We start from the raw sequence: 57,671 nt of genomic DNA, 5'->3' as shown, positions 1-57,671 counted from the left end.
GCATAGGGAGAGTGAGTCTGATACAACAATTGCATAGCCCGATTCATTGACAGGTTCACCGCAGTAGTGGCGTGGGCTAGGATGTTAGAAGTGCAGCGGCGCGCATCGGCCGCGATTCCGCTAGGCTCGATGCAGTTTTTCCGCGCCCTTGCGAACCCCCATGGATCTGGATCGTTTCGACCGTCAGCTTCTCAATCTCGTCCAGGCGGACTCCGCGCAAACTGCAGAGCAGTTGGCGGAGCACGTCGGCCTGTCGCCTTCGGCCATTCAGCGACGGCTCAAGCGGCTGCGCGAGCAAGGCGTCATTGCTCGCGACGCGGCGATCGTCGATCCGCGCGCCATCGGGCGGCCGACGTTCTTTGTCGTGTCCCTGGAAATCGAGCGCGAGCGGCCGGAATTGCTGGCTCAGCTGCGCGAATGGCTGACGAAGCGCGCCGAAGTTCAGCAAGCCTTTTATGTCACCGGCGAGACCGACTTCGTGATCATCGTCACCGCGCGCGACACCGAAGCCTTCGACGCCATGATGTCGCAGCTGGTCCAGGAAAATCCGAATGTGCGGCGCTTCACCACCAATGTCGTGCTGAATCTGCTCAAGCAAGGGCTGACGATTCCGGTGCCGCTCGACGACAAATAGCGGTTTAACTGCAAAGTCATACGCACGATTGCGGCCGACCGCCGAGCCGCGCGGTCATACTCGCCGCATGCAGGAATTGAAAAAGCTCTGGGCGCTGCTCTGGCCGGACGCCCAACCCACCTCATTACTCGAACTACCGTCGCTCGCCCGCCTGGCCGGCGTCGGCCGCGTGTTTGTCAAAGTCGAGGGCGAGCGACCGCTCGGCAGCTTCAAGGCGTTCGGTGGAATGATCGCCGGCGTCCGCGCATTGGCGGCGGCGCGCGGTGTCAGTGATGCACGAGATCTTTTCTCAGAGCGCATCGGGACTGAGCTGCCACGATTGATTTGCGCGAGCGAAGGCAATCACGGCTTGGCCGTAGCAGCCGCTGCTAAGAAAGCCGGATCCAAGGCCATCGTCTTTCTGCCGCGAGAGGTCAGCACCACGCGCGCTGCTCGCATTGAAGCGTTCGATGCCGAGATCGTTCGTATCGACGGCACCTATGACGATGCGGTAGCCGCCGCCGAAGCGGCAGCGACGCGAGGCGATGGATTACTGATCTCGGACACCGCGAACGATCCGGACTCGCCCGTCGTCAACGACGTGATGGCAGGCTACGGCATGCTCGCCGACGAGCTCATCGAGCAATTCAACGACCCATCGCGCGCACGGCCTACGCATTCGTTCGTGCAAGCCGGCGTCGGCGGCCTCGCCGCCGCCATGGTCGATGGCCTGCAACCTTTGCTCCGGGCGCCGAGTAGATTTCTCATCGTCGAGCCCGATGCCGCCCCGTCTGTCGCTCGCGCATTGCAGGTCGGCGAACCGACGCTCATCGAAGGCGATCTGCACACGTCGGCCTCGATGCTCGCGTGCGGCATGGCCTCGGCCCCGGCGTTACGAATTCTGCAGCGTCATTCGGTTGCGTCCGTGTTGGTTTCGGATGTTCAGCTGCGTGTCGCAGCGGCGGAACTACGCAGTGCCGGCGGACCTGAAACCACTGAGTCCGGCGCGACCGGCCTCGCCGGTTTGCTGCAAGTCGCCGCACGACGCGACCTTCGCTCGCAACATCAGCTCGATAACGACAGCGTCGTCCTACTCATCGCCACCGAGCGCGCCTGAAACATCTGTCTTGACATGCAACCTCGCGGTTGCATAATGACGCCATGGATCTGGACGCTGCGTTTCGCGCTTTGGCGGACAGCAGCCGGCGCGCGCTGCTCGATCGCCTGTACGAACAAAACGGCCAGACCCTCGCGCAGCTGTGCGAAGGCCTGGACATGAGTCGTCAGGCCGTGACCAAGCACCTCGTGATTCTGGAGCAGGCCAATCTCGTGGTCGTGCAATGGCAGGGCCGCGAGAAGCTGCACTACCTGAATCCCGTGCCCATTCACGAGATCGCCGAGCGCTGGATCCGCAAGTACGAGCGCGGCCGCCTGCGCGCGCTCGCCGATCTGAAGAAACAACTGGAAGGAGACGACGATGAGTAGCAAGTTCGTCTATGTCACCTATATCCGCACCACCGCCGAGAAGCTATGGGATGCGCTCACCCAACCGGAATTCACGCGCAAGTACTGGGTCGAAACCTGGCAGGACTGCGACTGGACGCAAGGCGCCTCCTGGAAACTCATGATTCCCGATGGCCGCGTCGGCGACAGCGGCAAAGTGCTCGAGATCGACCGGCCGCGCAAGCTGGTGCTCCATTGGCACAATCAATTCGTGCCTGAAATGAAAGCGGAAGGCCCGACGCGCCTGACCTATGAACTGGAGCAGAACGGCGACGAAGTGAAACTCACGGTCATTCACGAAAGCGACGTGACGGGCTCCAAGACCATCGACGCCGTCTCGAACGGCTGGCCCGGCCTGCTCGCCAGCTTGAAAACTCTGCTCGAAACCGGCCGCCCGCTGGCCAGCACGACGCGCTGGCCCGAGGGCATGTGACGCCCGAGGAACTTTACGTTCCATTGCTCTCTTGTTCGGACTCAAAGAGAGCTGTTTTAACGAGCTGCATCATGAGTCCACGCAAAGAGTTCCCCAAGCCGCCGTTCCCCAAGCAATCCCAGTCCCTGCCCGGCTCGAGCAAGGCGATGCAGCCCGAGCCGGACTACGGCGAGGACAGCTACAAAGGTACGAATCGGCTGACGGATAAAAAGGCGCTGATCACCGGCGCCGATTCGGGCATCGGCCGTGCAGTCGCTCTCGCCTTCGCGCGCGAAGGCGCCGATGTGGTCGTGAGTTATCTCGACGAGCATGAAGACGCGAAGGAGACGCAGCGACTGGTCGAATCGGCCGGCCGCAAGTGCGTGCTGATACCGGGCGACATCGCGCGGGCCGAGCATTGCCGTGCGCTGGTGAAAAAATCCGTCGAAGCGCTCGGCCGCATCGATGTTCTCGTCAACAACGCCGCGCATCAGATGTCGTTCGACTCGTTGGAAAAGATTCCCGACGAGGAATGGGACAAGACCCTCGCCACCAATCTTTCGGCGATGTTCTACATCACTAAGGCGGCGATGCCGCACATGAAGGAAGGCGCCAGCATCATCAATACGGCATCGATCAACGCCGATGTTCCGAACCCCACGCTGCTCGCCTACGCCACGACCAAGGGCGCGATTCAGAATTTCACGGCCGGGCTCGCGCAATTGCTCGCCGAGAAAGGTATCCGAGCGAACACCGTCGCGCCCGGGCCGGTCTGGACGCCCCTGATTCCAGCGTCGATGGAACCGGACAAAGTCAGCAAGTTTGGATCGAACTATCCCATGAAGCGCCCAGCGCAGCCCTGCGAGCTGGCGCCGGTGTATGTGATGCTCGCGAGCGACGAAAGCAGTTATGTTTCAGGAGCGACCGTCGCCGTCACGGGCGGCAAGCCACTGCTTTGATCACGAGGCCAGGTTCACCACGACTTTGATGCAATCGTCTTCCTTATCCCGAAACATTTGATAGGCGTCTGGGACGTCGTCCATGCCGATCCGGTGAGTGATGATCATGGTCGGATCGATCTCGCCGTTCTCGATGCGCCCCATCAGCGGCTTCATGTACCGCTGCACATGGGTCTGGCCGGACTTGATCGTCAGCGCCTTGTTCACGACAGCGCCGAGTGGAATCTTGTCGGCCAGGCCGCCGTACACACCGGGCACCGAGACCGTGCCGCCATTGCGACAGGCTTGAATGGCCTCGCGCACCACGCCGGGCCGCTCGGTTTCCAATCGCAACGCCTGCTTCACCTTGTCATACGCGTGCTGGACACCGTGCATGTGCGCCTCCATGCCGACGGCATCGATGCATGCGTCCGGTCCACGCCCGCCGGTCCATTCCCGTAATGTTTCCAGCGTATCCATTTCCTCGTAGTTGAGGATCTCCGCGCCGGCCCGATGCGCGAGGCTCAGCCGCTCGGGGAAACGATCGATGGCGATGACTCGAGCCGCGCCCAACAACTTGGCGCTCATGATCGCAAACAGGCCGACGGGGCCGCAGCCCCACACCGCCACCGTGTCCCCTTCCTGGATGTTGCAGTTCTCCGCCGCCATGTAGCCGGTGGGCAGGATGTCGCTGAGAAACAGCGCCTGCTCATCGCTCATCGCATCCGGAATCTTCATCGGCCCGACATCCGCGAAGGGCACGCGCACATACTCGGCCTGCCCGCCCGCATAGCCGCCCAGCAAATGCGAATAACCGAAGATGCCGCAGGGCGAATGGCCCCAGAACTTCTCCGCGAGCCGGGCATTCGGATTGGAGTTCTCGCACAGCGAGTACATTTCCTGCGAGCAAAAGAAACAATTGCCGCAGGAAATCGGAAACGGCACCACGACCCGATCGCCGGGCGACAGATTCGGCACGCCGGAGCCGGTCTCGACGACTTCACCCATGAACTCGTGACCGAGAATGTCACCGCGCATCATGCCAGGCACGTAGCCGTCGTAGAGATGGAGGTCCGAGCCGCAGATCGCCGCTTTGCGCACCTTGATGACCGCATCGCGGGGATTGATCAGACGCGCGTCCGGCACTTCCTCGATGCCGACCTTGTGCACGCCTTGCCAACAGACTGCTCTCATGACTCCTCCGCGCTGAACATGCGACCGATCATGCTGCGCTTGCCGGTCGGCTGACCCTGGGTGGTCGCGATCTCTCCGGTCTCGATCAGTTGTTTCAGGCGCCGCAGGTCTTCGGTCACCAGGGACTCCGGCGCCATCGCCAGCAGCTGCGCGGCCTTTGCAGCGGCCGGCCCGCCCGGCATGCCGTAATAGATTTCGACATGAACCTGCGTTCCCTGACCGCCCGGCCCGGGCTCGAAACGCACGCTGCCGACATGATTTATTTCCGAGCCGGCGACGGTCCGCCAGGACATCAAGCGCCCCGGCTGATCCTCGACGACCTCCGACTGCCAGCGCAGTTGCATGCCGCCGGGCAGGCGCGCCGTCCATTCCGATCTTTGCTGAGGTCCTTCCGTGACGGATTCCAGATGGGACATGAAGCGCGGCAGGTTCTCCAGCTTGCGCCAGAATGCATACACCTGTTCCGGCGGACTGTTGATCGTCAGACTGGCGTGCACCGGCACGTCCTGTTGCGCCTCGGCCATGGAAGATTGCAGTTCCACTTTGCTCGCGTAGACATCCAGCGCAGCAAAGCCGGCGACCGCTGTTGCCGTGGCCGCCACTCGGGAGGGATTCGAATCCGGCGAGCGCAGCGATGCGCCGAGCAACGCGAGATCCATCACATCGCCGACGACGCGCGACATCGCAAACGTTGCCGGCGCACGACCAGAGAGCAAACCCACGCCGCTGACGATCTCGCGCACGCCACACATTCGTAACACAGTGCTGCGATCGCCCACGCCGATCATGCGCCCCACCGCTCGGGGCGCCAGCAGCTCCGCCATGCCCAACCCGACGCTGAACCAGCCGAGCGAACGATCGATGGCCGGCTCGCGAGTCATAGATACAGCCATGGCCTTGCCTCGCTAACCCTGGACGGGACGCTGCGAACCGTCGTCGGTCCCTGAAACATCGTCGCTTCCGAAACGTCGCGCGCCGTTACCGCCACGACGTTCCAAGGAAGATGCAACCGCCTCGCGCAGATTGTCATATTCGCGTCGGCCAGCTTCTTTGGCTCGAGCTACGGTGCGGTCGTGCACGGGCCCGACCCATCTGTTCTCATATTCCGTCATGGGCAGGGCGGCGCCGAGCAGTGCGCCGGCCGCCAGGGCGAGTGCGCCGAGTGCGAGCGGTTGTTCCTGAACCAGATCGTCCAGGCGGGAGCGCACTTCGCGCGAGCGGACTTGTACGGTTTGCATCGAATCCGACAACCGATCCGAGACCTGGCCCTGCACCCGACGCGCTCTGCTGCGAACCTGGTGAGCCGCACTCCTCACGCGGCCACGCGCCGATCTGTCCCAGCGCTCCTCATCGCGCAGCCATTCGCGATCGCGACTGACATAGCCTTCGTCGCCAGAACGCGACCTCGCCACCGAAGCCACCAGCCAGACGAGGCCAGCCGCCGTGAGAACCACTGGCACCGGGTTCCGGCGCACCGTGTCTGCGGCCTCCTGCAGCAACTCCGAACCCGAGTCGCGAATGAACTCCACCGAGCGATCGAGCAACTCACCGGAAGAAAACTTGCGCTGGATCTCATCCAGCGTTTGATCCAGATTCGCACGGATCTGCTCGCCACGCCGCTCCAGATCCGCGGCGCTGCGCTTGTCAGTTCTACCGTTCATCATGTCCTCCGCGCGACCACGGTCGCATCTTTTTGCAGCGATTCCTGAGTGCGATCGAACTGTTCGCCCAGATGCGTCCACTTGCGCTTGCCCGCCTGCAGCAGCACGAATCCGGCGATCAGCAGCACGATGCTGACGAGCAATGCCGCAAGCCACGGTCGCATCACTTCGGCGAGCGCGAGAATGACGGTTGCAACCAGCGTGAGCACGCCTGCCAGCAGCACGCCGGCAGCAATGGCAAAAGGCGCAACGCTCAGTTTTACATCGCGCAACGCCGTGCGAGCTTCGGCCTTGGCCAGCGCAATTTCGTTCCTCGCGAGCGCCAGAGCTTCATCCATCAAACGGCTGAGCAACCCCGTCATGGACTCCGTGGGGCCGTTGGAGATCGGGGAGGACGCCATGGCTCACACTCCCCTTTCGCCATAGGTGTCTGGCGTGGCCGACGCTCGATAGATCCGGGCACTTTGTTCTTCGCTCGCCTCGCCCAGATCTTCCTCATATAAAGCGTCCAGATTCCGCTCGGAGGCCTTCATGAAGCGCGCAAGCGCGATACCGAGCGCGGCGCTGCCGAGCAGGAACATTCCGGGATGCCGGACCGCCAGCTGCCGGACCTGGTAATACAGATCTTCGATGCTGTCCTCGCGCAGATGCGCCGCCAGGCCGCTGACGTTGCCCGCGAGCCTCGATGCATAGCTCGCAATCGCCGGCTGGGACGGATCCAGCTTTGCGCAGGCCGCATCGATGGCTTCGGCGATGTCCGCGATCTGATCCGCGGCGGCGCGCTTGCCGCTCTCGATCCTTTGCTTGCCGTCCTCGCGCAAGCGCTGTTTCAAATCGGCAGCACGACCGCGCGCTCCTGAAGTGCTTGTACTGTCGGTGGATTCGGTCATGGGTGCGCTTCTCCGGTTGAAATCTCATCGACGATGCCGATTTTTAATCGCGCGGCGACAAGAAGGTTCCGCCCCGGCTATCTGAGGCGGAGCAAACAACACTGCACACGATCCGCTGACAGTGGAATCGCGGAATCCGCCCGCCGAACTGCCCCGCATACGCATATTCCCATCGCACGCTTTGCACCATTCGCCGCCGGGAACGGCACGCAGAGCCGTGAGCGCCTCTTGGGATTACCTCGTAGCCGATTTGTGATTTCCGAGATTCGGGCGCGGCGGCGGGCTTCGGGCGAGACGCTGAACGGGCGTGGTCAGCGCATGAAACACCCGCGAAACATCTGTTTTGGCGCGGGCCTCGACATTCCTTTTGCGTTTTTACCGGCTCAACGCCCAATTCCGGTCGATATAAATCCGTTTAGATGCTTGCCCTGCAGGGAATATTTCGGTAGTAGCCAGTGAGCGAATGATACGTTTTGTCACCCACCGTCACCGTAATATACAAACACGTAGTGTTTATTTGGTACGATAGCGGCAGTGCCGTTCCAAACATGGTCATTGCGAATATTTCCATCACTCCCCGCATTCGAGAACGGACCCAGGTTTCATAAGCGGCCACCAAAGTCAAGCCGATGCTGAATGTATCGACTCGACGACCAGACGAGTTCACGACCGCGGAACTCGTCGCGGCGGCCGCGGATTCAAGCGGCGTTACCCAGAGGACTAACCATGGCAACTAAAGCAAAACGTTCGAAGACTCCCGCCAAGAAGAAGAGCTCCAAAGCAACTTCCCGCGTTCGTTGGACGAGTCAGAATGACCGCGAAATGAAGGCGCTGATCAAGGAACAGACCCCGGCCCGCGCGATCGCGAGCAAGCTGAAGCGCACCGAGGCGGCCGTCCGCCAGCGCATCCACAAGCTCGGCTTGTCGCTGCGCTCGTCGAAGAAGAAAGCCAAAACCCGCCGCTAATCCGGGTTAGAACATTCGCGGCCAGCGGGCTCGCCTCGCTGGCCGCCGAATGATTACAAACCTTTAATGCTTCTCCCCTTCGGACGGCCATCGGTTTGACCGATCCCGCCGCGGCGCTTTATAGTCGCGGCCATGATCCGAATCAGCAAACGCCAACAGCAACAACCGCGCTTCATTGCGGCGGTTGCGCGTGCGTGCGTTCGGACTTCCTCGGGCCGGTTCTAAGCCCAAACTCCAACAAACATCCGCAACCCCGCCATCGGCGGGGCTTCGTCGAGCTTCGCTGGCCACCCTGAGTCAGGAGCTTGACCATGATTCATTTCAGCAGCGACACCGAGATCGAGCGCATCGCGCTCGGCATCATCGACCGGACTTTGCCGAAACCGGAGTGGACGCACGCGGCCCACTTCGCCGCGGCTCTTTGGGTTTTACGACGGCCCGGCATGAACGCCGAGGCTGACATGCCTGGATTGATCCGCGCATACAACCTGGCGACCGGCGTGGAGAACACCGATTCGAGCGGTTATCACGAGACCATCACTCTGGCCTCGCTGCGAGCCGCGCGCGATTGGCTGGAAAAACGGCCGGAAAGGCCGCTGCACGAAGTGCTGAACGAGCTGCTCGCGAGCCGTTACGGGCGCTCCGACTGGCTGCTCGAATACTGGTCGAAGCCCGTGTTGTTCTCGGTGATGGCCCGGCGCGCGTGGCTCGACCCCGATCTCAAGCCGTTGCCGTTCTAGGGCCTTCCAGCTCGAGCACGCGGACAAACATTCGCCGCAGCACCAGGATGCTGAGCGAACCTGCGACCGCGACCAGCACATGAAGCATCCAGAACATGACCGGGCCCAAGGGCTCATAGAAGCGCGCCAGCCAGCCGCTGGCGATGCCGCCGACGAACAAGCCCAGGTAATAAGAGCCGACCATCATGGCGTTCACGGCAGGCGGCGCCGCGCGCGACACGAGCGCGAGTGCAATCGGCGCCACATACAAATAGGAAGCGGCGCAGATGAAATGGAACAGGATGGGCCAGCCCACCGGCACCCGTCCGGCGCCCGCCAACCATTGTCCAACGCTCAACAACAGACACGCGATCGCGAAGAAACCGCAGCCGAGCGCGATCTTTCCCAGATCGCTCGGCTCGGCGCCCCGCTGCGCCTGGCGACGCCACAGGAACATCACCAGCGGCGCGAACAGCAGCACCGTCAATGAATCGAGCGCCTGGAACCAGGTGACGGGCAGCGTCAGATCGAACGGCAACGAGCGATCGACCTGGTCGCGCAGCCACACCGGATAGGTATTCCAGACCTGGGTCTGCACTGTCCAGAACAGTGCGGTGATCGCGAGCAACAGCAATATCACCAGGACTTTGCGCAGATCGCCGGGCTGCATGCGCGGGCGATCGTGAACTCGAGCGTCACGCGGGCGATCGGCCGGCAAATGTTTCGCGCCGGCCAGATAAATGACGATTCCGATCAACATGCCGATGCCGGCGGCGCCAAATCCGTAATGCCAGCCGTAGAACTCGCCCAACGTGCCGCACACCAGCGGCGCGATGAACGCGCCCACGTTGATAGCAGTGCAGTAAGCGGTGTAGGCGCTGTCGCGGCGACGATCGTCCTTGCTGTAGAGCGCGCCGACCTGAGCGGCGAGATTTCCTTTGAGCAACCCGGAGCCGACGATCAAGGCGGCCAGCGCCGGCAGGAATGCCGTTTCGAACGCCATCAGGAAGTGGCCGATCGCCATGGCCGCGGCGCCGAGCAGCACCGCCCGTCGTCTTCCCATGACGTGGTCGCCGAGCAGACCACCGAAAATGGGCACGAAATAAACCAGGCCGATATACAGCCCGAAAATCTGGGCCGCGAGCGCTTGCGTGGACAACGTGCCGAACACCGCCTCGATGGCGGCGCGCAGGCCGGCGAAACCGGCCACCTGCTCGACCACGCCCGGCTGCAGCAGATATCCCGACATGTACAGCACCAGCAGTGCCTGCATGCCATAAAAGGAAAATCGCTCCCAGGCCTCGGTGAAGGCGATGTACGCCAGCCCGCGCGGATGGCCGAAGAATTCGGCACTGGCCGCCGGTGCGGCGGCCGGCGATGAGGCCTCGGCGATGGTATTCAACGGCACCCCTTACTCGCAGAATTGATCGATGTTGTCAGCGTCGCCACCCCGCTTAGAAGTGCCAAAGCCAATCGCCTTGGTGCCGTTTTCGCACCGGCCGTGACACAATCCAAGTTGCTTTCCGGCGAGAAAGTGCCGAGTTTATGTCGATGAGCGAGGAAAAAATCGCACACCAGCCGGCGGCCTCCCTGCCGTCGCGCAAGGCGTTGCCCCCTTTCGAAGCATTGCGAGCATTCGACGCCGTGGCGCGCCTCGGCGGTGTCCGTAAAGCCGCCCAATATTTGTGCCGCGACCACGCCGTGGTGAGCCGGCACCTGCGCGCCATCGAAGACTGGACCGGCACCAAGCTGATTCAACGCACCCCGGGCGGCGCGGTGCTGACCGAGGACGGCATTCGATATCACAAGCAAATCGCCACCGCCATCGACTTGATCGCCGGCGCCACGGTCGATCTGATGAAGCGCGGCGACGATCATCGCCTGCACATCCGCTGCATGCCCGGCTTCGCGCTGCACTGGCTGTCGAGCCGGCTCGGCGAGTTCGAAAAGGCCAATCCCGGCATCGATATCGAAGTCCGGCCGCTCGACCGGCTGCCCGACGTGCTCGCCCATCACACCGACGTCGAGATCCGCCTGGTTGCCCCTTACGCGGACCGCATCGAGCTGGCCGCCGAGCTGCGCAGCGCCGAGATCGTTCATACACCGGTGCTCGCCGTCGCCAATCGTGAATACCTGGCCCGCTCGGCGCCGATCAACGAGCCGCGCGACCTGTTGACCCATCAGCTGTTGCACGAGGAGAACTTCAACCGCTGGCGCAACTGGCTCAGCTTTCACGGCATCCACGAGGATGTGGAGCTCAGCGGCACGCGCCTGTGGCAAGGCCATCTCACATTGGACGCGGCACGGCACGGCCGCGGCATCTCACTGACGAATTACGTGATCGTGGCGGACGACCTCGCGAACGGCCGCCTGGTCGATGTCGGCGAGGGCAAGCCGGCGTTTCAGCCGCTGGCGGTGGGCATTTATTACTTCATCGCGCGCGAGAAGCGCTGGGATTCGCCGGTGATCCGCAAGTTCCGGCAGTGGATGATCGCCACCATCAAGAAACAGCATCCGCACCTGAAAGTCGGCGACGGCAAGTAACGAAAAAGCGGGCGCGAACGACCGTGTCATCCGCGCCCGCGAACAGCCTTACCCAGGCTATCTGAAACCCAACCTGATCCCTCGCTGACCGCGGCTCCGCTCGACGAAGCATCCGACGACACTGCCATTCGGCCAATGTCGGGGCAGTCGATGAATCACAGCTTCTGCAGGCCAAACTTCTTCGCGGTTTCATCCAGCGCCTTGCGCGCCTTCTCCGTCAACTCGTCGACCTGCGCCTTGGTGATGATCAGCGGCGGGCTCAACACCATCGACTGATACACCGCTCGCATGATCAAGCCGTTGTTCGCGGCCACGTCGCGGCAGAAATTGGCCGCATCGTCCTGCGTCGTGAAGATTTCGCGGCTCTGCTTGTTCTTCACCAGCTGAATGGCCGCGATCAGACCGACGCCGCGAATCTCGCCGACAATGGGGTGCGAGGCCGCCAGCTCCTGCAGACACTTGCGGAAGTACGGCGCAATCTCTTCCCGTACGCGCTCGACCAGCCCTTCCGAACGCATCAACTGAATGTTCGCGATCGCCACAGCGCACGACGCGGGATGGCCCGAGTACGTGTAGCCGTGCGCCAGCGCGCCGCCTTCGTTGATTTCCTTCCAGATGCGATCGTGGATCGCGACACCCGCGATCGGCAGATAGCCCGAGGACAGGCCCTTCGCCATCGGCATCAGATCCGGATCGATGCCATAGGTCTGCGAACCGAACCACTGACCGGTGCGCCCAAAGCCGCAGATGACTTCATCGGCGACCACCAGCACATCGTACTTGCGGCAGATCCGCTGAATCTCGGCCCAATAACCCGGCGGCGGCTCGTACACGCCGCCCGCACCCTGCACCGGCTCACCGATGAAGGCCGCGACATTGTCGGCGCCCAACTCGAGAATCTTCTCTTCGAGCAGACGCGCCGCCTTGAGGCCGTACTCTTCCAGGCTCAGCCCGGCGCCCTGCGTGTAGTAGTGCGGATGAGCGATGTGCGCGAACTCGGGCAGCAACTGTCCATCGAGCGCATGCATGTGCGACATGCCGCCGAGGCTCACGGCCGCAAGCGTGCTGCCGTGATAACCGAGGTTACGCGCGATGAACGTGCGCTTGGTCGGCTTGCCCTTCACACGCCAGTAGTGACGCGCGAGACGAATCACGGTGTCGTTCGCCTCCGAGCCCGAGTTCGTATAGAAGAAGTGCTTCAGGCCCGGCGGAGTCACCTCCGCCAGCACCTTGCCCAACTCGATCTGCGACGGCGTCGACGTCTGGAAGAAGCTGTTGTAGTACGGCAGCGTCTGCAGCTGCTGAGTCGCCGCATCCACCAGTTCCTTGCGGCCGTAACCGACATTGACGCACCACAGGCCCGCCATGCCGTCGAGGATCTTGTTGCCGTCGCTGTCCCACACGTACGCGCCTTCGGCACGAGTGATGATCCGCACGCCCTTGCCGGCCAGCGCCTTCTGATCGGTGAAGGGATGGACGTGGTGAGCCACGTCCAACGCCCGATAATCCTGTGTGCTTCTAACAGTTTGCGCCATTGCCTATCCTCAGAACGAGTAGCCGACCTTGATGCCCACTTCACGCGGCCGCGTGCGGTTGGCATTGGTCCAGGCGTGATACGGATCGATCCACTTGTTCTCGTTGGTCAGGTTGGTGCCGAACACTTCGACGCTGGCCTGACCGATCTTCATGCCCAGACGCGCCGCGAGCAGCGCGATGTCATCCGAGAACTGCGGCGTGTTTTCCAACGGGAAGCTGCTCAGATCGATGTAGCTGACCTTGTCGCGGTAGCTGTAATCGACCCGGAAGAAGCCCGGCATGGCCGCGCTCCAGTCGAAGTCGTAGTTCGCGCCCAGCGTGTAGCTGAACTCCGGCACGTAGTCGACCGGATCGCCGGGCAGGTTGGTGGCGCCCAGCGCCTTCACCTCGGTGATCTCACTGTCGAGGTACGTGGCGGTCGTGTTCAACGTCAGCCGCTCGGTCGGACGGAACGTGAGGCCGACTTCGACGCCCTTCACTTCGGCCTTGCCGATGTTGCTGGTGATCTGATCGGTGGTGCCGGTGTCCGCGTTGAACACCAGGCCACGGCGCAACATGTCCTTGTAGTCGCTGTAGAACACCGCAGCTTCGTACGCGAATACGCCGCCGCCCAGGATGCCCTTGCTGCCCAGCTCGTAGCTGATCAGGGTCTCAGGCTCGAAATTGTCGGCCGGGCCGCGGTTGAAGCCGCCGCTGCGGAAGCCGCTGCCGACGCTCGCGTAGATGTTGATGTTCTCGGTGACCTTCACCGACGCGAACGCGCGCGGATCGACCGAATCGAACGAATCCGTTTCTTCGGTGAGACCGTCCCACGACTTCTGATCGTCCTGGAAGTAGCGCACGCCGGTGCCGAGCTCCCAGCGCCCGAAGCGGAAGGAGATATCGCCGAACAAGGCATACGACTCGTACGTGTCGCGGTCATAGTACTCCAGGCCGCCGAAGTAATCGCCCGCGAACAGCGTGTCGTAGTACGCGGTCAGCGCGTTGCTCATCGAGCGGTAGAAGCCGCCGAAGGTGTAATTGAAGAAATTCTCGCCGGCGGAGCTCAGGCGGATTTCCTGCGTGAACTGGTGCGCGCGAGTGTGCCGATCGTCGGTGCCTTCCAGCGCGCCGCCGTACACCGTCTCCGGACCGCCGATATACGACGCCGGGTACTGGTGGTCATGATCGATGTACGTGGTCGAGCTGAGCAGCTCGGCCGCGCCCAGGTCGTACTTCACATCCAGGTTGTACAGGTCGTATTCGAACTTCTTCGGCACCAGACGACGTGCGCGGTCGACGGCGACGGTGACGGTGCGATCCGGCTGCTCATAGCCGAGGCCGAGCTGACTCTCGTTGCGATGGACCAGCACCATGCCTTGCACCGACAGCGCCTCGGTCGGCTTCCACAGCATCTTGGTGCGCACGATGCGCAGGTCCTGGTTGTTGCCGTCCTTGACGCCGGCTTCCGGCTGATCCTGCCAGCCGCCGCCTTCTTCGGCGTGCGCCGCGATGCGAATGCCGAACTTGTCGGTGACGATGGGCGCGTTCAATACGCCGCCGATCACTTCACGCGAGTCGCCACCGCTGATGAACGATTCTTGAGCCTGGATGGAACCGCCCCATTCGTTGAGATCGGGCGAGGCGGTGATGTATCGAATCGCGCCGGCCACCGAGCCCTGGCCGTACAGCGTACCTTGCGGGCCCTTCAGCACTTCGACGCGCTCCAGATCGACCGGTCGCACATCGAGCTGATCGAAGCCGCTGAGCGTGACCGGCGCTTCGTCGAGATACACACCGACCAGGGCGTCGCTGCCGTATTGGTTGCTCAGGCCGCGCATGAAGATCTGGTAGCTGCCAGGACCGTCTTCGCGCAACGCCATGCCAGGCACCGCGAACGCGATGTCCTGGATATTGGTCAGACCCTTCTGCGCAATCTCCTCACCGCCGAGGGCGGTGATCGCCACCGGCACGTCGACCAGGCGCTGCTCGCGCTTCTGCGCGGTCACGATCACCTCTTCGACCACCAGTTCCTGCGCCATTGTGCTGACCGAGGTGGTTGCCCCGACCACCGCCAGTGCCGTGATGTATTTCAGTCGCGTCGCCATGTTGCCTCCCAAAACTTTGATCCCCAGGGTAAAGCCGTTGTGCTTATATGTGTTTGGTTCGCTACTTCAGCGCGTCGACCGCGCTGTTGAAGAAATCGTTGTCCGGAATCGCCTCGGCGCCCTTCGGCTTGGAGCGCGAGCTCAATACCGCGACGATCACCTGCTCGCGCGGATTGATGTAGATGTATTGACCGAAGATGCCGCGGGCGCTGAATGCGCCGTCGGCGAACGAGCCATTCGGTCGTGCGACGGGCCACCACATGTAACCGTAATCGACGCGCGCATTACCGACCTGGCGCGGCTGGGTAGCTTCGACGATCCAGTTTTCCGGCAGCACGCGCTCGTTGCCGATGACGCCGCCGCTGGCCATGAACAAGCCGAAGCGCGCGTAGTCGCGTAGCGTCGCGTTGATGCCGCTGCCGGCCACTTCCAGTCCGCCCGGGGCTTCGAGCCACCAGGTGGCGTCCTGCTCCATGCCGATCCTGGACCAGATTTTTTGTGACAGATAATCCGCGCACCACATGCCCGTGGCTGCGCGCACCAGTGCGCCGACGACGTGAGTTTCGCCGGTGCTGTAATTCCAAACGGAGCCCGGCGCAGACACGCGCGGCTGGCTGGCGAGAAACTTCATGATCGCGCCCGGCTGCTGAGCGATCTGCAGCTCGAGCATGCGACGGCGCTCGGAGCTCGGATCGGTGTGCGTGTCATCCCAGTGCACACCGGACGTCATCTGCAACAGATGACGAATCGACACGCCGTCGTAACTCGAGCCCCGCAGCTCGGGCAGATAGCGCGTGAGCTGGTCGTCGACACCGCCGATGAGCTTGTCTTGAATCGCAGCGCCGATGAGCGTGGTGCTCACCGACTTGGCCATCGACATGGAGATCCAGCGCGTGCTGGCGTCGGTGCCCAGATCGTAGTGCTCGAGCGCGATCCGGCCACGCTTCATCAGCAGCAGGCCAGCGACGCGATTGCGGGAGAGATAGTCGGGCAGGTCGTACTCCACACCCCTCGAGCGCACGACCAGATCCTGCAGTTGAATGTCGGCGCGCGGCAGCTCGTGAACAGGACCGCCTCGGGCGATCGTGCGCGTCGAGAACTCCCACTGCGTATCGCGAAACAAGCGCAGTTGGGCGTCGGGGAGCAGCTTGCCCGCGTAGGCGTCGCGGGCCTGGCTGGCGGCGGCCTGAGGTTCATCCGCACGTCGGCTGCGGACTTCGGCGTCGCGATGCAAGGTGAGCATTCCTGAATAACAGCGGTGTCGTTGTTATATCGCCAGCCCACCGAGCGCACAGTTGCCAATGCTGACAGCGTCGGTGAGCTGCGATCACCAGGGAGCGCGCTCCCTGGTGCGTCCGGATTACTTGACGCCGATCTGCTGCCAGTGGCCTGGATTCAGGATCAATTTGCCGTCGGCAAAGCGCACGTTGAGCGGATAACGGCCCGGCACCGTGAAGTCGCCCGGTGCGACCGGCTGCAATTCCACGGCCGCAGCCTTCTTGATGGCGAATGCATCGCGCGCACCTGTTGCTTGCGCCACGAGCTTGCCGTCCTCGGCGGAGACTTTCACGCTGACGATGTCGCTGAACTTGTACTCGCCTGCGTACTTCTGCAGATCGGCGGCCGCGACTTTGAGCCGCTTGTTCGGCTGGAACGCCTTGGGCTGCTCGGGCACCGACGAGAGGATGGCGTCCCACATCACTTCGCTGGCAATGACGCCGAGATCCACGGACGTGAGCGCACCCGGTGTCTTGTCATCAACTTCCCCTGTGGAGATTGCGTAGAGCACGTCGCCGTCGTACTCGGTCGCGAACGGCTGCAGTCCGCGCGCCATCGAGGTGTGGACCTGCACAGCGATTCGCTGAAGCAGTGCCGGCTCCAACGTCTGGTTCACGACGACCAGGCTGACCGTGGTGTTGCGGGCGGCTTCTTTCGGGGGCTGCCAGCCGGGCTTGCGACTGTCTGGCATGCCGGCGAGCAGATCAGTGGGACGCAACGGCTGCGGCCAGTTCGCACCGGGATTGCACGCGACCACCTTGCCGTCGCGATCCGTCACCACGCCGAACGCATTCACGACCGTGAACGCGGCGATCTTCACCGGGCCGACCTGACGGAATGCACCGCCCTGACCGGAGTGGACGTTGCAACCGAAGAACTGACCGGTGCGCGCCGACCGTCCGGCGCCTTGAGCGCCCAGAGGAAACACACCGGGCTGCGCGCCTCGCAGCGCTGCTTGCGCCAGTCGCTTGTCCGGATAGATCTCGTTCAAGCGACGATCGCCGAAGTCATAAATGATCGCGCCCACCGACAAAGAAATATTGTCCCAGTTGCCGCTGCGCTCACCGTCGTCCTTCAACGCCGTCGCCGCGGCGGTGGTCGACTCGAGGCCATACCAGGAGCCGCCGGAGAACACGACCGTGTCCACTTCGGGCGCGTTGTAGCCGAGACGCAGATAGTCGGTGTTCACCGTGCCGGGCCCGCCACCGCGAACATCGACCGCTCCCAACGCGCGACGCGCGAAACGAAACACCGTGACGCCGGTCGGGCCTTCCGCATATTCGGCGGTGCCGATCTCGAGCATGGGCCAATCGAACTGGAGCTTCTTGTCGCCCGCATTGACCACCGGCTGCAGCGAGTCCTGCGAACCGGCGAGCGCCGATCCGGAAGTGACGGTGACAGCGGCCAGCAGCAGGGCCGTCATGGATTGGCGCAACGTTCGCATCGGGATGCAGCTCCGGGCATTTAACACTGCCGGCATTGAAGCACAGGCGCGAACCCTCGGGACGTGCCATCAGGGACGCCATTGGTGCGCCGGACACACCTCCCTTGCGGGGGTTATGTCACTGGCTGCATGTCTCCCAGCACGGTGGGAATCAGCTCCGACACGGTCGGATGAATGGGCACCGCCCACTGCTGCTTCGTGTACGGCACGTCTGCATTCATCACATCGATGATGCCGTGAATCGCTTCGTCGCCGCCGACGCCCAGGATCGATGCGCCGAGGATGCGCTTGGATTCGGCATCGGCGATGATTTTCATGAACCCTTGCGTTTCGCCCTTCTCGACGGCCCGGCCCACTTTGGTCATGGGCCGCGTGCCGATCAGCAACTTTTTGCCGCTCGCGCGCGCTTGCGTTTCCGTCATGCCGACGCGGCCCAACGGTGGATCGATGTATAGCGCGTAAGCGGGAATGCGCTGGCTGACGCGTCGGTCCGCGCCATCGAGCAGATTCGCCGCAACGATCTCGAAGTCGTTGTACGACGTATGCGTGAACGCGCCGCGACCGTTGCAATCGCCGAGCGCGAACACACCCGGCACGTTGGTCTGCAGATGATCGTCCACTTTGATGTAGCCGCGCGCATCGACCGCGATGCCAGCACGGTCGAGGCCGAGATCATGGGTGTTCGGCAGGCGACCGACCGCGAGTAGCACGTGGCTGCCGACGACGGTCGGTGTGCCCTGTGTGCAACTCACATGAACTTCGACGCCCTCGGCGTGCGGCGCGAGGCTGATGCATTCGGCGTGGGTGCGAAGTGCGATGTCTTCGTTCTTCAGGATCTCAGCAATCGCAAGCGACACATCTTCGTCTTCACGACCGATCAGCCGCTCGCTTTGTTCGACGATGGTCACCTTCGAGCCGAAGCGCCGGAACATCTGCGCGAACTCGAGACCGATATAACTTCCGCCCACCACGACCAGATGCCTGGGGACGAAGTCCACCTGCAACATCGTGGTGTTGGTGAGAAACGGAACGGTGTTCACGCCCGGCATGTTCGGCACATTCGCGCGACCGCCGACGTTGATGAAAATGTTCGGGGCGGTGAGGAACTGCTCGCCGACTCGAACTGTGTTCGCCGCTTCGAAACGCGCCTGGCCTTCGATCACGGTGCAGCCGGCCATGGATTTCAGCCAACTCTCCAGACCCGAACGTGCGTCGAGCGTTACCTTCGCGGCGCGCGCTTGCACGCGCTTCATATCGACGCTGACGGGCGCGTTCGTCTCGACACCGTATTCCGCTGCGCGCCTCGCGAGGTGGGCTGCGTAGGCGCTGGCGACCATGGTTTTGGTCGGCATGCAGCCCGTGTTCACACACGTGCCACCGAACAGTTTGCGCTCGACGATTGCGACTTTCTTTCCCGCCTGCGCCAAGCGCGCCGCCAGGAACGGCCCCGCCTGGCCCGCGCCGATGATGATGGCGTCGAAGTTCTGTGTCATGGCAAAGCCAACACTATGAGCACCGCCGCGGCAATCGCAACTACGTCTTCTATCAACGCCGCCGGCCGATCCTTCCCAAACGCCGCGGCCATCCTGGCTCTCGCAGCGCTGCCACCGAGTGTTCCGATGACCGCGCCGATCGCGCCGACGATCGCTCCAACCCACAGCGACCCTGCGGCCACTCCGATGGCGCCGCCGGTGATGACGCCCATCAGAATACGCGTCCCGAACTGCACTGGCACTTTGCGACTCGGTGTCGTGGGGAGCTGGTCGGTGACCAATTCACCTATTGCCAGGAGGAGCAGAATCCAAGGTGTCCAGCGATACCCCAGGAATGCGAGCCAGGTGCCGCTTAAACTCAGCAGCCCGTAATGAGCCGCGAACGCTATGGCCGCCGGCGCGGTCATGGCGCGTAGCCCGGCGACGATGCCAATCAGCAGAGCAAGGAAATACAACATGATCCCTCGTCGCGCTTTGTTGTGATTGACAGCATCCTAATCCAACAAAGCAACGCCGAAAGCGTTGGCGCCGCATAAACGCACGGTTATTCCAGGCCGCTGCCCCGGAAGTTGTCCCAGGCACGCGATGGGCATAGTATTCGCATAGTCTTGGGAGACGCCGAATGCGGTCTACTCCGCGGTCAGGTAATCCCACATCCGCTCGAGAATGCGACCCGACCAGGTTGCGCGTTGTTTCGCGTCCTGCTCGGTCAGCAAGCCTTCGTCGGCCAGACCGGCCGCCAGGCAATCCAACTCGACGCGAGCGGCGTCTTCCAGATACCAAGTGAGCACGACCGCGGCTTCGAGGGCCTCGCCGACGATAACGGCGCCGTTACCTCGCATGAGAATTGCCCGCTGCTGGCCTAACGCGACAGCAAACTTCCGGGCCTGTTCGTCGTCACGTAACAACTGCGGGTCATCCCACAGCACCGGCGCGGGATAGAAATAACTTCCAAAGCCATGCCTCGGTCTCGGCACGCGACGCATCGCTCCGAGGCTCATCACCTTTGGAGGCATGCAGCGAACGATGGCGTTCACATCCGGCCGCAGGCGATAGATCTCGCGATGCGCCCGCACCTCGCCAAGCACACCGTCCGGCAGCGGTCCATCGAGCGATACTTCATGACAAGCGTCATCGTCTCGCACCAGCCCCAACGGCTTCGACGGCGACACCCGAAACGTCGCCGCCGACGTACGCACACTGCAGTGACCGTAAGCATGCAACAGCCCGTGACGAGCCAACGCCCGCCCGGCCGTGCGGATCAAACGATCGATGTTGCGGACCTCGCTCATGAGCCGGGCGGCTTCACCACCGGCATCGCCTTGCCGGCCACGAACCATTCGCCGTCCGCGTATTCCTGCAGCAGCACCCGAATCGTCTCCGGCTTGGCCTGCAACGTCTGACTGACCACTTCCGTGATCTTCGCCGCCAGCTCCGCTTTGAGCTCCGGCGAGCGCCCCGCCAGGATGTTTACTTGAATGATGGGCATGGTGTCTCGAGAAACAAAGTTATTCCGCAACCATAAACGATGTCCGGCCCAGACGCTCGACTTCCAACTGGACGTGCATGCCGACATGCAGCTCGAACGCCGCCGTCGCACCGCCGGCCATGACGATGTGGCCTGCTTCCAGCACTTCCCCACTCATCGCCACCAATCGCGCCGCCGCCACGAGCGAACGCACCGGATCGCCCAGGATCGCCGCCGTCGAACCGAACGACTGCGCGCGACCGTTCACCATCACCGTCATGCCGAGATTGTCGAGCGGCTGATGCGGCGAATTCCACGGGCCGATCGTAAGCGCCGACGAGGAGCTGTTATCCGCCACCACATCGGTCAGCGAGAAGCGGAAATTCTGATATCGCGAATCGATGATCTCGAGCGCCGGCGCCACCGCCTCGACCGCATCCATCGCCTGCACCGCCGTCACGATGCCCGACAGCGGCTTGCGCAACAGAAACGCCACCTCCGGCTCGACGCGCGGATGCACGAAACGTTTCCTGCTGATCGTGCCGCCGTCCTCGGCAATCATCGCATGCGTCAGGCGGCCCCAGATGAGATCGTTCACGCCCATCTGTTCCATCTTGGCGCGGCTGGTGAAGCCCATCTTCATGCCAATGCGGCGCTCGCCGCGCGCCAGGCGTCGCTCGATGCTCTGTCTCTGGACTTCGTAAGCCTCTTCCAGCGTCAAAGTTTCCGTGGCGGAAATTTGCGCCACCGCGGTGGCATTGCGAGCCGCATCGTCCAGCAACGTCGCGAGACGGAGAATATCTACAGTCATGCGGCGACCTCTTTGGCCTGCAGGCGCGACTTCAAGTCGAGCGCAATGTCAACGATCATATCTTCCTGCCCACCCACCATCCGTCGTCGACCGAGCTCCATCAGAATCTCACGCACGTCGACACCGTAGTCCCGTGCAGCCTTCTCCGCGTGCCGCAAGAAGCTGGAATAGACACCGGCATAGCCCAGCGACAGCGTCTCTCGATCGACGCGCACCGGACGGTCCTGCAACGGACGCACCAACTCTTCCGCGGCATCCATCAGCTTGAACAAATCGCAGCCGTGCTCGAAGCCCATGCGATCGGCAGCTGCAATGAACACTTCCAACGGCGCATTGCCCGCACCCGCGCCCATGCCGGCAAGCGACGCATCCACTCGCGTCACCCCGTTCTCGACGGCAACGATGGAATTCGCGACCCCGAGCGACAAGTTGTGATGGGCGTGAATGCCGATCTGAGTGCTCGGCTGCAGCGCCTGGCGCAACGCGCGCACGCGTTGTTCCGTATCGCGCATCGTCAGCGCACCGCCTGAGTCCACGACATATACGCAATGCGCACCGTAGCTTTCCATCAACTTCGCCTGCGCGGCCAGCCGATCCGGCGGACTCATGTGCGACATCATCAGGAAGCCGCACACATCCAAACCCATGTTCCGGGCTTCTTCGATGTGTTGACGAGAGATATCGGCCTCGGTGCAATGAGTCGCGATCCGCACGGAGCGCACACCAACCTTCGCCGCCGCGTGCAGATCTTCGATGGTGCCGATGCCAGGCAACAGCAGCGTCGTCAGCTTCGCTTGCTTGACCGTCGCGGCCACGGCTTCGATCCACTCCAGATCGGTGTGTCGACCGAAACCATAGTTGAAGCTCGACCCCGCGAGCCCGTCGCCATGCGCCACTTCGATCGCAGCGACGTTCGCCTCGTCCAGCGCACGCGCAATCGCGATGACGTGCTCGAGACCGTACTGATGACGGATGGCATGCATGCCATCGCGCAACGTCACGTCTTGGATATAGAGCTGCGTCATCAAGCGGCCCTCTGTAATTGAGTCTCGACGATGCGATCGGCCGTGGTCATCGCCGCCGACGTCATGATGTCGAGATTGCCCGCGTAGGCCGGCAGGTAATGCGCGGCGCCTTCGACTTCGAGATACACAGCGACCTTCAAGCCGGTCAGCGGCGCGTCGCCCTTGCGAAGGCGCACGCCGTCTTTCTCGGTGAGGCGCTCGAACTGCACGGCCTGTTTGAGCCGATAGCCAGGAACGTAACGATTGACCGCCGCCACCATCGTAGTCACTGAGGCTGAAATCGCGCGATCGTCGTCCGTCTGCGCCAGGCAATAAACCGTGTCGCGCATGATCAGCGGCGGCTCGGCGGGATTCAGCACGATGATGGCCTTCCCTGAGCCCGCGCCGCCGACGCCTTCGATGGCCCGCGACGTAGTCACCGTGAACTCATCGATATTCGCTCGGGTACCGGGCCCAGCGGACTTCGAGGCAATGGACGCAACGATCTCCGCATAGGGCACCGCTGCCACTTTGCGCACGGCCGCCACGATGGGAATCGTCGCCTGCCCGCCGCAAGTCACCATGTTCACATTGTGTGCCTGCAAATGCTCATCGAGGTTCACGCTCGGAACGACGTAAGGGCCGACGGCCGCGGGCGTGAGATCGATGGCGCGTTTGCCGTCTTGTTTCAAGATCGCCGCGTGCTGCCCATGCGCTTTGGCCGAAGTTGCATCGAGCACGATGTCGATGTCCTGATACAACGATTCGCGACGCAAGCCCTCGAGGCCCTTGTCAGTCGCAAACACACCGAGCCGGCGCGCACGGGCCAGGCCTTCGGAGCTCGGATCCACGCCCACCAGCGCCGCCATTTCCAGGTGACGCGACGTGCGCATCACCTTGATCATCAAATCGGTGCCGATGTTGCCCGAGCCGATGATGGCTACCTTCGCCTTGCTCATCGCTACTCCTGCGTGAAAGCGGCCGCGACGCGACCGAGGCCACTGATGCGGGCCTCGTACACTTCGCCCGGCTTGACCGTAACCATGGGTCCGAGCGCGCCCGACAGAATCGTCGTGCCGGCGCGCAAGGGCTGACCGACCTTCGACATCGTCCTCGCGAGCCAGACGACCGCGTTCAACGGATTGCCCAAACAGGCCGCGCCACAGCCCGTCGATACCGCCTCGCCACGATTGTCCAATCGCGCGCCGCACATCTTCAGATCGAGCTTGTCGATCTTGCGCGGCGTGCCGCCGAGCACGAACAGCCCGGACGATGCGTTGTCGGCGATGGTGTCATAAAGAGAGATCTTCCAATCGCGCACCCGGCTGTCCACGATTTCAATTGCCGGCAACGCGTAAGCAATCGCACTCGCGACCTGCGCAAGCGTCGGGCGCTCGGCATCGAGATCTTTCTCCAGCACGAACGCGATCTCCGCTTCCACCTTCGGCTGAATCAAACGCGAGATCGGCACGAGCGCATCGTCGCCGTACTCCATGTCATCGAACAACATGCCGAAGTCGGGCTGATCGACCCCAAGCTGCTTTTGCACGGCCAGCGAGGTGAGCCCGATCTTCGCACCGATGATGCGACGGCCTGCAGCCAACGCGTCAGCCGTGAGGCGCGACTGCACTTCATAAGCGCCCGCGACCCCGAGCGGCTCGATGAGCGAGCGAATCGGATCGCAAGGCGTGCGAGTCTTTGCCGCCTGGCTCAATGCCGCGTGAGCTGCGGCGACGGCTTCAGAGTTTGACGCAGACATTCCGCAGCTCCGAATAGAACTCGAGACCATGCACTCCGCCCTCGCGGCCAATACCCGACTGCTTCGCGCCGCCGAAAGCGGTGCGCAGATCGCGCAGGAACCAGGAGTTGATCCACAAGATACCGACTTCGATCTGGGCCGCAACCCGATGGGCCCGCGACAAGTCGCGCGTGAACACGGAGCCCGCGAGGCCGTAGGGAGTGTCGTTCGCCAGCGCGATCGCCTCCTCCTCGCTATCGAAGGGCGCGATGTGACAGCAGGGTCCGAAAATTTCCTCGCGCAGCACCGGGTGCGATTCGGGCAGGCCCGTCCAGATCGTCGGCTGCACCCACGCACCCTCGGCAAATGCGCCGGGCATGTCGGGAACGCCACCACCCGTGATCAACGTCGCGCCCGAGCTGCGAGCACGCTCGTAATAGCTCAGCACTTTCCGACGATGCTCCTGGCTGATCAATGGACCGAGCGTCGTTGTCTTCTCAAAAGGATCGCCATTGCGCTGGGTCTCGGCCGCCGCCTTCAAGCGCTGCACGAACTCATCGAAGATCGGCCGCTGCACATAAATGCGCTCGGTGCCCAGGCACACTTGTCCGCAATTCAAGAACGTCGAGCGCGTGCTGGCTTCGATGGCGACATCCAGATCGCAGTCGGCGAACACGATCGATGCGTTCTTGCCACCGAGCTCGAGCGACACAGGACGCACGCCCTCGGCCGCCGATTTCATGATCGCCGTGCCGGTGCGCGTCTCGCCGGTAAAAGTGATGCCGTCCACGCCCGGATGATTCACCAGATGCGCGCCCGCGCTGTCCGGGCCAAAGCCGTGCACTACGTTATAAACACCGGGCGGCACGCCGGCTTCGTTCATCACCTGGCCAAGCAGCGTCGCGGTCGTCGGTGTTTCCTCCGACGGCTTCACGACGACGGTGTTGCCGCTCGCCAATGCCGGCGCGACTTTCCAGGTCATCAACAGCAGCGGCAGATTCCAGGGACACACGACAGCGATCACGCCGCGCGGCACGCGAATGGAATAATTCAAAGCGCCCTTGCCATCCGGCGTCGGGCTGCGGAACAGCTCGGTCCCATGCGCGAGCATCTGATCGGCGAACGCGGTGAAGTTGGCCGCGCCGCGCGGAATATCCAAATGACTCACGTCGCGGATCGGTTTGCCGGTGTCGAGGATCTCCGCTTTGACAAATTCATCGAAGCGACGCGTGATGCCTTCCGCGACTTTGCGCATGATGGCGGCGCGCTCGGCATCGGTCATCTTGCCCCACGGACCTTTCAACGCTTTGCGCGCGGCCTGCACCGCCTGATCGACGATGGATGCATCCGCCTCGGCGACGGTGCTCACCACGGCATTGGTGGCCGGATTGCGGTTTTCAAAAGCCCGGCCGGCGCCGACAGCAACGCCGTTGATGAAATGCGTCAGGCTCGGAATCGAGGCTGCCATGGGTACTCTGTTCCAGGAATGGGAGTCTGGATGGTACCGGAGAATTTCGATATTTCAATGATCAATGGCCCAGTTGACACCTTAAACTGCGGATGAGATCGTCTGATTATCGAATTTTTACCGACTCGCCACGCACCGCGGGTCGCCGCACTCTTATTAAGTGAGCTCGAGGGGGACCGACGGGTGAATGCCGCCGTTCAGAACGCCGATCAGATCAAGGATGTCGGGCGCACCGTCGATGTCACTGCCGTCATCGATTCCGCGCCGCTCGGGCGCTTTCAAATCTTCAGCGTCGTCTTGTGCGGCCTGGTGGCCATGCTCGACGGCTTCGATACTCAGTCGGTGTTCCTGGTGGCGCCGGTGCTAGCCGAAGTGTGGCAGGTCGCGCCCGGCGACTTCGGCCCGATCTTCGGCGCCGGCCTGGTCGGCATTCTGTGCGGCCAGTTCATCGCCGGTCCGCTCGCGGATCGTTACGGCCGTCGCATAGTCATTCTCGGCTGCACGTTGATGTTCGCGCTCCTGACGTTCGCCACCGCGGCCGCCACGAGTTTGCAAATGCTGTTGTTGTTGAGATTTCTCACCGGCATCGGCCTCGGTGGCGCGACACCGAACATCATCGCGCTGACCGCGGAGTTTTCCCCACAACGCCTGCGAGCCACCGCCATCACCGTGATGTTTGCAGGCTTTCCGCTCGGCGCCGCCATCGGTGCGCTGATCAGCAGCGTGATCATTCCCGCGTTCGGCTGGCAGTCGGTGTTCATCCTGGGCGGCGTGATTCCCTTGGCGCTGCTCGTCGTGCTGGCGTTGCGTTTGCCCGAGTCGGTGCAATTCCTCGTCGCCGCCGGCCGGCCGCAGCAGGAGATCGGCGCCCTGCTCGATCGGCTGGTGCCCGAGCGCGAGCGCAGCGCCAGCGAGCGTTATGTATTGAAGGAGCAGAAGCTCGAAGGCTTCAGCATGCTGCATCTGTTCCGCGATGGCCGCGCGATGAAGACGCTGCTGCTGTGGGTTGCGTTCTTCATGAGCCTGCTGATGATTTATTTCCTCATGAGCTGGCTGCCGCTGGCGCTCAAGCAGGCGGGCGCGAGCATCACCTCGGCGCTCACCGCGTCGGTGTTCCTGAATCTCGGCGGCGCCATCGGCGGCATCGTGCTCGGCCGATTGATCGATCGGCTCGATGCGGCCGCGGTGCTGTGCGCTGGCTATGTAGTTGCTGGCGTGAGCACGGCCCTGATCGGGCAAGTCGACTCTCACGTCGTGATCTTGATGACCTGCGTGTTCGTCGCCGGCTTCTTCACGATCGGCGGCCAGACAGCGATGAATGCACTGACAGCCAGCATCTATCCGACACAAGCGCGCGCAACAGGCTTGGGTACCGCGCTCGCCGTCGGTCGCATCGGCTCGGTCATTGGACCGGTGGTTGGCGGCCTGCTGATGGCGGCAATGGTGACGACGGAGAAGCTGTTTCTTCTGAGCGCGCTGCCGGCAGTGATTGCGTGCGCAGCGCTGCTGGTCTTGAGATTGCTGCTGCGTCGGTAAATAAAAAAGGCGGCCCGGACGCATAGCCCGGGCCGCCTGCTTCACTTCCGCTTAGAAGCTCTTCGTCACCGTCAACGCAACAGCGCGATTGCTGATGATGGCGTTGGCAGCATCGTAAGGCTCCGGCGCATTGCCGGACACGAGACGACCCGTGTCGATGAAGGGCGGCTCTTCGTTGGTCGCGTTCAACACACTCAGGCCCAGGCTGGTGCCGTTGAGGAAACCGGACGCCTGGTCGAAGCTGTAGTTGAACTGCAGATCCAGCGTGATCCACTCATCGATCTTCACCGGCGTCGTGTTCAGCACCGGCGCGCCGACGGCATTCGGCACGTAACAACCGCTCACGCACTCGTAGCTGTCCGTGTAGTTGACCGTTGCGATCGCACCGAACGAGCCGCGACGGTACGACAGACCCTGCTTGCTCTTGAGCTTCACCGGATTGCCCATCACCTCGTACTTGCCGAGCTTGTCTTCGTAGCGTGCGCCCGGCGTGCTCTGCAGCTCATACGAGAGCAACAGCGTGCCGTTCGCGAACACTTCGAACTCACCGATGCCGGTATCGAAGCCGTAGCTCGCGCCCAGGTCCAGACCGTCCATCTTCAAGCTCGCCAGATTGGTCTGGGTCGCGTAGATCACCGCACCGATCTGGTTCGGCTGCAACGTCATGCCCGGGCCCACCAGGCCGACGAAGCGCGGATCGTCGTACAGCGACTGCACCATCGCGTCGTCAGGGAAGAACGTGATGTTGCCCGCGTACGGACTGCTGCCAGTCGCGAAGTAGTTCGCGAGGATGCCGCTCAGCTGACCCGCGGTGATGCGCACCAGACGGTTGTCGATCTGCAAGTTGAAATAGTTCGCGCTCAACAACAGACCCGGCACGCTCTCCGGCAGGAACTCGAAGCCGACGGTCCACGTGTCCGCTTCCTCCGGCTTCAGCACCGGGCCCGCGCCGCCCGACACCACGAGCGTGTTGAGCGTGCAGATGCCCTGCGAGTTCGCCGGGTTGAGCTCGACCATGCCGGTGGTGCAAGGCGCGGTGTACGCGCTGTTGTACAGAATTGCGTTGCCGCCCGGCACCGGCTGCGGACCGTCGTAAGCAAAGCGCATCGGCGGCGCATGGAAGCTCGAGCCGTAGCTGCCGTGGATGTTCAAGCTCTCGATGGGCTTGTAGCGCAGGCCGAACTTCGGATCGGTGGAAGTGAAATCGCCCAGACCCTGCGAGTCTTCGTGACGCACGGCCAGCGACAGATCCAACGCACGCAGACCGGGCAGCGAATTGGCGTCGCCGAAGATCGGCACCGCGAATTCGGCGAACGCGGATTTCACATCGCGCTCGGTGGCGCCGTACGGCAGCCGCACCGGATCGATGCTCCGATAGTTGAAGTCGAGCTCGCCATCGATGTGCTCGGTGCGATAGTCGACACCGATCGCGAGCTTCAGCGGACCGCCCGGCAGATCGACGACCGTGCCGTCGGCCTTGACCGAGCCCTGCCGCACCCACGAATCGAACTCCAGATTCTCATAGCCGACCAGCTGGCTCAGCACCTGCGCCGAGAGCGGATCGGTGGAGTACGGGTTGAATGTTTCATAGTTCAGACCCGCGCAGAACGCCTGCTGGGCCGTCGGCGCCGCGATCGCACCGATGTTGCTCGAGTTCAAGCCCATCAACGAGCAGACCACCGAGTTCGGCGCGGATACCTGACCGCCGCCCGGTCCGGCGAGGAAGTCGTCGATGTTGGCGTCGCGCTCGAGCTGCGATTCGCGCTTCTGATTTTCGCGGCTGTACGAGCCGTGGACATCCAGCTTCCAATCGCCGCCGATATCGAAGGTCACGCCGAGATCGCCGCCGAAGCTGTCGACCGTCGTGTCGCGCTGAGTGATGAAGTCATCGACCAGCACGCTGAAGTTGTTGGTGACGCCGGCAATGAAATTCGGATTGGTGGCCGGCACGCTGCCGAGCAGATCCACATAGCCGGTGTGATAGTTGCCTTCGCGGCGGGTGTAACGCAGGCTGCCGTTCGTGGTGATGCCGCTGGCGATGTCCTGATCGAACGTGACGAACAGGCTGTGACGCTGCATTTCCGGCAGGATGTCCCAACCCGCCCACGGATTGGACGTGTTGCCGACACCGCCGGTGGCCGGCGCGAGCTGCGCGGCCGTCAAGCCGGAGCCCGAGCCTTGCGGCACGGTGTAGAGCACCGGAGAAATGTAACTGAACGCGCCGGGGCCGAACAGGTTGGCGGCGCCGCCGACGCGCGACGTGTAGTTCTGCCAGTTCACACCGCCTTCATCGGCGTAGTTGCCATCGATGTCGCGATCCGCGGCAGTCACGCGCGCACGATCGTTGAATTCGTAACCGATCACGGCGCGGCCGCTGCTCCAGCTGGTGCCGCCAACGATGCTGGCCTGGAACTCATCGCCGCCGCCTTCGGTGAGCGTGCCGTAGCGCGCAGTCGTCTGCACGCCTTCGAAGTTGCGCTTGAGAATGAAGTTGACGACGCCGCCGACCGCGTCCGAGCCGTACACGGCCGATGCGCCGTCCTGCAGGATCTCGATACGATCGATGGCGGCGGCAGGAATGTTTGCTACGTCGACGAAATCGCCGAACTGACCGGACGTTGCGACACGACGGCCGTCGACCAGCACGAGCGTCGACAGCGCGCCGAGACCGCGCAGGTTCACACCCGAGCCACCGGTGAGATTCGCGCCGGCGGACGTTCCGTCCTGACCGCCGCGATTGTTATCGGCCTGAGCCACGCCGCCGGCGAAGTTGGTCGGCAAAGCACGCAGCAGCTCGGCGACAGTAGCCTTGCCGCTCGCGGCGATCTCTTCCGCGCCCACGGTCTGGATCGCATTGCCGATCGGCGCGGCGCCACGAATGTTTGTACCGGTGACGACGATTTCCTCGAGCGCTTCGATCGTGCCCTGTCCCACGTCCTGGGCCAGGACCGGCGCGGCAATCAGCGTTGCGAAGGAGGCTGCGGCGGCTCGCGACAGCGGGCCGAAGGTGCGTTGCTTGAACATGAGGCGAATCGACTCCCTGAACTTCATCTGCGCCCGACCTGGTGGCGAGCGGGCCCGGACGATAGTTAAGGGAATCGACACCCGTCAATGGATTTTCGAAATAAACGACAATCTGCAAGGCGAAATGTTGGACGTCGATCACAATTTCGACGTCTCACTCTCGCAGTTTTGCTGGTTTCCCTGAGTGAACGACGCAGAAAAGGACCGAAGCGGTCGTTGCTGAAACGGCCGCTCTGCGCCATATTTCGAAATAGTTACGAGCGGGATTTGCCGGCGCGACTGCGCTTCTTATGCTTGCTCAGCAGCTCTTCGTCACGACGCTCGAGGGCGGCACGCACGACGTCGGTGGTTCGTTGCAAGTGCAGCTCGGTCAAGCGGCAGGCGCGCAGCGTCTTGCGACCGAGCACGGCCTCGACGATGGCCTCGTGCTCATCGTGCACGTCGCGCTCCACGCTTGCCTCGGCGAGCGAGATCATTCGATAACGCTCGGAGTGATAGTGGAGCATGCTGCGCAGACGGATCAGCCACTTCGAGCCGCACGCCGAGACCAGCGCTTCGTGGAAGCGGCGATTGGCGCTTTCCCAGCGCGTGAACGTCGCCGCGTCGCTTTCCTTCAAATGATCCTCGAGCGAGGACAGCTCTTCATAAGCCTGATTGACCGCGCGCTCCCACTCGGGGCCGCCCTTTTCGATGGCCAGCGACAGCGCCTGCGTTTCGATCAGCAAGCGCGTGTTCATCGTGTCCTGCAGTTCGTCCAGCGAAATCTGCGACACCCAGAAGCCGCGCTGGCCCTCGGCCACCGCCAGCGCGTCGCCGGTCAATTTCACCAGCGCTTCGCGCAGCGGGCTCAAGCCCACGTCGTAGCGCTTGGTCAGCATTTCCATCGCGAGCTTGGTGCCAGGCGGCAGCGCGCCGGAAATGATATCCCGGCGAATATGCTGATACGTCTGGTCGGCGATGGTCTTCGCGACCGTGGTGTTGTCGTTGTCCGTTTCGCTCTTCATTCGATCCCCGAGTCTGGCGGGTCTGCTAGAAGCTCTTGGTGAGCGTCAAGGCGACGGCCCGGCCACTGATGATAGCGTTAGCAGCATCATAAGACTCCGGGGCGTTGCCCGTCACGATTCTGCCGGTGTCGACGAAGGGCGGCTCCTCGTTGGTCGCGTTCAACACGCTCAACCCCACGCCGGCGCCGCTCAGCAAGCCGCCGGCGCCCTCGAACTTATAGTTGAACTGCAGATCCAGCGTAATCCAGTCGTCGATCTGGACCGGCGCCGTGTTAAGCGTCGGCGCACCGGTCGCGCCCGGCAAGTAGCAGCCGCTCACGCACTCGTAGCTGTCCGTGTAGTTGATCGTCGCGATCACACCGAATGCGCCGCGCCGGTAGGAAACACCCTGCCGGGACTTGAGCTTCACCGGATTGCCGGTGCTTTCGTATTTGCCGAGCCTATCCTCATAGCGGCCGCCCGGCGTTGCCTGGATGTCATAGGACAACAACAGCGTGCCGTTCGCAAACACTTCGAACTCGCCGATGCCCGTGTCGAACCCATAGCTCGCGCCCAGGTCGACGCCATCCATCTTCAGGCTCGCAAGATTGGTCTGGGTCGCATAGATGATGGCCGCGACCTGGCTCGGCGTGCGCGTCACGCCTGGCCCTTGCAAGCCAATGAAGCGCGGATCGTCGAACAGCGACTGCACCAGCGCGTCATCCGGATTGAACACCAGGTTGCTGAGATACGGGCTGGTGCCGGTCGCGAAGTAGTTGGCCAGAATGCCGCCGAGCGCGCCCGAGGTGATGCGCACCAGGCGGTTGTCGATCTGCATGTTGAAGTAGTTCGCGCTCAACAACAGCCCCGGCACGCTCTCCGGCAGGAATTCCAGGCCCGCGGTCCAGGTGTCCGCTTCCTCGGGCTGCAACGTCGGGCCGGCGCCGCCGGACACCACCATGCCCACGAACGGACAAGCACCCGACGCGTTCGGAACCTGCGGCTGGATGAGCTCCACGAGAGTGGTGTTGCACGGCGCGGTGTAGAACGCGTTGGCGTAGAAGATCGCATTGCCGCCCGGCACTGGCTGCGGACCGTCATAAGCAAAGCGCATCGGCGGCGCATGAAAGCTCGTGCCATAACTGGCGCGCACTGTCAGGCTGTCGATGGGCTTGTAGCGCAGACCGAACTTCGGATCGGTGGAAGTGAAATCGCCCAGACCCTGCGAATCTTCATGACGCACGGCCAGCGACAGATCCAGCGCACGCATCCCCGCCAGTGAGTTGCGATCGCCGACCAGAGGCACCGCGAACTCGGCATAAGCGGCTTTCACTTCGCGCTCGGTCGCGCCGTACGGCATGTTCACAGGATCGATGCTGCGATAATTGAACTCGAGCTCGCCGTCGATATATTCCTTGCGATAGTCGACGCCCACGGCGAGCTTCAGCGGACCGCCCGGCAATTCGAACACGGTGCCGTCGACCTTGACCGTGCCCTGACGCACCCACGAATCGAACTCCAGATCCTCGTAGCCGATCAGCTGACTGAGGACCTGCGCCGACAGCGGCTCGGTGGAGTAAGGATTGAATGTTTCGTAATTCAAACCGGCGCAGAAGCGCTGCGCGGCGCTCGGCGCAGCAATCGAACCGATGTTGCTCGAATTCAAGCCCATCAGCGAGCAGGCCACCGAGTTCGGCGCAGCCACCCTGCCGCCGCCCGCACCGGCGACGAAGTCATCGATGTTCGCGTCACGCTCGAGCTGCGACTGGCGATTCTGGATCTCGCGGCTATAGGAACCTGTGACATCGAGCTGCCAGTCGCCGCCGATGTCGAATGTCACACCCAGATCCGCGCCGTAGCTGTCGACCTGCACATCGCGCTGGGTGAGAATGTCATCGACCAGCACGCTGAAGTTGTTCGGGCTGTTCGGCGCGCCGATGCCGCCGATGTAAGCCGGGTTCGTCGTCGGCACGGCGCCGTAAATGTCGACGTAGCCGGTGTGATAGTTGCCGTCGCGACGCGTGTAGCGCGCGCTGCCGTGCGTGGCAATGCCATCGGTGATGTCCTGGTCGAAGGTCAGGAACAAACTGTGGCGCTTCATTTCCGGCAGGATGTCCCAGCCGTTCCAGGGATTGGAGGAGTTGCCGAAGCCGCCCGTGGCAGGCGTCAGTTGCGCAACGGTGAGACCAGTGCCCGGGCCCTGCGGCACCGTGTAAGCGACGTTGCCATTGAAGGACGCGGTGCCAGGGAAAATGTTTGCAGCGGACCCGACGTGAGTCGTGTAGATCGGCCAGTTGATGCCGCCACGAGAGGACAGATCGCCATTGAGATCGCGATCGGCCGCAGTGACCCGCCCGCGATCGTTATATTCGTAACCCAGGGTGACGCGGCCGCTGTCCCATCCATGCCCCCACGCTGCGCTGGCCTGGAGCTCATCGCCACCGCCTTCAGTGAGCGTGCCGATGCGCGCCAGCGTCTGCAGACCTTCGACGTTGCGCTTGAGAATGAAATTGACCACACCGCCGACCGCATCGGAGCCGTACACGGCCGATGCGCCGTCCTGCAGGATTTCGATGCGCTCGATGGCGGCGGCGGGAATGTTTGCTACGTCGACGAAATCGCCGAATTGACCCGAGGTCGCAACCCGACGGCCATCGACCAGCACGAGCGTGGACAGCGCGCCCAAGCCACGCAGATTGACGCCGGAGCCGCCCGTCAGGTTCGAGCCAGCCGAGGAGGTATCCTGACCGCCACGATTGTTGTCCGCTTGCGCCACGCCGCCCGCGAAATTCACCGGCAGCTCTCGCAACAACTCGGCGACGGTCGCCTTGCCGCTCTCGGCGATCTGTTCCGCGCCGAGCGTTTGAATGGGATTGCCGATAGGCACGGCGCCGCGGATGTTTGTACCGGTGACGACGACTTCTTCGAGCGCCTCGCCGCCCACGTCCTGCGCAAGCACCGGCGCAGCGAGCAGCGTCGTGAAAGAAACAACGGCGGCTCGCGACAACGAACTCGTCCTGGCGTTGAACACCATCCCACTCTCCCCTGGCTTTATTTGTCTATTGCCGCCGTTCGCGGCGCTTGGCGCGAAGATAGGCACGGCAGGTCGACGCCGTCAATGCGATTTTCGAAATAATTTCGAATTGCGAATGTGCGACCGCTCTAATGTGGCCGGAAAGCACACATCATCTGCACTGATACAGCGCGTATTTCGAAAAAGCAGTCCCCAATGTGGGGATGCCGAGTGGGACAGAGTTTCAATCTGTCCCTTTCTGTCCCCGCGCGGGCGCGCAGGCTACGGTTTTGCGCGCAAGAATTGAAGCGCGGTGAGTACTTGCGCTTTGACGCCGATCGCGAGCACTCGCTCATCGATGTCGAACCTCGGCGAATGATTCGACGGCGTCGAGGCCTTGTCCTTGAAATCCCTGGTCGAGCCGATGATGTAGTACACGCCTGGAATCTCCCGTTCGAAGAACGAGAAATCCTCGGCCGCGGCTCGCAGCGGCGCCCTGGTGTCGACGCCCGCCGCACCGGCGGCTTCTTTCAATGCCGGCATGATGGACTCGAGAATCTTCGGATCGCTGCCGGTCACATGCGCCTGCTTTCGGTAGCTCACCTGCGCGGTGGCGCCATAACTCTTTGCCAGGCCCTCGACGGACGTATCGATGAGTTCCTGCAGCCGATGCAAGCGCTCTTCGCTGAAGGTTCGGATGGTCCCCTGCAACGTCGCATCGCCCGGCAGAATGTTGCCTCTCACGCCGGCTTGCATCATCCCGATCGTGACTACATTCGGCACATCGAACACGTCCACTTGTCGCGCCGACAGGGTCGTCAGGCTCTTGACGATATCGGCGGAAAGATTGATCAGGTCGGTGCCTTCCCAAGGACGCGCGCCGTGCGTCTGCCGACCCTGCAGATCGATGCGCAAGTCGGTGGCGCTGGAGAGTAGCGGCCCATAACGAACATCGATGCGGCCGGGCACGCCCGGCTCGACGTGCAAGCCGAAGATTGCATCGGGCTTTGGATTGCTCAGCGCCCCTTCCTTGATCATCTCCGACGCGCCGCCCTGCTCTCCGATGGGCGGACCTTCTTCGGCCGGCTGGAAAATGAAAACGACCGTGCCGGGAATTTGATTGCGCATCCCCGCCAGCACCTGTGCCGCGCCCATGAGAATCGCTGTGTGCGCATCGTGCCCGCACGCATGCATCACGGGCACAGTTTTGCCGTTGTATTCGGCGGTGACTTTCGATGCGAACGGCAAGCCGGTCTGCTCTTCGACAGGCAACGCATCCATATCGGCACGAAGCGCGATCACTCGACCGGGCTTCGCCCCTTTGAGCACGCCGACCACACCCGTCTTCGCCACGCCGGTGCGGACTTCGATACCGAGCGATTGCAGATGCCTGGCCACGAGCGCCGCCGTGCGCGTCTCGCGATTGCTCAGCTCGGGATGCTGATGAATGTCACGCCGCCAGGCAATGACCTGCTGCTCGATCGCCGCGACCTTCGAATCGACCGCAGCGGTCTGCGCGGCCGCGACGTTGGAGAGCGCTATAGCCAGGCAGACCAGAATCGCTTTTCCCCCTCCCGTACACGGGAGGGGGGCAGGGGGGTGGGTCTTCCGGCAGGAAATCATCGCTCAACCTTCCGGCGGCGGCTTCGTGCCATGCTTCTGATCCATTTCCTGACGCTCCTCGTGCAGCTTGCGATGCTGCAAATACGTCAGTCCCGAATTCAACGAATACTGAAACTGCTGATTCCACGCCATCCGCTTCTGCTCCGGCAACTTGCGAATCCGCATGCGCAACTTATAACGCTGCTCCGCCGTGAGCTGCAGATATTCCTCCGCCGTCGGCACCTTGATGCCGCCCGGTGGCTTGCCCATGCTCACCACCTTCGCCGCCAGCTCCGGCGCCTGTACCGTCGGCGCGAGCGCAAAGCGAACGCCTCGCGAGATCGCAGCGGGAATCACCGTGCCGTGATCCTCCCCCGGGAACATCACGAACTTCGCCTCGATCCCTTTCAGCTTCGACAGGTAATCGGCGAACTCGCGCGCGTTATCCACTTGCTGGCGCTCCTTCAGGATGTCTGCATTGGAGCCCTGCCCATGCACCGACGGGAAATCCGGATCCGCCGCCTGCTCATATTCGCCCACCGTGATCAGCACTCGCGGCGTCACCTGCTGCGTCTGCAGCTTCGGCTCGAGCCGGCCGCGCACATTGTCCTTCTGCATCATCCGGCTCTCGAACCAGATCGACGGGCTGGCCGCGACGAAGTTGTCGACCAGGCCCGGTGAATTGATCAGCGCATACAGCGTGAACAAACCGCCATAAGAGTGACCGAACAACGTTTCACGCGTGTTGTCGATCTTGAAACGAGCGGCGACGTCCGGCTTCAGCTCGTTCTCGATGAAGCGCAAGAAAGCCTCCGCGCCGCCGGTTCCCGGCTTTGGCGTGGTGCTGACCGATGGCGTGAGATCGATCTGCCGCTCGGTGTTCGCCTTCAACTCTTCGGGATAGCCGATGCCGATCACGACCGTGCCCCGCCCCGTCGGCCGCCGCTCCGACGCCCGCACCGTGTCCACCATCGTCGCGAACATGATGTTCGCATCGAGCACGTAAACGGCGGCGTACCCTTCCTCGGGTTGCGGCTTGGTCGGCAGCGCGGTGTAGATCTGATAGCGGCGGCCATTCTCCTTGCCGACCATCTCGCGAACTTCAACGTTCGGCAGCGCTTCCGCCGCCCTCGCCGCGCCGGCCCAGCCGAGCAGCGCAACCGTCAAGATCATCAGGGCGCGCGAGCACTTGCCCCAGTCGAAACTCATCTTTGTCATGCGTTACTCGAGTTATTTATTCGGCGCGAAAATCGCCGTGACCTTGCTGGAATTGAAGACGTAGGTTGCGACGAAGTCCGACCAGGTGCACTTCTGCCCCAACTCGTTCATCGCGCCGGCCAGCGCGTACCAGTTCAACAGCTCATGCTCACCGGAGCGCTCCAGCTCCGCCAGCTTCATGCCCGTCCAGACGTCCCAGTCGTTGCGGGTCAGCGCTTCATACAATCGCTTGTCGAGCGCCACGTCGGGCTGCACGCGATACGTTTGATCGTTCAAGAACGCATGCGACCAACTCGATGAGGCCACCAGCGCCACGCGCCACGGACTCTCACGGAAGATCCGCGCCACTTCGGCGCCCAGCTTGAAAATGCGCTTCGGCGACGGCGACGGCGGATCCAACTCTCGCCCGCGGTCGGCAAGCTTGCTGATGAAGCCGCGATAGCTGATGACCGAGCGGCCATAGCAGTTCACTTGAAACGGCACGACGGGATACGGGAAGCCGCGGCGGTCGTAGTCGAGATACAAAATCGAATTCAGGAATGCGTGCGGCAGGCCGGGGTGATGCAGCGGCTTGTAGGCGTACGCGACGTCGAACTCGCGTTCGAGCAACTGCTCGGTCAGGAATTTCGCGGCCTTGCGATGACCGCGCACCAGGATGGAGTGATCCCGCTTCTCCCTCCAGACATTGGGCTTGCCGCCGCCCCACTCATCTTCATGAGCCTCGGAAAACATCGCCGACTCGGATGCGTGCGCCCACGGCTGGATGGTCATGTCGTCGTACGCCATCACACAGAACGGCGGCACGATGTCTTCCTTGAAATTCTCGTACTGATCGTCACCCCAGATCACGACCAGGTCCGGCTTGAACTCATCGATCGCCGCCCGCGCCTTGGCGAGACCCACACGCATGGCCGCGCGATGGCGGGCGGCGCCGGCGATACCTTCATCGCTGCCCCACTCTTCGCGCATCAACTGTGGCCATTGCGACGGGTCTTTGAGCGCGGCGGGGACGTCGGGGTCCTTCAGCCGACCGCGAAGGATATTTGCCATATCCTCATCGCACCCACTGAGCGGCGGATAATGCGAGATACCAATGCCGAGAATTTCCGCCATCGCAATGAACCCGTGGTAGCCAGCGCGAGCTTACTCTCTCATAAGGCCAAGGTTTCGAAATTAACACGACCTGACCGGCCCGATTGAGCGTATGTCGAACAATATTTGGAAATTCTTGCCAAGGCAAGCCGGCTGCGTCGGTGGCTCGCATCACCAGAGGCGGCAAGCGCCACTCTTACTTATCGTTGCGTCCGAAACTCGATACCCGCCCGAGTATCCTCCGGCCCCCGCTGAGCCTGCACCGACAAGTCGCGCGAAAGCTTGTACCGCAGAGTGATGACTTCCCCCGGCTCGAACAATCCAACCCCATAGCTCAAATACACACGCGGCGACAGATACTGCCCAACCGTCAACGCCGCCCCACCGAGCATCTCATCGTCCTTGACCGCCACCTCATCCGCCCCCAAGCGTCGGCCCAAATTCTTCGCGAGCAATCCTCCCGCAGCCGCGCCCAACGACCTCGTTGCCGCCTGCACGGCATCCCCCTCACCCGAGCCCGAGCCGATGTCATCTAACGGCTTGCCCGCGACGATGTATGAAAGCGCATTCGCCTGACTCATCGGCGGATCGGAGAACACCGTGAGCTCCGGACTCTGCGCGCTGCCTCGAATTCTCAAGCCGGCGACAACTTCATCCACCTCGCGCGTTGCCTCGATTCTCAGCCTCGGATTGTCGAGCGGCGTCGACGCATACAGCAGCTGACCTTGCTGAATCGTCAGGTCCTGCCCATACGCTTTATAGGTACCCGTGACGTTCACATCGCCCGACGCCACCGTGTCCGTGCCCGGCCGCTCCCTCACATCGAGCTGCCCGGTCACCTTCGCGACCAGGCCAAAGCCGGTGAGATTGACCGCCTCCTCCTTGAGCTCCGTCCTCCTCTGTTCTTCCCCGCCCAACACGATCGTGATGTCCGCGTACAACGGAATCGCCTGCTCCGCTGCTTCTTCCGGCGTCTCCGCATCGATCACAACCACGTCCGGCGACGCGGCCTGCGCCTTATCGCCGCCTCTCGGCAGCTTCTGCAAATTCACATCCGCGGAAGGAATGCGAACCTTGCCTGAGAGCGTCGTCCGCTCCTCGTTACGCACGACATCGATATCCGGCGAGATGAGCACTTTCGCGCCCGGAATGTCCGCGGCGAGGAAACGATTGCCGTCGACTTGCATGTTGATCATGCCGCTCGTCGACGCCGTGCCCGCGAACTTCAGCGAGCCGTCTCCGGAATCGACGCCGCCCGACACCTGAAACTCCGTGGTCGACTTCGGCCGCACATCGAGGCGGCCGTTCTTCAGATGCAATCCAACCGCGGGAATATCCGCCGCCAGCTCCGCCGCCGTGACCTCACCTGTGATTGCCGGCTCCTGCAGCGTTCCACTCACGCTGCCCCTGGCATCCATGCGCCCGTGCACGTTCGCGAGCTGCGGTGCGAACACGGCGAATGGCGCGAGATCCGGCAGACTCGCGTTCATGCGCGCATTGATCTGTGTATCGTCCTGATTCAGCCCGCGGATCTCGCCTTCGCCTTGCAACGATCCGTTCTCCATCAGACCGGTGCTGATCGACGCTCGGGCATCCGCGCCCGACAGGTTCGCGTCGATCTTGAAATCCCGATACGTCAACAATGTTTCTTCTTCGGCGGGCTCCGACTCGCTGCCGGCCACCAGCGTGCGCGACATGCTGCCGGAGGGCGAGCGGATCGACGCGTTGCCGAACAAGTTGCCATCGGCGTCGCGACGAATGTCGCCCTGACCCTGAATCATGCCCTTGAATCGCAACGGCAGCTCGTCGCTCGACATCGAGTTCGCGAGCGCCAGCGGCACGTTGGCCAGCGAGTAGCTGCCCTGCATGGATCCGTCAGGCTGCATGCCACCTTGCAGGCACAACTCGATGTCACGATCGACGAAGCACGCGCGCGACACATCGACCGCCATCTTCTGATCCTGCGTCTTCATGACGATGTTCGCCGGCTCACGCAAGCTCAAGCGCGCCGCATCCTTCACATCGAGCACGAGCCGCTGTACCGCGCCAGACCAACCATCCTCCTGTCGCCCGCCCTGCACAGCGATAGAGAACGCGACTGGCTTGCCGGTCGTATTCACTTCCGCGCGGTGCTCAGCCGAGTTGCCGGACGCATTTGCCTGCACTGTTTCAAACTCGAAGCCTGCCGCCGACAGCCCCTCCATTTGCACCTTCACCGCCCCGCTGGGATCGAGCGGCTTGTTCACATCCGCATCGAGCGTGATTCCCTGCAGACGCATCTCGTTCATGCGCAGCTCATGACCGCGCGCATTGCCGTTGATCGCCACATCCGGCCACTTGCCGAGCACACGGAAGTTCGCCGCCAGCTGGCCCTCGGAGTCCGGCAGCCAGTCATTCAACGAAGCCACGTTGACTGCGATGGTGGCGTTGATCTTCTCGCCCTTCGCCGCCTCCACCCGCAACGAGCTCTGGCCCGAGTTCAGCGCGACTGTGCCGGCGGGTAAGTAGGGCGCGGTGAGCGTCATATCTGCATCACCCGAGATCTGACGACCGCGTAATCGGCCGCGCAACTCGCTCAACTTCAACGTGGCGTCCGGTCCCTGCTCCGTCATCTTGCCTTGTGTGGCCAATTGAAAACGCAAACTGCCCGGCCACTCGACCGCGAACGCGCCGGGATCGAAGTCTTTTCCTTGCGCGTCGACGACCCATGCCAGTTGCGGCTTCAGATCGACTTTGCCGGTGGCGGCCAGCCGGCCTTTCGGCTGCACGATGTCGAACTGTTGCAGCTCGACCAGCTCAGGCGTGCCTCGCACTTGCAGGGCAATGTCCGCCTGCTGTTTCGGTGGACCCAGCGTGAGCCGCCCTTTCGCGTTGTACAGCGTTGGATTGCCATCGAAGTCCAGCTCGCCGTGCGTGTACAGCTCCTGCCCGACCCATGCGGAGGGCACTATGACATCCCGCCAGCGCGCGCTGGCCTTGCTGACCCACGACTCCTCCGAGAACTGGATATCGGCATTGGCCATCAGCTCGCCCGCCGTCGCGCCGATCTTCAACAGCGTCTCCAGCTGTAACCGTTCCTCGCTTCGCGTGAAGCGCACGCTTTCCAGCTCGAGCGGCTCGTCATTGATCGACACTCGACCGGACACAACGCCCTGATCGAACGTTCCCTCGCCATGCAACGATGCCGCGAGACTTTGGAAACTCGAGTCCGGCATCAGCTCCTTGCGAGGATCGAAGCGCGGCACTTCAAGTTGCAGTTGCCACTGATGATCGGGCGCTTGCGTCACTTTGGCGTGCAGGATGGCCTCGAGCGGCGCCGACAATTTGGTGCTGAGGACCGCGTCCGCTTCGTTCGCCGAGGCGAGCAATGTGCCTGCGAACTTCTGCTCGCCCGCCGTCCATTCGAATCTTCCCCGGCCCTCGCCGAGGAACGCCTCGTTCTGCGCGACACGTCCGTGGAACGTCACGAAGCCCTGCGGCGATTGCACGTTCAGTGTTCTCACGGCCAGCGCGGCTTCGGTCCAGCCGCCAGCGAACGTCGCTCGGGTGACCTCGACGATGGTCGCTTCCGGATTGCGCAGCTTCACATCGCGAGCAAGAAACGAATCGACGACGATATCGATCGGCGGCTTCAGGGTGAACGGCTTGGAGGGCTCTTCCGGCGGCGGCTCTTCCGTCGGCTCCTGCATCAGCACGTCGATGCCACTCACGTTCAATCGATCGACATGCACGAGCCGGCGCCACAGATCGCTCAATACCAGGTCGACCTCGAGCCTCGCCACCGAGGCGTCGATGCCCGCCGCCGGATCTAGATAGTGCAAATTGGCGATGCGCAGCGGTCCGGCAATCGAGCCGTCGATGGCGCCGATGGCAAGTTTCCCGCCCATGATCGCCTGTGCACGCTCGGCGGCGAAGCGCGTGCCGGACTGCGTGTTGATGACCCACACGATCGCACCGACCACGAGCAGAATCAGCAGCGCGATCGCGATGCCTGTCCACGCCAGGGTTTTCTTCAGCACGCCGCTCATAAGTCCGGCCCGATGATCAGATGAACTCGCCAGCCGCCGTCCAGATCGGTGACGACCGGGCGCGCCAGGTCGACCCGCACCATCCCGATCGGGGATTTCCAGCGCAAGCCGATGCCCGCGCCCACATTCATGTCGAAGCTGGACTTGAATGCATCGCCGGCGTCGACGAACACCGCCGCGCCCCAGTTCTGGAAAAAGAAATGTTCGTACTCGGCGCTGCCGGCGATCAGATACTCGCCGCCGATGACGCCGCCGCTGGCATTGGTCTCGCCGATCGCCTGATAGTCGAAGCCGCGAATGGACCGATCGCCGCCGGCGAAGAAGCGCAGCTCCGGCGGCAACGCATCGAAATCATCCACGATCATGCCGCCGAGCGCGGCGCGAAAAATCACGCGCCCGTCGGCCGTGACTTTTTTCAGCCATTTTCCTTCGGCGCGTAGCTGCGCGAAGGTGGTGTCGGAGAGCACCTGTTCGAAGCCGAAGCGCAGGCCATACAACAAGGAATATCCGGAGGTCGGAAAGTAAATGTCGTTGGCCTGTTTGCGCGTGAGCAGGCCATCGGCATAGAGCAGGCTGGTCTGGCCGCGCTCATCCGCGATCTCGAAGTCGCCGTTCAAGTACTGCAAGCCGACGGTGCGAGTGAACCCCTTCCAGCGATCGGCAACCTGGGTGGCCGCGAGCCGGAACATGCGCGACGTGCTGGTGTCGGTCTCTTCGTCTCGATAGCCGACGCCGAAGATGTAATTGCGCGGCCGCGGGCCGGGCTTGGGAATCTGATACTTGACGCTGTACTCCTCCAGTCGCGAGGAATACTCGATTTCGCCGCCGAGCTTGTGGCCGCGTTTGTTGAGCCAACGCCGCTGCACGCCCACCTTGGCGCCGGGACCCGAGTCGGTGCCGAAGTAGAGGTTCGCCGTGTACAACGTGCGCTTGGCGGGAATCAGCATCACGTCGACGGGCACTTCGCCATTCGCGGCATGCTCCAGGTCGGGCGCGACCGCCACCGATGTGAAATAGTCGGCATCGACCAGCGACTGCTGCAGGGCCAACAGCTTGTCCGCTGAGTAGTACTCGCCGTCCTTCCACAGTTTGTATTTTTGCAGGAACGAATCCGGGAACTGGGTCTTCGAGAAGCGCAGCTCGCCGAGGCGGTAGCGCGGCCCCACGTCCCACGCCAGATCGATATCGGCCGTGTTCGCACTGCGAACGACTGACACTTTATGGCGCACCAGTTGCGCGCCGAGAAAGCCATCGTTGGCGAGCGCCTTGGAGATCTGATCCTTGCTGCGCTCGTAGGTGGCGTGATCCAGTCGCTCGCCGTGCCTGGGCTCGAACTTCTGCACCGCCTGTTTGACCGGGTCGAGCGCGGTGGCCTCGGGCGCGACTTCGATGCTCGATTGCTGAACGATGACCGGCTCGCCGACTTTCACATCGTAGACCGCGTGAAATTTACCGGGCTCCGGCCGCTCCAGCCGGCCGTCGACACTCGGGTTGTAGAAGCCGAAGGGCTCGAGCGAGCGCACGATCTGCTCCTTGCCCCGATCGAACAGCCGGCGCGCCTGGGCGGCGGACACGTCCCGCTCTTCGTATTGTTTCAGCTCGAGGTTGGCGCGCGCCGATTCGAGCATATCTTCCTCGAGTCCATTGATGGTGACGGTGACCCGCTCGGCGAGCGCGGTTGCGGTACAAAACACGCACAGCACCGACAAGCCGGCGCCACGCAAAATCCGCAGATTTGTCATGGACCGGGTAGCCGGGAGTGGGGTTCAGATCTCATTCATTAGGGACGTTTTAGTGCCCGTGTTGTTCCACGGGTCGGTGTCGGGAAGTCCGGGTGCAGGGCGCTTGAAAGCCGGCCGCCCACGCCGGACAATCCGCACGCGTCTATCACCGCATCAGCAGGTAATCCGATGACAATCTCAAGAATTCTCGCATCCACCGTTCTGCTCGGCGCGCTCAGCGTCTTCGCTCCGCTCACTCACGCCGCCAAGACCTGCGAGCTGGCCATCGAAGGCAACGACGCCATGCAGTTCAACAAGCAGTCGCTGGCCGTGGCCGCCGATTGCACCGAAGTGAAGCTGACCCTCTCGCATCCTGGCAAGCTGCCCAAGAGCGCCATGGGTCACAACTGGGTGCTGACGGAAACGTCGGTGTTCCAGGCGGTCGCCACCGCCGGCATGTCGGCTGGCTTGCCGAACGACTATGTGCCGAAGGACGATGCCCGCGTGATCGCCCACACCAAGGTGATCGGCGCCGGCGAGACCACCAGCGTCACGTTCCCGACCTCGAAGCTGAAGAAAGGCGGCGATTACACCTTCTTCTGCTCGTTCCCCGGCCACTGGTCGGTGATGAAGGGCAAGCTGACTTTCGGTTGAACCCGTAGCACGGCGAGGCCAGCCAGAAACAGGCTGGCCCCGCCGATGACCAGGGCATAGACGGGCTCGCCGCCCAGGAACGTCCGCAGCAGAAAGCCCAACACGCTGGCCGCCAGCAGCTGCGGAATCACGATGAAAAAATTGAAGATGCCCATGTACACGCCCATCTTTTCGGCGGGCAGGTTGTCCGAGAGCAAGGCATAGGGCAGCGACAGGATCGACGCCCACGCGAAGCCGACACCGATCATCGCGACCAGCAGCCATTGCGGATCGCGAATCGCCACGAATGACACGAATCCCAGGGCGCCCAGCCACACATTGATCATGTGGCTCACCCGCAAACCCCAGCGCCGCACCATGAACGGAATCACGATGGCCGCCAGCGCCGCGAATCCGTTGTACGCCGCGAACAGCACGCCGACCCAGTTCGCACCTTCGTTGTACGCGACAGACTGAACGTCACTCGTGCCGAAATGCACTTGTGTGACAGCCGCGGTCGTATAGATCCACATCGCGAACAAGGCGAACCAGGAAAAGAATTGCACCACGGCGAGCCGGCGCATCGCGTCGGGCATGTCGTGCACATCGGTCATGATGGCGGTGAACAGGTTGTCCGATCGCGCAGCGCTCAGCACCAGCAAAGCCACGCCGTAAACCGCAATCCCGCCCGCCAGCAGATACAGCTGCCGATCCCAGTGCAATAGATGTATGGCGAGCAGCCCGACCACACCGGCGCCGAGCCAGACTGCGCCATCGCGCCGCGACCGTGCGACGTCGAGCGGCCGCTGGCGCACCACGCCCGCGTCATCGAAGCTCTTGAGCTGATCGGGTGGATATTCGCGCGTGCTGAAGACCGTCCAGCTCACCGCGCCCAGCAGCATGAAGCCGCCGAAGTAAAAGGAATATTTCACGGTGTCGGGAATCTCGCCGGGCCCGGCGGTGTTCTCGACACCGAGCCTGGTCAGCATCCACGGCAGCAGGCTCGCGATGACCGAGCTGACGCCGATGAAAAAACTCTGCATCGCGTAGCCCGCGGGCCGTTGCGGCGGCGGCAGTTGATCGCCGACGTAAGCGCGAAACGGCTCCATGGAGACATTGATGGACGCGTCCAGGATCCACAGCAGCCCCGCCGCGATCCACAGCGTCGGAGAATTCGGCATGAACAACAGCGCGAGCGTCGCAGCCAGGGCGCCGAAGAAAAAATACGGTCGCCGGCGACCGAGGCGAGTCCACGTACGGTCGGAGTAGTAACCGACGATGGGCTGCACGATCAGCCCGGTCAGCGGCGCCGCCACCCACAGCATGGGAATCTCATCGAGCTGCGCGCCGAGCGTCTGGAATATGCGGCTCACATTGGCGTTCTGAAGCGCGAAGCCGAACTGGATGCCGAGGAATCCGAAACACATGTTCCAGATCTGCCAGAACGACAGCGCGGGCTTCTGCATGCGGCTCATGACTCATCTTGCGCCGCGCACACCACGTAGCTCAAGGGCTCGAGGGTCACCTTATAGCTGCCCGGTGCAGTCGGGCGTAGCGCGCAGGTTCCTTTCAACGACCGGAATGCGCGAGTGCGGACATCGACTTCCACGTTGGCCTGCAAGGCTTCAGTCGAGGTGTTGAAAGCAACCAGAATCTCGCGCTCGGTCTGCGGGTCGATGCGCGACACGGCGAACAGCCCGGGCTTTTCCGAGTAGTTGCGCACGATCTGCTTGCCCCGGCGCAAGGCGGCGTTTTCCTTGCGCAGCGCCGACAGCTCGGCGATGGCCGCATACAAAGGATGATCGCGATCGAAGTTGCTGACCGCCGTCGTCGCTTGGGTTCCCAGCAAGGCGTTGTCGTTGTAGCTGGCAACACGGCTGGCGAACATGTCTTCACGAGCGTCCTGATCGGAGCCGTCGCCCGCGAAGCCCTGCTCATCGCCCGCATAGACCACCGGCACACCACGCAAGGTGAACATCATTGCGTGCGCAAGTATCGATCGTTTCAAGACGCCGGCATCGTCGGCTCCCGGCATATTGGCGCGGGCGTAATGACCGAAGCGGCCGATGTCATGGTTGCTGATGAAGGTCGGCAACTGAATCGCCGCCTCGTCGCCCCCTTCGTAGAGCGCATCGCTTCTGTAGAGCCACGCGAGCTTGTCCGTGCCCACGCCCTTCGTGAGCGTGTCGAGCACGGTGGCGCGGAAAGCAAAGTCCAGCACGCCGGGCATTCCGTCGACGCGAGTGCTCCAGGCGAGCGGAACGACATCGCCGGTTTCTGCAAACACTTCGCCAAAGATATGAAAGTTGGAGATGCCACGTGCGTGCGCGGTCTTCAGCATCGCGGGCACGAATGCCTGCCAGAACTCCGGGTTCACGTGACGTGTCGTGTCGATGCGAAAGCCGTCGACGCCGAAGTCCTCGATCCAGCGCTGGTAGATCTCGATGAAGCCGCGCAGCACCCGCGGATTCTCGGTCATGAGATCGTCGAGGCCGACGAAGTCGCCCATCATGCTGTTCTCGCCGCGGAAGGTGGTATTGCCGCGGTTGTGATACCAGATCGGATCGTTGAGCCACTCGGGAACCTTCACTTTCGCTTCGGCCGGGCGAACGAAAGGTTCATAGGCGTAGTCGGCGCGCGTGAGCTTCGCGAAGTTGGCTTCGGTCTGGACGCTTTCGCCCAGAAAGCCCTCGTTGATGGCCGAGCCGTCGGTGCCACCGGCCCGGCTGTATGGATAGTCGGCGCGTGAGCGATAGACGCAGTCGCTTTCGGGACATTGCCGATACGAGATCACATCGGCCGTGTGGTTGGTGATGATGTCGAGATAGACCTTCATCCCGCGCGCGTGTGCGGCCTCGATCAGCTCCTTCAACTCTTGCTGCGTGCCGAAGTGCTCGTCGACGCGCGTGAAATCGGTGATCCAGTAACCGTGATAGCCCGCGGACTCCTGACCGGGCGGTCCTTGCACCGGCTTGTTCTTATAGATCGGGCCGAGCCAGATGGCGGTGGCGCCCAGACCCTGGATGTAATCGAGCCGCTCGATCAGCCCGCGCACGTCGCCGCCGTGATAGAAACCTTTGTGCGTGGGATCGAAGCCGGTCTTGAGCCGATCGCCCTTCAGCCCGCCGCGATCGTTCTTCGGATCGCCGTTCTCGAAGCGGTCCGGCAGCAGGAAATAAACGATCTCGTCCTGCGGCAACCGCGCGCGAAATGCATTCGAGTCGAATGTTTCGGCGGCCAGCGAGCCGGACACACACAAGCACAGCACGGCGAACCAACGCATCCCGATCCTCACTCGAATGAACGCCCCATCATCCCCTTCCCGGGGGTGGGAAGGAAGGGGATGTGGGGCCACGACAACGGTCGATCAGAGCCGATAGTTGATGCCGAGCAGATACTGCCGGCCGTACTCCTGGAAGTCCTGCTGACGAGTCTCGGTCACCGAGTACGCGATGTACGGCTCGTTGGTGAGGTTGTTGACCTGCACGAGTATCGACAGACCCTGCAACGCGCCGGGGCCGAACTCGTAGCCGAGCTGCGCATCGGTGATGCGATCGCCCTTCACGTATTTGAAGGCGCGATCGTTGGCGAAGTTGGTCACCTCACCGATGTACTTCGAGCGCGAGCGAGTCGCGACGCGCGCCGAGAAGCCCGCGTTCTCGTAGTAGAGCGTCGCATTCCACACCGTCTTCGACAGGCCCGGCAGCGGAATGTCGCCCAGCCCGTTGCCGCCGGTGAACTGATTGTTCGGCGGATCCTCGATGGTGATGCTGCTCTCGGTGCGCGACACGCTCAGGATGGTGCCGAAGCCGCTCAGCACATCCGCGAACAGCTCGCCCGTCAGCGCGACGGACAGCTCGAGGCCCTTCAAATTACCGCCATCGCCGTTCACCGGCCGCGTGAACCGGCCGGTTGTCGGAATGTCGATCGTGGGATCGGTGAAATATTCCGGCGGCAGGGTCGCGAGGAAATCGGAGAAGTCGTAGTCGGCGATGGTCTGGGCGTAGATATAAGTCTTCAGGTCCTTGTAGAAGCCCGCCAGCGACACGTACGCATTCGGTCCGAAATATCTTTCATACGAAATGTCGTACGCGACCGCGCGCCACGGGTCGAGACGCGGATTGCCACCCGAGCCGCCGGGCAAGCCGGTTCCCGAGTCGTAGCCAATTTCGCTGGACGCTTTCAACTGATCCATGCGGGCGCGCGCGATTTCCTTCGCGACACCGACACGGACCGCTTGATCCGATGGCAGCATGAACGCGAAGTTGATCGCAGGCAGCACGTCTGTGTATTTCTTGCCATCGCTGATCGGCACCGGGTTGCCGTTCTCCAGGCGCAGGGCCTCGGAGCTTTGATCCGTCTGCACCACCTGCACGCCGACGTTGCCCTTCAACGTCACGCTCGAGGACAGCTCGTGATCGAGCTCGCTCTTGACGTAGCCGGTCGTCACCTTCTCGGTGACTTCCCAGTTCTTGCCGACCAGGTACTCGAAGCCGTCCTCATCGGGGGTGTGGTAGACGATCGGGTTGTAGAAATCGGCGAGCACGCCCATCACATCCCACGCGAGCGCGCGGCCGGCATTCGCGTAGCCGAGATTGGTCGGCGCGAGCAGATGGTCGCTCACCTGGTAGTAGGCGTTGTTTCGAGTCGAGAGATTGCCTTCGGGCTGAAACTTGTCCTTGCTGCGATCCGAGTAGTTGGCGCCGACGGCGATATTCCTCAGCCACGCGGTATTCAGCTCGCGGATCACATCGAAGCGCCCCGAGGTCAGCTCGTCCTCGATGTGCGGAATCTTGCTGTAACCCGCGCCATAGATCGTGGGGCCGACCCGAACGCCGGTGGGATCGGCGTAGTTCATGTTGAAACGCAGCGTCGGCATGTCATCGCGCGACAGGCTGAAGAAGCCCGAGTCGGGAATGTTGGAGGTGCCGCCGGCCACGAACTGGCCGTTGGTTTCGTACTGCTGTTCGTCGCGCTCGGCCTTGGAGTAGCTCACATCGGCGATGAAGGTCCAGCTGCCAGCGAACCACTTGTTGTTCCAGCCGGTCGCGAAAATCTCGTCCTCGGTCTTGAACAGGAAGTTGCGCGCCAGCGGCACGCGGTTGAGCAGCGTGCCGCCGATGACGGTGTTATCGGCGATGATGGGGGCCGCGAAGCCCTGCCCCTGGATGGGATAGTTGCCCAGGTTCACTTCCAGGCTGCGTGCGTTGTCGGTCTGCTTGCGCTTGGTGTAGTACAGATCGAGCACGGTCTCGTAGGCATCGCTCGGCCGCCATTGAATCGCCGCCATCGCGCCGTCGCGGCGATTCTCGCCCATGTCGGAACGGATCTTCATGCCGTTCGTGACATACAGGCCGTCCGCCACTTCGGGGTGATAGTTGAATCCGTCCACGTCCGGATCGTTCGCATGCCACGGCTCATAGGTGCCGGCGCCCTGAATGGCCAGCGGCGATTCCAGATGCGCGAAGCCGAAGGTGACGCCGAGCGTGTTATCCAGGAACTGATCGATGTACGAGAAGCTGGCGCGATAGCCCATCTCGTCGGAGTCGGCGCCCATGTCGTTCTGCGAGTTCATCTCGCCGCGCACGTTCATCACGATCGCGCGATCGTTAACGTCGAGCGGACGCGTCGTGCGCAGATCGATCGTGCCGGCGAGACCCTGGCCAACCAGTTGCGCGTCGGGCGTCTTGTACACCAGCACCGAGCTCAGCAGCTCCGACGGATACTGATCGAACTCGATGCTGCGATTGTCGCCAGTGCTCACCTGCTCGCGACCGTTCAGCAATGCGCTCGTGAAGCCTGGATCCGTGCCGCGCAAGCTGATTGCGGACGCACGACCTTCGGCGCGCTGCGAGGTCAGGCCAGGCAGACGTGACAATGAGTCGGCGATGCTGGTGTCGGGCAGCTTGCCGATGTCTTCGGCGGAAATCGCTTCGATGATGCTGCCCGAGTCGCGCTTGAGCTCGATCGATTCTTCGATACTGGCGCGAATGCCGGTGACGACGACCGTCTCCAACTCGCTGCTGTTCGCCGCCGTCGTTTGCTGAGCGTGCGCCGCGGCTGCAAACAGCAGCGCCATTCCGATTGCCGTTCCGCCGCCCAGACCACGCGTCACCGCACGCGCCAGCCGCAGGTTCGAGATCGTATTCATTGTCCATTCCCCCTGTTTCCGCCGGCGATCCGGCTTGATTTAATTCGATGATCGTTTTTTGCGATCGTAGGTCCGCGACTACGGCGGAACAACGCTATGCATACGTATTCATGATGGAACCCGAGCGAATACGACGCCGTGACCCGGCAACGTCAGGCGCTCATCGCGCAACTCGCCCGCCAGGACGCCGACGCTCTCGACTTGCTCCGTCCCCGCCGGCAGCCGCACGACTGTCTGCATCGTTTCAGGCGACAGATTGAACGCCGCGAAGATGCGTGAATCGCCCTGGCTTCGCGTGAATGCCAGCAAGGGCTCGGGCACATCGATGAACTCGATGTCACCCCAGCGCAGCGCTGGATGACGACGACGCCATTGCAAGAACCCGCGGGTTGCGTTCAGCACCGAGTGCCGGTCGGCGAGCTGAGCCTCGACATTGCAATCCCGATGCTCTGCCGCCACGGGCAACCACGGTCGCGCGGTGCTGAAGCCGGCGTGCTCGCCGCCGTTCCATGGCATCGGCGTACGACAACCGTCACGCCCTTTGAAATTCGGCCAGAACGCGATGCCGTACGGATCGCGCAACGACTCGAACGGCACGCTGGCTTCGCTCAAGCCGAGCTCTTCGCCCTGATACATGCAGACCGAGCCGCGCAGCGAACACAGCAGCGCGATCAGCTGATTCGCCAGATGCCTGGAAGGACGCTCGCCACCCCAGCGGGTCACTACACGGCGCACATCGTGATTCGAGAACGCCCAACACGGCCAGCCATCGGTCAGCTTCGCTTCGAAGCCTTCGACCACCGCTCGAATGTGCCGCGCCGAATATTCTTCGGACAGCAATTCGAAGCTATAGCCCATGTGCAAGCGATCGGCGCTCGTGTACTCCGCCGTGGTCGCGATCGAATCTTCGGAAGAAATTTCCGCCAGGGTCACTGCGTGCGGATACTCATCGAGCAAGGCGCGCAGCTCGGCAAGAAATTGCAGGTTCTCCGGCTGCGTGTTGTCGTAACGATGGTATTGAAAGGCGTACGGATTCTCCGGACTGAAGCCGCGCGTGGTGCGCTCGTTGGCCGGCTTCGGGGGATTGTCACGCAGCGCGCGGTCGTGAAAACAAAAATTGATCGCATCGAGCCGCAGTCCATCGACACCCTTGTCCAGCCAGAAGCGCACGTTATCCAGCACGGCACGGCGCAGCTCGGGCTGATGAAAGTTCAGGTCCGGCTGCGAGGACAGGAAATTGTGCAGGTAATACTGGCGACGGCGCGGCTCCCAACGCCAGGCGACGCCGCCGAAAATCGACAGCCAGTTGTTGGGCGGCGTGCCATCGGGCTTGGGATCGGCCCACACATACCAATCGGCCTTGGGGTTGTCGCGGCTCTGCCGGCTCTCGCGAAACCACTCGTGCTCGATCGAGGTGTGACTGAGCACCTGGTCGATCATCACCTTCAGGCCCAGGCGATGCGCCCGGCTCAGCAACTCGTCGAAATCGGCCATGGCGCCGAACAAGGGATCGACGGCGCGATAGTCCGCCACGTCGTAGCCGAAATCCGCCATCGGCGAACGAAAGAACGGTGCAATCCAGATCGCATCGACACCGAGCTCGGCGACATAGTCGAGCCGCTGCACGATGCCTGGCAGGTCGCCGACCCCATCGCCGTTGCTATCGACGAAGCTGCGCGGATAGATCTCATAGATCACCGCGCCACGCCACCACGGCGGTACTGACATCGGCTCGCATCCCCACTGTTCTCGGACGCGCAGAGATTACCTTCAGCACCCCGTCGATCTCGACAGTCTGCATACGTATTCATAAGCGCCGCGTTACGTAGAAGCTGGCAAGAGGCGGACAGGAACGGGCAAGCGCCCGGGGGAACTCACCTGCACATAATCCGTTACGTCCAGTCGCCCGCTCGCCGCCAGCCAAGGATCCGCCATGACCGATGAGTCCCCCTTGAGCGTCGATCGACGCACCCTCTTGAAGACCAGCGTGGCTGTCGGCGTCATCGCCCATCTGCCCGCGCTCACGAATGCAGCCGACGCTGCCAACAAGGCCGCGCAGCCTGTCAACATGACAGTGACCCTGCGCATCAACAATCAAAGCCATCCGCTCACGCTCGACACGCGCGCATCACTGCTCGATGCCTTGCGCGAGCAACTCGGCATGACCGGCACCAAGAAAGGTTGCGATCATGGCCAGTGCGGCGCGTGCACCGTGTTGGTGAATGGCCGACGCATCAACTCGTGCCTGACACTCGCCGTCATGCACGACGGCGATGAGATCACGACCATCGAAGGCATCGGCACGCCGGAGGATTTGCATCCGCTGCAGTCCGCGTTCATCGAGCACGACGGCTTCCAGTGCGGCTACTGCACGTCCGGGCAGATCTGCTCCGCCATCGGCATGCTCAAGGAAGCGGCCGACGGCTGGCCCAGCCATGTGAGCAGCAATCTCACGGCGGCTCGCGTCGAATTGACCGATGCTGAAGTGCGCGAGCGAATGAGCGGCAATCTCTGCCGATGCTCGGCGTATCCGAACATCGTCGCGGCTATTCAATCGGTACGCGGAGTCGGCGCATGATTCCCTTTACTTACGAAAGAGCGGCCGACGCGAACAGCGCCGCGAAAGCGGCGGCACAGCCCGGCGCGAAGTTCATCGCCGGCGGCACGAACCTGCTCGACTTGATGAAGCTCGAGATCGAGCGGCCCGCGCACCTCATCGACATCACTCGACTGCCCCTGCGCCAGATCGAAGCGAAGGACGGTGGTGTGCGCATCGGCGCGCAAGTACCCAACAGCGATCTGGCCGCTCATCCATTGATTCGCGATCGCTATCCGGTGTTGTCGAAGGCGCTGCTGGCCGGCGCGTCGGGGCAACTGAGAAACAAGGCGTCGACTGGCGGCAACCTGTTGCAACGGACACGTTGCTACTATTTCTACGACACGTCGAAGGCCTGCAACAAGCGCGAGCCGGCATCGGGCTGCGCGGCGCTGCAAGGATTCAATCGCATCCACGCCATTCTCGGGGCCAGCGATTCGTGTATCGCCGTGCATCCGTCGGATATGGCCGTGGCGTTGACGGCACTCGAGGCATCCATCGAAACCATGCTGCCCGACGGCTCGAAGCGCACGCTGCCCATTGGCGAACTGCACCGACTGCCCGGGGACACGCCGCACATTGAAACGACGTTGCACCCTGGAGAGTTGATCACTGCCGTCGTGCTCCCTCCGCCACCTCCTGGCAATCAAACATATCGGAAGGTGCGCGACCGCGCCTCATATGCATTCGCGCTGATCTCGGTTGCGGCGATCGTACGCGTCGAGGCGGGTCGCATTCGAGACTCACGAATTGCGCTCGGCGGCGTCGCTCACAAACCCTGGCGTGCGCTCGATGCAGAAAGGGCACTGCGTGGAAAGCCGGCTTCAATGGAAAGCTTCGCAAACGCAGCTCGAGCGGCGCTGCGGTCCGCGAAGAGTTACGGCGGCAATGATTTCAAGATCCCACTGGCCCATCGCGTGCTGACTCGCACGTTGGCCGAGGTGGCTGGCATCGAAGGAGCGGCATGATGGCAACTCGATCTCCCCTCAGCCCTGCCATCAATCCCATCGAGGAGAATCGCCAGGGCATCATCGGCAAGCCGCTCGACCGCGTCGATGGTCCGCTCAAGGTGACGGGGCGCGCGAAGTACTCGTACGAGTATCGCGGCGTCAAAGATACGACCTATGGATTCATTGTCGGCTCCACCATCGGTAAGGGTCGCATCTCCGCCATCGACACGTCGCGTGCGGAAAGCGCACCTCGCGTGCTCGCCGTGGTCACGTATCAGAATGCGCCAAAGCAGGCGCCGCTGCATCCGAGAGAGCCTGGCCCGAGTCGATTTGATCGCTCCGAGCCGTTCTTGTTTTCGCCCGAGGTGCGTTACTTCGGCGAGCCGGTGGCGCTGATCGTCGCCGAGACATTCGAAGCCGCGCGACATGCCGCGGGTCTGGTCTCGGTTCGCTATGTGAAAGACCCACAAGCCAAGTTCGATTTGATGACCCATCAGTCGCAGGCTTACAAACCGAAAGGCGTCAACGCCGGCATGAAGGCGGACACGAGCGAAGGCGATTTCGACGGGGCCTTCGCGTCCGCTGCTGTGAAAATTGATGTGACCTATCACCTGCCCCATGAGCACAGCATGCCGATGGAGCCGCACGCCACGCAAGCAGTCTGGGAAGGCGATCATCTGACGCTGTACTCGGGTCAGCAGGTCGCCGCGTGGGCTCAGTCCAGCGTCGCGAAGACACTACAGCTTCCGCTGGAAAACGTGCGCATTCTGACACCGTACGTCGGCGGCGGCTTTGGCTCGAAGGTGCCGATCCATGCGCAGGCGGTGTTGGCCGCGCTCGGCGCGAAGGTGGTGCGACGTCCCGTAAAGATCGCGCAGACGCGGCCGCAAATGTTCGCCAATACCAACCATCGCCCCGAGTGCTTGCAGCGCATGCGGCTGGGTGCGACCAAGGACGGCACGCTGACCGCGATTGCTCACGACGTATGGTCGCAAACGACGCCGTTCGATGAGTTCATCGAGCAGACTGCCGCGTTCAGTCGCGTGATGTACGCAGCCCCGAATCGCTTTCATCGCCATTGGGGCGTGATGCTGGATCTGCCGACCTCGGACATCATGCGCGCACCGGGCGAAGAGCCCGGCAGCGTTGCGCAGGAGTGCGGCATGGATGAGCTTGCGGTGGCGCTCGACATGGATCCCATCGAGCTGCGGATCAAGAACGAGCCGACCGACGATCCCGAAACTCATCTGCCCTTCTCCAGTCGATCGCTGGTGGAATGTTATCGCGAGGGCGCGCAACGATTCGGCTGGTCGAAACGGCCGAAGCGGCCGGGCACGCTGCGCGACGGCCGGTGGCTGGTGGGCTACGGAGTCGCGAGCGCGATGTTTCCAACCTATCTGCGCCCGTCCGCCGCAGCGGTGCGATTGAATGCCGATGGCGCCGCCATCGTGAAAACGGACATGACCGACATCGGCACGGGCAGTTACACCGTGCTGACCCAGGTCGCCGCCGAAAGCCTGGGCCTGCCCACGGACAAAGTCACGGTGGAGCTCGGCGATACCCGGCTGCCGAAGTCGGCCGGCTCTGGCGGATCGTTCGGCGCCGCCAGCGCGGGCTCGGCGATCTTGCTCGCGTGCGAACAGCTGCGTTCGCAGATCGCTCAGCTCGTCAGCAAGGACCGTCGCTCTCCGCTCGCAGGCGCGAACGTCGGCGAAGTGGCATTGCGCGGTGGCAACGTGGTGGCGGGCGAGAAATCGGAGTCACTGCAAGCCGTGCTCTCGCGACTCGCACCATCCGGCATCGAGGGGAAAGGCGAACATCAAGGTGCGGAAAAGCAGCCGAAATATTCTTCGCACGTGTTCGGCGCGCAGTTCGCCGAAGTCGGCGTGGATATCGATACTGGCGAGATCCGCGTGCGTCGCATGCTCGGCGTGTTCGGCAGCGGCCGCATCCTGAATCCGAAGACGGCGCGCTCGCAGCTGATCGGCGGCATGATCATGGGTATCGGCGCCGGCCTCACCGAAGAATCGGTGGTCGATCCGCGCGATGGCTCGTTCGTCAATCGCGACCTCGCGGAATATCATGTGCCGGTACACGCCGATGTGACGCAGATCGAGGCGATCTGTCTCGAGGAGAAGGAACCGTACGCCAATCCGCTCGGCATCAAAGGCCTCGGCGAAGTAGGCATCGTCGGCGTCGCCGCCGCCCTCGCCAATGCCGTCTATAACGCCACGGGCGTTCGGGTTCGCGAATTCCCAATAACCTTGGACAAAGTTCTGGGCGGCCTTCCCGACACGATCGCCACCTGAGCTCCCACATAAAACGAGCGACCCACCAATCTTGGGGGTCGCTCGCGCTACCTGACGATTCTTCAAGCAATCGCCAGCCATCAAACCTTCAGACTCTTACACTGCTTCTGACCTTTCGGTCGCAAACCCGAATGGGAGATAACTATTCCCAGTAGCGGGGTGAACGGTAGTAGTCGAAGGCTCGATCCCGATAAGCCAGGCCGTCGTCCTTGGTCAATTCCGACAGCGAATCCGCCGGCGCCGCCTGCAGCTGCTCCTTCGTGACATTCACCACGTAGCCGCTCTCGTCCTCTTCGTACGTCAGCATGCTCCATGGAATGGGATGGTACTTCTCTTTCACGCCGAGCAGTCCGCCGAAGCCGACGGCCGCGAACATGATGTTGTTGGACGTCTTGTCCAGCACCACGTCCTCGATCTCGCCGATCTTCTTGCCGGTCGGATCTTTCACCGCGGTGCCGATGACCTTCTTGGCTCGAATCGCTTTGGTGTGTCCGCTCGCAGTAGGCATGACTCGCTCCTCTTCATCGATTGAATTCTACCTTTGGCAGTTCAATGACTGGAGCTTCGCCGAGTTCCTGCGAAGTCTCTGGCGCGCAGTCGGTGCCGGGCCGACGGAGAAGTTACACGCCCGAGCTCGATAAACGGGGAGCGTTACAGATAACTGAGCCACCAGTCGCGCCGCTCTCGTTTTACGCGTGCGAACCACGACGACAGCGGATAGAGCATCAGCAGTACAGCGAGCCAGGTCGCATAGACGACGGGAAGCTCGTAGCCCTGCCCTGTCGGCGCGCCCGCGAAGCGCGCCAGGAAATCGAAGTAGTACGACGCCGACAGTCCACCGAGCACGCCGATGAGCAATGCGACGCTGTGCGCCAGGTAGATGTGCAGCACATACGTGAACAACGACGTGCGGCCGAAGGCCAGCAGGACTTTCTGCAATCGTCCCGTCAACTTATCCAGCGCGAGGAACAGCAGCATCGAGACGCCGAGCGTCACCAGCACATACATCAGCGACGGTGGATATTTGGACACGTTGATGAACGACAGT

Annotated in this window: 46 protein-coding genes and 1 pseudogene (1 of these 47 only partly in view); 13 read left to right on the top strand and 34 right to left on the bottom strand. The window is 62.6% G+C overall.

The annotated features are described in order from the left end of the window. A protein-coding gene (locus GYH35_RS27485; protein ID WP_161813418.1) for a glutathione S-transferase family protein crosses the window boundary here: on the bottom strand, positions 1 to 35 show its beginning. The gene continues 580 nt to the left of window position 1, outside the view; the window shows 35 of its 615 coding nt (coding positions 1-35); its start codon is at positions 33 to 35; its stop codon lies beyond the left edge, outside the window. A gap of 125 nt (positions 36 to 160) precedes the next feature. On the opposite strand from GYH35_RS27485, the gene GYH35_RS27480 reads away from it, so the two are divergent. The 5 genes from GYH35_RS27480 to GYH35_RS27460 all read left to right on the top strand — a co-directional run bounded on the left by GYH35_RS27480 (position 161) and on the right by GYH35_RS27460 (position 3,487). Further along, positions 161 to 634: an Lrp/AsnC family transcriptional regulator gene (locus GYH35_RS27480; protein WP_161813417.1), complete on the top strand. Its 474-nt coding sequence runs from the start codon at positions 161 to 163 to the stop codon at positions 632 to 634. Between the two features lie 67 nt (positions 635 to 701). Further along, entirely contained in the window at positions 702 to 1,730 is a 1,029-nt protein-coding gene (locus GYH35_RS27475) for a pyridoxal-phosphate dependent enzyme (RefSeq protein WP_161813416.1), read from the top strand. Between the two features lie 44 nt (positions 1,731 to 1,774). Further along, positions 1,775 to 2,098, top strand: a complete 324-nt coding sequence (locus GYH35_RS27470) for an ArsR/SmtB family transcription factor (protein ID WP_161813415.1) — start codon at positions 1,775 to 1,777, stop codon at positions 2,096 to 2,098. Beyond that, positions 2,091 to 2,549 (top strand): SRPBCC family protein, encoded by a 459-nt coding sequence (locus GYH35_RS27465; protein ID WP_161813414.1) that lies wholly within the window; start codon positions 2,091 to 2,093, stop codon positions 2,547 to 2,549. Before GYH35_RS27470 ends, GYH35_RS27465 begins: the two co-directional genes overlap by 8 nt. A gap of 71 nt (positions 2,550 to 2,620) precedes the next feature. Further along, entirely contained in the window at positions 2,621 to 3,487 is an 867-nt protein-coding gene (locus GYH35_RS27460; RefSeq protein ID WP_161813413.1) for an SDR family oxidoreductase, read from the top strand. Here GYH35_RS27460 and GYH35_RS27455 read toward each other — a convergent pair whose 3' ends face one another. From GYH35_RS27455 to GYH35_RS27435, 5 genes are read right to left on the bottom strand one after another with little or no spacing between them, the layout of a single operon-like run. After that, positions 3,488 to 4,660 carry a zinc-dependent alcohol dehydrogenase gene (locus GYH35_RS27455; RefSeq protein ID WP_161813412.1) on the bottom strand — a complete coding sequence of 391 codons (1,173 nt, stop codon included), beginning with the start codon at positions 4,658 to 4,660 and terminating at the stop codon, positions 3,488 to 3,490. Then, complete coding sequence (locus GYH35_RS27450; RefSeq protein ID WP_161813411.1) at positions 4,657 to 5,553, bottom strand: SRPBCC family protein; 897 nt, start codon at positions 5,551 to 5,553, stop codon at positions 4,657 to 4,659. The genes GYH35_RS27455 and GYH35_RS27450 overlap by 4 nt, the downstream gene beginning before the upstream one ends. 12 nt (positions 5,554 to 5,565) lie before the next feature. Then, positions 5,566 to 6,321: a DUF3618 domain-containing protein gene (locus GYH35_RS27445; RefSeq protein ID WP_161813410.1), complete on the bottom strand. Its 756-nt coding sequence runs from the start codon at positions 6,319 to 6,321 to the stop codon at positions 5,566 to 5,568. Beyond that, on the bottom strand, positions 6,321 to 6,722 hold the full coding sequence (locus tag GYH35_RS27440) for a phage holin family protein (protein WP_161813409.1): 402 nt from the start codon (positions 6,720 to 6,722) through the stop codon (positions 6,321 to 6,323). The genes GYH35_RS27445 and GYH35_RS27440 overlap by 1 nt, the downstream gene beginning before the upstream one ends. 3 nt (positions 6,723 to 6,725) lie before the next feature. Then, a complete protein-coding gene (locus tag GYH35_RS27435; protein ID WP_161830075.1) occupies positions 6,726 to 7,211 on the bottom strand; it encodes a hypothetical protein in 486 nt (161 codons plus the stop codon). 822 nt (positions 7,212 to 8,033) lie between these two features. Here GYH35_RS27435 and GYH35_RS27430 point away from each other — a divergent pair. Further along, the gene (locus tag GYH35_RS27430) at positions 8,034 to 8,177 is read left to right on the top strand and encodes a hypothetical protein (RefSeq protein ID WP_161813407.1); all 144 of its coding nucleotides are present in this window, start codon (positions 8,034 to 8,036) and stop codon (positions 8,175 to 8,177) included. A 311-nt stretch (positions 8,178 to 8,488) separates the two neighbouring features. Then, a complete protein-coding gene (locus GYH35_RS27425; protein WP_202624762.1) occupies positions 8,489 to 8,917 on the top strand; it encodes a hypothetical protein in 429 nt (142 codons plus the stop codon). On the opposite strand, the gene GYH35_RS27420 is transcribed toward GYH35_RS27425, so the two are convergent. Continuing rightward, positions 8,898 to 10,298 carry a peptide MFS transporter gene (locus tag GYH35_RS27420; protein WP_202624760.1) on the bottom strand — a complete coding sequence of 467 codons (1,401 nt, stop codon included), beginning with the start codon at positions 10,296 to 10,298 and terminating at the stop codon, positions 8,898 to 8,900. The two genes, GYH35_RS27425 and GYH35_RS27420, sit on opposite strands and share 20 nt — an antisense overlap. 149 nt (positions 10,299 to 10,447) lie before the next feature. Here GYH35_RS27420 and GYH35_RS27415 point away from each other — a divergent pair, with 149 nt between their 5' ends. Further along, entirely contained in the window at positions 10,448 to 11,440 is a 993-nt protein-coding gene (locus GYH35_RS27415) for a LysR substrate-binding domain-containing protein (RefSeq protein WP_161813406.1), read from the top strand. Between the two features lie 155 nt (positions 11,441 to 11,595). On the opposite strand, the gene GYH35_RS27410 is transcribed toward GYH35_RS27415, so the two are convergent. The 13 genes from GYH35_RS27410 to GYH35_RS27350 form a co-directional block, all read right to left on the bottom strand. Continuing rightward, positions 11,596 to 12,975, bottom strand: a complete 1,380-nt coding sequence (locus GYH35_RS27410) for an aspartate aminotransferase family protein (RefSeq protein ID WP_161830074.1) — start codon at positions 12,973 to 12,975, stop codon at positions 11,596 to 11,598. 9 nt (positions 12,976 to 12,984) lie between these two features. Further along, entirely contained in the window at positions 12,985 to 15,063 is a 2,079-nt protein-coding gene (locus GYH35_RS27405) for a TonB-dependent receptor (RefSeq protein ID WP_161830073.1), read from the bottom strand. Positions 15,064 to 15,124: 61 nt separating this feature from the next. Then, complete coding sequence (locus GYH35_RS27400; protein WP_161830072.1) at positions 15,125 to 16,306, bottom strand: serine hydrolase domain-containing protein; 1,182 nt, start codon at positions 16,304 to 16,306, stop codon at positions 15,125 to 15,127. Between the two features lie 117 nt (positions 16,307 to 16,423). Beyond that, positions 16,424 to 17,785, bottom strand: a complete 1,362-nt coding sequence (locus tag GYH35_RS27395) for a P1 family peptidase (protein ID WP_161813402.1) — start codon at positions 17,783 to 17,785, stop codon at positions 16,424 to 16,426. Positions 17,786 to 17,898: 113 nt separating this feature from the next. Continuing rightward, on the bottom strand, positions 17,899 to 19,278 hold the full coding sequence (locus GYH35_RS27390; protein WP_161830071.1) for an FAD-containing oxidoreductase: 1,380 nt from the start codon (positions 19,276 to 19,278) through the stop codon (positions 17,899 to 17,901). Continuing rightward, positions 19,275 to 19,736 (bottom strand): DUF4126 domain-containing protein, encoded by a 462-nt coding sequence (locus tag GYH35_RS27385; RefSeq protein ID WP_161813398.1) that lies wholly within the window; start codon positions 19,734 to 19,736, stop codon positions 19,275 to 19,277. Before GYH35_RS27385 ends, GYH35_RS27390 begins: the two co-directional genes overlap by 4 nt. A 171-nt stretch (positions 19,737 to 19,907) precedes the next feature. Continuing rightward, entirely contained in the window at positions 19,908 to 20,570 is a 663-nt protein-coding gene (locus GYH35_RS27380; RefSeq protein ID WP_161830070.1) for a class II aldolase/adducin family protein, read from the bottom strand. Then, entirely contained in the window at positions 20,567 to 20,767 is a 201-nt protein-coding gene (locus GYH35_RS27375) for a tautomerase family protein (protein ID WP_161813395.1), read from the bottom strand. The genes GYH35_RS27380 and GYH35_RS27375 overlap by 4 nt, the downstream gene beginning before the upstream one ends. 19 nt (positions 20,768 to 20,786) lie before the next feature. Then, the gene (locus tag GYH35_RS27370) at positions 20,787 to 21,557 is read right to left on the bottom strand and encodes a 2-keto-4-pentenoate hydratase (RefSeq protein WP_161830069.1); all 771 of its coding nucleotides are present in this window, start codon (positions 21,555 to 21,557) and stop codon (positions 20,787 to 20,789) included. Next, positions 21,554 to 22,582, bottom strand: coding sequence for a 4-hydroxy-2-oxovalerate aldolase (gene dmpG / locus GYH35_RS27365; RefSeq protein ID WP_161830068.1), 1,029 nt, complete (start codon positions 22,580 to 22,582; stop codon positions 21,554 to 21,556). Before dmpG ends, GYH35_RS27370 begins: the two co-directional genes overlap by 4 nt. Continuing rightward, positions 22,582 to 23,520 carry an acetaldehyde dehydrogenase (acetylating) gene (locus GYH35_RS27360; protein ID WP_161830067.1) on the bottom strand — a complete coding sequence of 313 codons (939 nt, stop codon included), beginning with the start codon at positions 23,518 to 23,520 and terminating at the stop codon, positions 22,582 to 22,584. The genes dmpG and GYH35_RS27360 overlap by 1 nt, the downstream gene beginning before the upstream one ends. 2 nt (positions 23,521 to 23,522) lie before the next feature. Next, entirely contained in the window at positions 23,523 to 24,320 is a 798-nt protein-coding gene (locus GYH35_RS27355) for a 2-keto-4-pentenoate hydratase (RefSeq protein ID WP_161813390.1), read from the bottom strand. Further along, positions 24,301 to 25,755 carry a 2-hydroxymuconic semialdehyde dehydrogenase gene (locus GYH35_RS27350; RefSeq protein WP_161813566.1) on the bottom strand — a complete coding sequence of 485 codons (1,455 nt, stop codon included), beginning with the start codon at positions 25,753 to 25,755 and terminating at the stop codon, positions 24,301 to 24,303. Before GYH35_RS27350 ends, GYH35_RS27355 begins: the two co-directional genes overlap by 20 nt. 195 nt (positions 25,756 to 25,950) lie before the next feature. Between GYH35_RS27350 and GYH35_RS27345 the strand changes: the two genes are divergently transcribed. Then, positions 25,951 to 27,303, top strand: coding sequence for an MFS transporter (locus tag GYH35_RS27345; protein ID WP_202624757.1), 1,353 nt, complete (start codon positions 25,951 to 25,953; stop codon positions 27,301 to 27,303). A 51-nt stretch (positions 27,304 to 27,354) separates the two neighbouring features. Here the strand turns inward: GYH35_RS27345 and GYH35_RS27340 are convergent, their stop codons facing one another. From GYH35_RS27340 to GYH35_RS27305, 8 genes are all read right to left on the bottom strand, one after another. Then, complete coding sequence (locus tag GYH35_RS27340; protein ID WP_161830066.1) at positions 27,355 to 30,327, bottom strand: TonB-dependent receptor plug domain-containing protein; 2,973 nt, start codon at positions 30,325 to 30,327, stop codon at positions 27,355 to 27,357. 254 nt (positions 30,328 to 30,581) lie between these two features. Continuing rightward, positions 30,582 to 31,331: a GntR family transcriptional regulator gene (locus tag GYH35_RS27335; protein WP_161813388.1), complete on the bottom strand. Its 750-nt coding sequence runs from the start codon at positions 31,329 to 31,331 to the stop codon at positions 30,582 to 30,584. 25 nt (positions 31,332 to 31,356) lie between these two features. Continuing rightward, entirely contained in the window at positions 31,357 to 34,344 is a 2,988-nt protein-coding gene (locus GYH35_RS27330) for a TonB-dependent receptor plug domain-containing protein (protein WP_161830065.1), read from the bottom strand. Between the two features lie 261 nt (positions 34,345 to 34,605). After that, positions 34,606 to 35,946 (bottom strand): amidohydrolase, encoded by a 1,341-nt coding sequence (locus GYH35_RS27325; RefSeq protein WP_161830064.1) that lies wholly within the window; start codon positions 35,944 to 35,946, stop codon positions 34,606 to 34,608. A 3-nt stretch (positions 35,947 to 35,949) separates the two neighbouring features. Then, complete coding sequence (locus GYH35_RS27320; protein WP_161830063.1) at positions 35,950 to 37,143, bottom strand: alpha/beta hydrolase; 1,194 nt, start codon at positions 37,141 to 37,143, stop codon at positions 35,950 to 35,952. A gap of 12 nt (positions 37,144 to 37,155) precedes the next feature. Beyond that, positions 37,156 to 38,193, bottom strand: coding sequence for a DODA-type extradiol aromatic ring-opening family dioxygenase (locus GYH35_RS27315; RefSeq protein ID WP_202624755.1), 1,038 nt, complete (start codon positions 38,191 to 38,193; stop codon positions 37,156 to 37,158). A gap of 242 nt (positions 38,194 to 38,435) precedes the next feature. Further along, complete coding sequence (locus tag GYH35_RS27310; protein ID WP_161830061.1) at positions 38,436 to 42,263, bottom strand: translocation/assembly module TamB domain-containing protein; 3,828 nt, start codon at positions 42,261 to 42,263, stop codon at positions 38,436 to 38,438. Further along, positions 42,260 to 44,005 carry an autotransporter assembly complex protein TamA gene (locus GYH35_RS27305; protein ID WP_161813381.1) on the bottom strand — a complete coding sequence of 582 codons (1,746 nt, stop codon included), beginning with the start codon at positions 44,003 to 44,005 and terminating at the stop codon, positions 42,260 to 42,262. The genes GYH35_RS27310 and GYH35_RS27305 overlap by 4 nt, the downstream gene beginning before the upstream one ends. Before the next feature lie 168 nt (positions 44,006 to 44,173). Here GYH35_RS27305 and azu point away from each other — a divergent pair, with 168 nt between their 5' ends. Then, positions 44,174 to 44,638, top strand: a complete 465-nt coding sequence (gene azu, locus GYH35_RS27300) for an azurin (protein WP_161813380.1) — start codon at positions 44,174 to 44,176, stop codon at positions 44,636 to 44,638. Here azu and GYH35_RS27295 read toward each other — a convergent pair. The 4 genes from GYH35_RS27295 to GYH35_RS27280 form a co-directional block, all read right to left on the bottom strand. Beyond that, positions 44,572 to 46,092: an MFS transporter gene (locus GYH35_RS27295; protein ID WP_161830060.1), complete on the bottom strand. Its 1,521-nt coding sequence runs from the start codon at positions 46,090 to 46,092 to the stop codon at positions 44,572 to 44,574. The genes azu and GYH35_RS27295 overlap by 67 nt on opposite strands. Next, complete coding sequence (locus tag GYH35_RS27290) at positions 46,089 to 47,900, bottom strand: alpha-amylase family glycosyl hydrolase (protein ID WP_161830059.1); 1,812 nt, start codon at positions 47,898 to 47,900, stop codon at positions 46,089 to 46,091. The genes GYH35_RS27295 and GYH35_RS27290 overlap by 4 nt, the downstream gene beginning before the upstream one ends. An 84-nt stretch (positions 47,901 to 47,984) precedes the next feature. Beyond that, the gene (locus GYH35_RS27285; protein WP_161830058.1) at positions 47,985 to 50,768 is read right to left on the bottom strand and encodes a TonB-dependent receptor; all 2,784 of its coding nucleotides are present in this window, start codon (positions 50,766 to 50,768) and stop codon (positions 47,985 to 47,987) included. Positions 50,769 to 50,876: 108 nt separating this feature from the next. Further along, on the bottom strand, positions 50,877 to 52,496 hold the full coding sequence (locus GYH35_RS27280; RefSeq protein WP_161830057.1) for an alpha-glucosidase: 1,620 nt from the start codon (positions 52,494 to 52,496) through the stop codon (positions 50,877 to 50,879). 205 nt (positions 52,497 to 52,701) lie between these two features. On the opposite strand from GYH35_RS27280, the gene GYH35_RS27275 reads away from it, so the two are divergent. The 3 genes from GYH35_RS27275 to GYH35_RS27265 are packed head-to-tail and all read left to right on the top strand — an operon-like array spanning position 52,702 to position 56,623. Then, positions 52,702 to 53,346, top strand: a complete 645-nt coding sequence (locus tag GYH35_RS27275) for a 2Fe-2S iron-sulfur cluster-binding protein (RefSeq protein ID WP_161830056.1) — start codon at positions 52,702 to 52,704, stop codon at positions 53,344 to 53,346. Continuing rightward, a complete protein-coding gene (locus GYH35_RS27270) occupies positions 53,343 to 54,332 on the top strand; it encodes an FAD binding domain-containing protein (RefSeq protein WP_161830055.1) in 990 nt (329 codons plus the stop codon). The genes GYH35_RS27275 and GYH35_RS27270 overlap by 4 nt, the downstream gene beginning before the upstream one ends. Then, positions 54,332 to 56,623, top strand: a complete 2,292-nt coding sequence (locus GYH35_RS27265; RefSeq protein WP_407700231.1) for a xanthine dehydrogenase family protein molybdopterin-binding subunit — start codon at positions 54,332 to 54,334, stop codon at positions 56,621 to 56,623. The genes GYH35_RS27270 and GYH35_RS27265 overlap by 1 nt, the downstream gene beginning before the upstream one ends. 142 nt (positions 56,624 to 56,765) lie before the next feature. Here GYH35_RS27265 and GYH35_RS27260 read toward each other — a convergent pair whose 3' ends face one another. Both GYH35_RS27260 and GYH35_RS27255 read right to left on the bottom strand, forming a co-directional pair. Beyond that, a complete protein-coding gene (locus GYH35_RS27260; RefSeq protein ID WP_161813371.1) occupies positions 56,766 to 57,131 on the bottom strand; it encodes a PRC-barrel domain-containing protein in 366 nt (121 codons plus the stop codon). 143 nt (positions 57,132 to 57,274) lie between these two features. After that, a pseudogene (locus GYH35_RS27255) lies at positions 57,275 to 57,671 on the bottom strand (DUF1624 domain-containing protein); the annotation flags it as partial.

This window comes from Steroidobacter agaridevorans (genome assembly GCF_009932555.1).
Lineage (GTDB): Bacteria > Pseudomonadota > Gammaproteobacteria > Steroidobacterales > Steroidobacteraceae > Steroidobacter > Steroidobacter agaridevorans.
Note: the sequence above shows the minus strand (reverse complement) of the source record. Positions and strands in the feature narration are given on the sequence as shown.

What these genes read in the sequence shown, in the direction of transcription:
- GYH35_RS27480 (WP_161813417.1), top strand. Translation starts at nt 161, where the DNA reads ATGGATCTGGATCGTTTCGACCGTCAGCTTCTCAATCTCGTCCAGGCG.
- GYH35_RS27475 (WP_161813416.1), top strand. Translation starts at nt 702, where the DNA reads ATGCAGGAATTGAAAAAGCTCTGGGCGCTGCTCTGGCCGGACGCCCAA.
- GYH35_RS27470 (WP_161813415.1), top strand. Translation starts at nt 1,775, where the DNA reads ATGGATCTGGACGCTGCGTTTCGCGCTTTGGCGGACAGCAGCCGGCGC.
- GYH35_RS27465 (WP_161813414.1), top strand. Translation starts at nt 2,091, where the DNA reads ATGAGTAGCAAGTTCGTCTATGTCACCTATATCCGCACCACCGCCGAG.
- GYH35_RS27460 (WP_161813413.1), top strand. Translation starts at nt 2,621, where the DNA reads ATGAGTCCACGCAAAGAGTTCCCCAAGCCGCCGTTCCCCAAGCAATCC.
- GYH35_RS27455 (WP_161813412.1), bottom strand. Translation starts at nt 4,660, where the DNA reads ATGAGAGCAGTCTGTTGGCAAGGCGTGCACAAGGTCGGCATCGAGGAA.
- GYH35_RS27450 (WP_161813411.1), bottom strand. Translation starts at nt 5,553, where the DNA reads ATGGCTGTATCTATGACTCGCGAGCCGGCCATCGATCGTTCGCTCGGC.
- GYH35_RS27445 (WP_161813410.1), bottom strand. Translation starts at nt 6,321, where the DNA reads ATGAACGGTAGAACTGACAAGCGCAGCGCCGCGGATCTGGAGCGGCGT.
- GYH35_RS27440 (WP_161813409.1), bottom strand. Translation starts at nt 6,722, where the DNA reads ATGGCGTCCTCCCCGATCTCCAACGGCCCCACGGAGTCCATGACGGGG.
- GYH35_RS27435 (WP_161830075.1), bottom strand. Translation starts at nt 7,211, where the DNA reads ATGACCGAATCCACCGACAGTACAAGCACTTCAGGAGCGCGCGGTCGT.
- GYH35_RS27430 (WP_161813407.1), top strand. Translation starts at nt 8,034, where the DNA reads ATGAAGGCGCTGATCAAGGAACAGACCCCGGCCCGCGCGATCGCGAGC.
- GYH35_RS27425 (WP_202624762.1), top strand. Translation starts at nt 8,489, where the DNA reads ATGATTCATTTCAGCAGCGACACCGAGATCGAGCGCATCGCGCTCGGC.
- GYH35_RS27415 (WP_161813406.1), top strand. Translation starts at nt 10,448, where the DNA reads ATGAGCGAGGAAAAAATCGCACACCAGCCGGCGGCCTCCCTGCCGTCG.
- GYH35_RS27410 (WP_161830074.1), bottom strand. Translation starts at nt 12,975, where the DNA reads ATGGCGCAAACTGTTAGAAGCACACAGGATTATCGGGCGTTGGACGTG.
- GYH35_RS27405 (WP_161830073.1), bottom strand. Translation starts at nt 15,063, where the DNA reads ATGGCGACGCGACTGAAATACATCACGGCACTGGCGGTGGTCGGGGCA.
- GYH35_RS27400 (WP_161830072.1), bottom strand. Translation starts at nt 16,306, where the DNA reads ATGCTCACCTTGCATCGCGACGCCGAAGTCCGCAGCCGACGTGCGGAT.
- GYH35_RS27395 (WP_161813402.1), bottom strand. Translation starts at nt 17,785, where the DNA reads ATGCGAACGTTGCGCCAATCCATGACGGCCCTGCTGCTGGCCGCTGTC.
- GYH35_RS27390 (WP_161830071.1), bottom strand. Translation starts at nt 19,278, where the DNA reads ATGACACAGAACTTCGACGCCATCATCATCGGCGCGGGCCAGGCGGGG.
- GYH35_RS27385 (WP_161813398.1), bottom strand. Translation starts at nt 19,736, where the DNA reads ATGTTGTATTTCCTTGCTCTGCTGATTGGCATCGTCGCCGGGCTACGC.
- GYH35_RS27380 (WP_161830070.1), bottom strand. Translation starts at nt 20,570, where the DNA reads ATGAGCGAGGTCCGCAACATCGATCGTTTGATCCGCACGGCCGGGCGG.
- GYH35_RS27375 (WP_161813395.1), bottom strand. Translation starts at nt 20,767, where the DNA reads ATGCCCATCATTCAAGTAAACATCCTGGCGGGGCGCTCGCCGGAGCTC.
- GYH35_RS27370 (WP_161830069.1), bottom strand. Translation starts at nt 21,557, where the DNA reads ATGACTGTAGATATTCTCCGTCTCGCGACGTTGCTGGACGATGCGGCT.
- dmpG (WP_161830068.1), bottom strand. Translation starts at nt 22,582, where the DNA reads ATGACGCAGCTCTATATCCAAGACGTGACGTTGCGCGATGGCATGCAT.
- GYH35_RS27360 (WP_161830067.1), bottom strand. Translation starts at nt 23,520, where the DNA reads ATGAGCAAGGCGAAGGTAGCCATCATCGGCTCGGGCAACATCGGCACC.
- GYH35_RS27355 (WP_161813390.1), bottom strand. Translation starts at nt 24,320, where the DNA reads ATGTCTGCGTCAAACTCTGAAGCCGTCGCCGCAGCTCACGCGGCATTG.
- GYH35_RS27340 (WP_161830066.1), bottom strand. Translation starts at nt 30,327, where the DNA reads ATGTTCAAGCAACGCACCTTCGGCCCGCTGTCGCGAGCCGCCGCAGCC.
- GYH35_RS27335 (WP_161813388.1), bottom strand. Translation starts at nt 31,331, where the DNA reads ATGAAGAGCGAAACGGACAACGACAACACCACGGTCGCGAAGACCATC.
- GYH35_RS27330 (WP_161830065.1), bottom strand. Translation starts at nt 34,344, where the DNA reads ATGGTGTTCAACGCCAGGACGAGTTCGTTGTCGCGAGCCGCCGTTGTT.
- GYH35_RS27325 (WP_161830064.1), bottom strand. Translation starts at nt 35,946, where the DNA reads ATGATTTCCTGCCGGAAGACCCACCCCCCTGCCCCCCTCCCGTGTACG.
- GYH35_RS27320 (WP_161830063.1), bottom strand. Translation starts at nt 37,143, where the DNA reads ATGACAAAGATGAGTTTCGACTGGGGCAAGTGCTCGCGCGCCCTGATG.
- GYH35_RS27315 (WP_202624755.1), bottom strand. Translation starts at nt 38,193, where the DNA reads ATGGCAAATATCCTTCGCGGTCGGCTGAAGGACCCCGACGTCCCCGCC.
- GYH35_RS27310 (WP_161830061.1), bottom strand. Translation starts at nt 42,263, where the DNA reads ATGAGCGGCGTGCTGAAGAAAACCCTGGCGTGGACAGGCATCGCGATC.
- GYH35_RS27305 (WP_161813381.1), bottom strand. Translation starts at nt 44,005, where the DNA reads ATGACAAATCTGCGGATTTTGCGTGGCGCCGGCTTGTCGGTGCTGTGC.
- azu (WP_161813380.1), top strand. Translation starts at nt 44,174, where the DNA reads ATGACAATCTCAAGAATTCTCGCATCCACCGTTCTGCTCGGCGCGCTC.
- GYH35_RS27295 (WP_161830060.1), bottom strand. Translation starts at nt 46,092, where the DNA reads ATGAGCCGCATGCAGAAGCCCGCGCTGTCGTTCTGGCAGATCTGGAAC.
- GYH35_RS27290 (WP_161830059.1), bottom strand. Translation starts at nt 47,900, where the DNA reads ATGCGTTGGTTCGCCGTGCTGTGCTTGTGTGTGTCCGGCTCGCTGGCC.
- GYH35_RS27285 (WP_161830058.1), bottom strand. Translation starts at nt 50,768, where the DNA reads ATGAATACGATCTCGAACCTGCGGCTGGCGCGTGCGGTGACGCGTGGT.
- GYH35_RS27280 (WP_161830057.1), bottom strand. Translation starts at nt 52,496, where the DNA reads ATGTCAGTACCGCCGTGGTGGCGTGGCGCGGTGATCTATGAGATCTAT.
- GYH35_RS27275 (WP_161830056.1), top strand. Translation starts at nt 52,702, where the DNA reads ATGACCGATGAGTCCCCCTTGAGCGTCGATCGACGCACCCTCTTGAAG.
- GYH35_RS27270 (WP_161830055.1), top strand. Translation starts at nt 53,343, where the DNA reads ATGATTCCCTTTACTTACGAAAGAGCGGCCGACGCGAACAGCGCCGCG.
- GYH35_RS27265 (WP_407700231.1), top strand. Translation starts at nt 54,332, where the DNA reads ATGGCAACTCGATCTCCCCTCAGCCCTGCCATCAATCCCATCGAGGAG.
- GYH35_RS27260 (WP_161813371.1), bottom strand. Translation starts at nt 57,131, where the DNA reads ATGCCTACTGCGAGCGGACACACCAAAGCGATTCGAGCCAAGAAGGTC.